45 protein-coding genes, 4 tRNA genes and 4 pseudogenes (1 of these 53 running past the window's edge) are annotated in these 57671 nt (G+C 63.0%); 23 read left to right on the top strand and 30 right to left on the bottom strand.

Annotated features, from left to right (window positions below; genetic code table 11):
• From tuf to ACVOMB_RS07255, 6 genes are all read right to left on the bottom strand, one after another.
• Positions 1–892 carry the 5' portion of an elongation factor Tu gene (tuf, locus tag ACVOMB_RS07280; RefSeq protein WP_481530570.1) on the bottom strand. It extends 299 nt beyond the left edge of the window, so 892 of the gene's 1191 nt are visible here — the first part of the coding sequence; it begins with the start codon at positions 890–892; the stop codon falls past the left edge of the window.
• 48 nt (positions 893–940) lie between these two features.
• A tRNA-Thr gene (locus ACVOMB_RS07275) sits at positions 941–1016 on the bottom strand.
• Positions 1017–1054: 38 nt separating this feature from the next.
• A tRNA-Gly gene (locus ACVOMB_RS07270) sits at positions 1055–1128 on the bottom strand.
• Positions 1129–1156: 28 nt separating this feature from the next.
• Positions 1157–1242 (bottom strand) — tRNA-Tyr (locus ACVOMB_RS07265).
• Between the two features lie 137 nt (positions 1243–1379).
• A complete protein-coding gene (locus ACVOMB_RS07260; protein WP_481530569.1) occupies positions 1380–2399 on the bottom strand; it encodes an isoaspartyl peptidase/L-asparaginase family protein in 1020 nt (339 codons plus the stop codon).
• A gap of 187 nt (positions 2400–2586) precedes the next feature.
• Positions 2587–3630, bottom strand: a complete 1044-nt coding sequence (locus tag ACVOMB_RS07255; protein ID WP_481530568.1) for a cyanophycinase — start codon at positions 3628–3630, stop codon at positions 2587–2589.
• A 162-nt stretch (positions 3631–3792) separates the two neighbouring features.
• Here ACVOMB_RS07255 and ACVOMB_RS07250 point away from each other — a divergent pair, with 162 nt between their 5' ends.
• On the top strand, positions 3793–6582 hold the full coding sequence (locus ACVOMB_RS07250) for a TonB-dependent receptor plug domain-containing protein (RefSeq protein ID WP_481530567.1): 2790 nt from the start codon (positions 3793–3795) through the stop codon (positions 6580–6582).
• 655 nt (positions 6583–7237) lie between these two features.
• Here the strand turns inward: ACVOMB_RS07250 and ychF are convergent.
• From ychF to ACVOMB_RS07210, 8 genes are all read right to left on the bottom strand, one after another.
• Entirely contained in the window at positions 7238–8329 is a 1092-nt protein-coding gene (gene ychF, locus ACVOMB_RS07245; protein WP_481530566.1) for a redox-regulated ATPase YchF, read from the bottom strand.
• 84 nt (positions 8330–8413) lie between these two features.
• Entirely contained in the window at positions 8414–8992 is a 579-nt protein-coding gene (pth, locus tag ACVOMB_RS07240; protein WP_481530565.1) for an aminoacyl-tRNA hydrolase, read from the bottom strand.
• Positions 8993–9045: 53 nt separating this feature from the next.
• Positions 9046–9648 carry a 50S ribosomal protein L25/general stress protein Ctc gene (locus ACVOMB_RS07235; RefSeq protein ID WP_481530564.1) on the bottom strand — a complete coding sequence of 201 codons (603 nt, stop codon included), beginning with the start codon at positions 9646–9648 and terminating at the stop codon, positions 9046–9048.
• Positions 9649–9753: 105 nt separating this feature from the next.
• The gene (locus ACVOMB_RS07230; RefSeq protein ID WP_346498821.1) at positions 9754–10713 is read right to left on the bottom strand and encodes a ribose-phosphate diphosphokinase; all 960 of its coding nucleotides are present in this window, start codon (positions 10711–10713) and stop codon (positions 9754–9756) included.
• Between the two features lie 108 nt (positions 10714–10821).
• Positions 10822–10898, bottom strand: a tRNA-Gln gene (locus ACVOMB_RS07225).
• Positions 10899–10901: 3 nt separating this feature from the next.
• A complete protein-coding gene (ispE, locus tag ACVOMB_RS07220) occupies positions 10902–11780 on the bottom strand; it encodes a 4-(cytidine 5'-diphospho)-2-C-methyl-D-erythritol kinase (RefSeq protein WP_481530563.1) in 879 nt (292 codons plus the stop codon).
• Positions 11777–12436 carry a lipoprotein insertase outer membrane protein LolB gene (gene lolB, locus ACVOMB_RS07215; protein ID WP_481530562.1) on the bottom strand — a complete coding sequence of 220 codons (660 nt, stop codon included), beginning with the start codon at positions 12434–12436 and terminating at the stop codon, positions 11777–11779. Before lolB ends, ispE begins: the two co-directional genes overlap by 4 nt.
• A complete protein-coding gene (locus ACVOMB_RS07210; protein WP_481530561.1) occupies positions 12433–14115 on the bottom strand; it encodes a tetratricopeptide repeat protein in 1683 nt (560 codons plus the stop codon). The genes lolB and ACVOMB_RS07210 overlap by 4 nt, the downstream gene beginning before the upstream one ends.
• 67 nt (positions 14116–14182) lie before the next feature.
• Between ACVOMB_RS07210 and hemA the strand changes: the two genes are divergently transcribed.
• The 4 genes from hemA (at position 14183) to ppk2 (ending at position 19250) form a co-directional block, all read left to right on the top strand.
• Positions 14183–15466 (top strand): glutamyl-tRNA reductase, encoded by a 1284-nt coding sequence (gene hemA, locus ACVOMB_RS07205; RefSeq protein WP_481530560.1) that lies wholly within the window; start codon positions 14183–14185, stop codon positions 15464–15466.
• A complete protein-coding gene (gene prfA / locus ACVOMB_RS07200; RefSeq protein ID WP_481530559.1) occupies positions 15444–16529 on the top strand; it encodes a peptide chain release factor 1 in 1086 nt (361 codons plus the stop codon). The genes hemA and prfA overlap by 23 nt, the downstream gene beginning before the upstream one ends.
• 178 nt (positions 16530–16707) lie before the next feature.
• The gene (locus tag ACVOMB_RS07195; protein ID WP_481530558.1) at positions 16708–18411 is read left to right on the top strand and encodes an O-linked N-acetylglucosamine transferase, SPINDLY family protein; all 1704 of its coding nucleotides are present in this window, start codon (positions 16708–16710) and stop codon (positions 18409–18411) included.
• 41 nt (positions 18412–18452) lie between these two features.
• Positions 18453–19250, top strand: a complete 798-nt coding sequence (gene ppk2 / locus ACVOMB_RS07190) for a polyphosphate kinase 2 (RefSeq protein WP_481530557.1) — start codon at positions 18453–18455, stop codon at positions 19248–19250.
• Positions 19251–19642: 392 nt separating this feature from the next.
• On the opposite strand, the gene ACVOMB_RS07185 is transcribed toward ppk2, so the two are convergent.
• Positions 19643–20206 carry a TlpA family protein disulfide reductase gene (locus tag ACVOMB_RS07185; RefSeq protein WP_481530556.1) on the bottom strand — a complete coding sequence of 188 codons (564 nt, stop codon included), beginning with the start codon at positions 20204–20206 and terminating at the stop codon, positions 19643–19645.
• Positions 20203–21477 (bottom strand): YihY family inner membrane protein, encoded by a 1275-nt coding sequence (locus ACVOMB_RS07180; RefSeq protein WP_481530555.1) that lies wholly within the window; start codon positions 21475–21477, stop codon positions 20203–20205. Before ACVOMB_RS07180 ends, ACVOMB_RS07185 begins: the two co-directional genes overlap by 4 nt.
• Before the next feature lie 78 nt (positions 21478–21555).
• On the opposite strand from ACVOMB_RS07180, the gene wrbA reads away from it, so the two are divergent.
• From wrbA to ybaK, 4 genes are all read left to right on the top strand, one after another.
• Positions 21556–22149 (top strand): NAD(P)H:quinone oxidoreductase, encoded by a 594-nt coding sequence (wrbA, locus tag ACVOMB_RS07175; RefSeq protein ID WP_481530554.1) that lies wholly within the window; start codon positions 21556–21558, stop codon positions 22147–22149.
• The gene (locus tag ACVOMB_RS07170) at positions 22146–22490 is read left to right on the top strand and encodes a DUF2069 domain-containing protein (protein WP_481530553.1); all 345 of its coding nucleotides are present in this window, start codon (positions 22146–22148) and stop codon (positions 22488–22490) included. Before wrbA ends, ACVOMB_RS07170 begins: the two co-directional genes overlap by 4 nt.
• A gap of 323 nt (positions 22491–22813) precedes the next feature.
• Positions 22814–23299, top strand: coding sequence for an asparaginase domain-containing protein (locus ACVOMB_RS07165; RefSeq protein WP_057628731.1), 486 nt, complete (start codon positions 22814–22816; stop codon positions 23297–23299).
• A complete protein-coding gene (gene ybaK / locus ACVOMB_RS07160) occupies positions 23300–23776 on the top strand; it encodes a Cys-tRNA(Pro) deacylase (protein WP_481530552.1) in 477 nt (158 codons plus the stop codon).
• Between the two features lie 68 nt (positions 23777–23844).
• On the opposite strand, the pseudogene ACVOMB_RS07155 reads toward ybaK, so the two are convergent.
• The 6 genes and pseudogenes from ACVOMB_RS07155 to sufT form a co-directional block, all read right to left on the bottom strand.
• Positions 23845–24066: pseudogene (locus ACVOMB_RS07155) on the bottom strand (proprotein convertase P-domain-containing protein); the annotation flags it as partial.
• A gap of 132 nt (positions 24067–24198) precedes the next feature.
• Positions 24199–25959, bottom strand: a pseudogene (locus tag ACVOMB_RS07150) (S8 family peptidase); the annotation flags it as partial.
• A 519-nt stretch (positions 25960–26478) separates the two neighbouring features.
• Positions 26479–26700, bottom strand: a pseudogene (locus ACVOMB_RS07145) (proprotein convertase P-domain-containing protein); the annotation flags it as partial.
• Between the two features lie 144 nt (positions 26701–26844).
• Positions 26845–28578 (bottom strand): annotated as a pseudogene (locus ACVOMB_RS07140) (S8 family peptidase); the annotation flags it as partial.
• A 338-nt stretch (positions 28579–28916) separates the two neighbouring features.
• On the bottom strand, positions 28917–30017 hold the full coding sequence (locus ACVOMB_RS07135; RefSeq protein ID WP_481530551.1) for a branched-chain amino acid aminotransferase: 1101 nt from the start codon (positions 30015–30017) through the stop codon (positions 28917–28919).
• 99 nt (positions 30018–30116) lie between these two features.
• Positions 30117–30668: a putative Fe-S cluster assembly protein SufT gene (gene sufT / locus ACVOMB_RS07130; RefSeq protein ID WP_346498807.1), complete on the bottom strand. Its 552-nt coding sequence runs from the start codon at positions 30666–30668 to the stop codon at positions 30117–30119.
• 107 nt (positions 30669–30775) lie between these two features.
• Between sufT and ACVOMB_RS07125 the strand changes: the two genes are divergently transcribed.
• The 3 genes from ACVOMB_RS07125 (at position 30776) to ACVOMB_RS07115 (ending at position 34944) form a co-directional block, all read left to right on the top strand.
• A complete protein-coding gene (locus ACVOMB_RS07125) occupies positions 30776–31198 on the top strand; it encodes a hypothetical protein (RefSeq protein WP_481530550.1) in 423 nt (140 codons plus the stop codon).
• 154 nt (positions 31199–31352) lie between these two features.
• Positions 31353–34307 carry a TonB-dependent receptor domain-containing protein gene (locus ACVOMB_RS07120; protein ID WP_481530549.1) on the top strand — a complete coding sequence of 985 codons (2955 nt, stop codon included), beginning with the start codon at positions 31353–31355 and terminating at the stop codon, positions 34305–34307.
• The gene (locus tag ACVOMB_RS07115) at positions 34261–34944 is read left to right on the top strand and encodes a 2OG-Fe(II) oxygenase (RefSeq protein WP_481530548.1); all 684 of its coding nucleotides are present in this window, start codon (positions 34261–34263) and stop codon (positions 34942–34944) included. Before ACVOMB_RS07120 ends, ACVOMB_RS07115 begins: the two co-directional genes overlap by 47 nt.
• Here ACVOMB_RS07115 and ACVOMB_RS07110 read toward each other — a convergent pair.
• Entirely contained in the window at positions 34929–36752 is a 1824-nt protein-coding gene (locus ACVOMB_RS07110) for a sulfotransferase (protein WP_481530547.1), read from the bottom strand. The genes ACVOMB_RS07115 and ACVOMB_RS07110 overlap by 16 nt on opposite strands.
• Before the next feature lie 451 nt (positions 36753–37203).
• Between ACVOMB_RS07110 and ACVOMB_RS07105 the strand changes: the two genes are divergently transcribed.
• Entirely contained in the window at positions 37204–38088 is an 885-nt protein-coding gene (locus ACVOMB_RS07105) for a helix-turn-helix domain-containing protein (protein ID WP_481530546.1), read from the top strand.
• 508 nt (positions 38089–38596) lie between these two features.
• A complete protein-coding gene (locus tag ACVOMB_RS07100; RefSeq protein ID WP_481530545.1) occupies positions 38597–39544 on the top strand; it encodes a helix-turn-helix domain-containing protein in 948 nt (315 codons plus the stop codon).
• A gap of 16 nt (positions 39545–39560) precedes the next feature.
• Here ACVOMB_RS07100 and ACVOMB_RS07095 read toward each other — a convergent pair whose 3' ends face one another.
• From ACVOMB_RS07095 to ACVOMB_RS07085, 3 genes are read right to left on the bottom strand one after another with little or no spacing between them, the layout of a single operon-like run.
• Positions 39561–40997, bottom strand: a complete 1437-nt coding sequence (locus ACVOMB_RS07095; protein WP_481530544.1) for an NAD(P)(+) transhydrogenase (Re/Si-specific) subunit beta — start codon at positions 40995–40997, stop codon at positions 39561–39563.
• Positions 40994–41491 (bottom strand): hypothetical protein, encoded by a 498-nt coding sequence (locus ACVOMB_RS07090; protein WP_481530543.1) that lies wholly within the window; start codon positions 41489–41491, stop codon positions 40994–40996. The genes ACVOMB_RS07095 and ACVOMB_RS07090 overlap by 4 nt, the downstream gene beginning before the upstream one ends.
• Positions 41488–41790, bottom strand: coding sequence for an NAD(P) transhydrogenase subunit alpha part 2 (locus tag ACVOMB_RS07085; protein ID WP_481517501.1), 303 nt, complete (start codon positions 41788–41790; stop codon positions 41488–41490). Before ACVOMB_RS07085 ends, ACVOMB_RS07090 begins: the two co-directional genes overlap by 4 nt.
• 138 nt (positions 41791–41928) lie before the next feature.
• Between ACVOMB_RS07085 and ACVOMB_RS07080 the strand changes: the two genes are divergently transcribed.
• From ACVOMB_RS07080 to ACVOMB_RS07065, 4 genes are all read left to right on the top strand, one after another.
• Positions 41929–42480 (top strand): RNA polymerase sigma factor, encoded by a 552-nt coding sequence (locus tag ACVOMB_RS07080; protein ID WP_481530542.1) that lies wholly within the window; start codon positions 41929–41931, stop codon positions 42478–42480.
• Positions 42477–42830 (top strand): hypothetical protein, encoded by a 354-nt coding sequence (locus ACVOMB_RS07075; RefSeq protein ID WP_481530541.1) that lies wholly within the window; start codon positions 42477–42479, stop codon positions 42828–42830. The genes ACVOMB_RS07080 and ACVOMB_RS07075 overlap by 4 nt, the downstream gene beginning before the upstream one ends.
• A gap of 5 nt (positions 42831–42835) precedes the next feature.
• Positions 42836–43258, top strand: coding sequence for a DUF3106 domain-containing protein (locus ACVOMB_RS07070; protein WP_481530540.1), 423 nt, complete (start codon positions 42836–42838; stop codon positions 43256–43258).
• Between the two features lie 364 nt (positions 43259–43622).
• Positions 43623–46949 carry a DEAD/DEAH box helicase gene (locus tag ACVOMB_RS07065; RefSeq protein ID WP_481530539.1) on the top strand — a complete coding sequence of 1109 codons (3327 nt, stop codon included), beginning with the start codon at positions 43623–43625 and terminating at the stop codon, positions 46947–46949.
• A 269-nt stretch (positions 46950–47218) separates the two neighbouring features.
• Here the strand turns inward: ACVOMB_RS07065 and ACVOMB_RS07060 are convergent, their stop codons facing one another.
• Positions 47219–48322: an NAD(P) transhydrogenase subunit alpha gene (locus ACVOMB_RS07060; RefSeq protein ID WP_481530538.1), complete on the bottom strand. Its 1104-nt coding sequence runs from the start codon at positions 48320–48322 to the stop codon at positions 47219–47221.
• 87 nt (positions 48323–48409) lie between these two features.
• The gene (locus ACVOMB_RS07055) at positions 48410–50719 is read right to left on the bottom strand and encodes a DUF1631 domain-containing protein (RefSeq protein ID WP_481530537.1); all 2310 of its coding nucleotides are present in this window, start codon (positions 50717–50719) and stop codon (positions 48410–48412) included.
• 311 nt (positions 50720–51030) lie between these two features.
• Between ACVOMB_RS07055 and ACVOMB_RS07050 the strand changes: the two genes are divergently transcribed.
• From ACVOMB_RS07050 to ACVOMB_RS07035, 4 genes are read left to right on the top strand one after another with little or no spacing between them, the layout of a single operon-like run.
• Entirely contained in the window at positions 51031–51606 is a 576-nt protein-coding gene (locus ACVOMB_RS07050) for a nitroreductase family protein (RefSeq protein ID WP_481530536.1), read from the top strand.
• The gene (locus ACVOMB_RS07045) at positions 51594–52541 is read left to right on the top strand and encodes a 5'-3' exonuclease (RefSeq protein ID WP_481530584.1); all 948 of its coding nucleotides are present in this window, start codon (positions 51594–51596) and stop codon (positions 52539–52541) included. The genes ACVOMB_RS07050 and ACVOMB_RS07045 overlap by 13 nt, the downstream gene beginning before the upstream one ends.
• Positions 52538–53089, top strand: a complete 552-nt coding sequence (locus ACVOMB_RS07040; protein ID WP_481530535.1) for an NUDIX hydrolase — start codon at positions 52538–52540, stop codon at positions 53087–53089. Before ACVOMB_RS07045 ends, ACVOMB_RS07040 begins: the two co-directional genes overlap by 4 nt.
• Positions 53082–53897, top strand: coding sequence for an N-formylglutamate amidohydrolase (locus ACVOMB_RS07035; protein WP_481530534.1), 816 nt, complete (start codon positions 53082–53084; stop codon positions 53895–53897). The genes ACVOMB_RS07040 and ACVOMB_RS07035 overlap by 8 nt, the downstream gene beginning before the upstream one ends.
• Before the next feature lie 277 nt (positions 53898–54174).
• Here ACVOMB_RS07035 and ACVOMB_RS07030 read toward each other — a convergent pair whose 3' ends face one another.
• Together ACVOMB_RS07030 and ACVOMB_RS07025 are read right to left on the bottom strand one after the other, a co-directional pair.
• Entirely contained in the window at positions 54175–54879 is a 705-nt protein-coding gene (locus tag ACVOMB_RS07030) for a DUF7716 domain-containing protein (protein ID WP_481530533.1), read from the bottom strand.
• Positions 54876–56309, bottom strand: a complete 1434-nt coding sequence (locus ACVOMB_RS07025; protein WP_481530532.1) for an MFS transporter — start codon at positions 56307–56309, stop codon at positions 54876–54878. The genes ACVOMB_RS07030 and ACVOMB_RS07025 overlap by 4 nt, the downstream gene beginning before the upstream one ends.
• A 105-nt stretch (positions 56310–56414) precedes the next feature.
• On the opposite strand from ACVOMB_RS07025, the gene ACVOMB_RS07020 reads away from it, so the two are divergent.
• Positions 56415–57302: a LysR family transcriptional regulator gene (locus tag ACVOMB_RS07020; RefSeq protein ID WP_481530583.1), complete on the top strand. Its 888-nt coding sequence runs from the start codon at positions 56415–56417 to the stop codon at positions 57300–57302.
• Positions 57303–57671: the final 369 nt, after the last annotated feature.

The raw sequence follows: 57671 nt of genomic DNA, 5'->3' as shown, positions 1-57671 counted from the left end.
GCTTGGCCAGAACCTGGCCACGCTCGACGTCGTCACGCTTGGTGCCGCGCAGCAGCAGACCGGCGTTGTCGCCTGCCTGACCCTGGTCGAGCAGCTTGCGGAACATTTCCACGCCGGTGACGGTGGTCTTCTGGACCGGACGGATACCGACGATTTCGATTTCTTCGCCGACCTTGATCACGCCACGCTCGATACGACCGGTCACCACGGTGCCGCGGCCCGAGATCGAGAACACGTCTTCCACCGGCATCAGGAACGGCTTGTCGACGTCACGCTCCGGGGTCGGGATCCAGCTGTCCAGTGCATCGACCAGCTTCAGGATGGCCGGCACGCCGATCTCGCTCTGGTCGCCTTCCAGCGCCATACGAGCCGAACCGTGCACGATCGGGGTGTCATCGCCCGGGAAGTCATACTTGCTCAGCAGCTCGCGGACTTCCATTTCGACAAGTTCCAGCAGCTCGGCATCGTCAACCATGTCGGCCTTGTTCAGGAACACGACGATGTACGGCACGCCGACCTGACGCGACAGCAGGATGTGCTCGCGGGTCTGCGGCATCGGGCCGTCAGCAGCCGAACAGACCAGGATCGCGCCGTCCATCTGTGCAGCACCGGTGATCATGTTCTTGACGTAGTCAGCATGGCCCGGGCAATCGACGTGGGCGTAGTGACGGTTAGCAGATTCGTACTCAACGTGCGCGGTCGAGATCGTGATACCACGAGCCTTCTCTTCCGGAGCAGCATCGATCGAGGAGTAATCCTTGAACTCGCCACCGAAGCGCTCTGCACCGATCTTGGTCAGCGCGGCAGTCAGCGTGGTCTTGCCATGATCGACGTGGCCGATGGTGCCGACGTTGACGTGCGGCTTGGTACGCTCGAACTTGCTCTTGGACATGGCTGCTTCTTCTCGGTAACAGGGTTAGTTGTGCACTATCTGCAAAGATGGTGCTCACGAAAGGAATCGAACCTTCGACCTCCTCCTTACCAAGGAGGTGCTCTACCGACTGAGCTACGTGAGCGAGTTGTCTATTATGCCGTGTTTTTTCGTTTCGTTCAATGGAGCGGGAGACGGGAATCGAACCCGCACCATTAGCTTGGAAGGCTAAGGTTCTACCGTTGAACTACTCCCGCACCGGGAAAACACGTCACAACATAAAACTGGTGGAGGGAGGTGGATTCGAACCACCGAAGGCGTAAGCCAGCAGATTTACAGTCTGCCCCCGTTGGCCGCTTGGGTATCCCTCCATTCCACTCCCTTGTCGAGGACCGCGGCCTTGCCGGTCAGGGGTGGGTGAGCTCGCTATTTTGGTGATCAGCGCCGATGCTGTCAACAGAAATCTTCACATTCGGTGAAATTTCTTTTCCGGCATCGGCGGTGCCGATCACTCGCCGGGCATCTTAATCTTTTCGTCGGCAAAAATCGCCACATGCGGCACACCATCTGCACCAATCCAACCGCGATACATGCCTTCGGTGTTGAACGGCATCGCAGCCTTGCCATCAGCAGACAACACGATGCCGCCGCCATCCCCGCCGAGCTCGGGAATGCGCTTGACGATCACTTCATCGCCGGCCTGTGCAGGCGTTTCCTTCAAGTACTTCATGCGCGCACAGATCTCATGCGCGACGGACAGGCGGATGTAGTACTCACCCCAGCCCGTGCCGGATACCGCGCACTGGTCGCTGGCATAGGTACCGGCACCGATGATCGGCGAATCACCAACCCGTCCATAGCGCTTGTTGGTCATGCCCCCCGTGGAAGTGCCCGCCGCAAGCTTGCCCTGGCCATCCAATGCAACTGCACCGACGGTGCCGAAATGCTTGGCTGTTTCCAGGTCAACATGAGCCTGCCCTGCAGCTTCTTCCTTCAATGCGCGCTGCAGCTGCTCCCAGCGCTTCTCGGTGCGGAAGTAGGACGGATCGACAAGCTCGATCTTCTGCTCGGCGGCGAACAGCTCCGCGCCCTGCCCCACCATCATCACGTGCGGCGAATGCTCCATCACCGCGCGTGCAAGCAGGATCGGATTCTTGACGGTGTGTACACCGGCAACTGCACCGGCACGCAGCGTGGCGCCATCCATCAACGAGGCATCCAGCTCATTCTTGCCGTCATGGGTGAACACCGCACCCCGGCCTGCATTGAAGGTCGGATCGTTCTCCAGCACGGTGATCGCGGCAGTGACTGCATCCAGCGCAGGCTTGCCAGCAGCCAATGCCTGATGCCCCTGGCGCAACGCCTCGGTCAACGCCGCGCGTGCTGCACGCTCTTCTGCAGCGCTGAAATCCTTGCGCTCAACCCCTGCCCCACCGTGAATGACCAGCAATGGAGAAACCTCGGCTGCCGCAGCGCCCCCCGAGGACAGCGACGCCAGGCCCAGCAGTACTGCAGAAGTCAGCTTCATGTTTCTTCACTCCCGAATTGAACCCTGATTCTAGGCAGGTGCCCGCCACTCTGAACAGTCACCAACGTCGCCTGCCCCCTCTTTCCGACACCAGCCGAGCCCACGCCCGCATTCCGCCCCTGCAGCAGCCACTCCCAAGGGCAACAAAAAAGGGGCCGAAGCCCCTTTGTCTGTTGATCGTGAACGCTCAGTTGGGATGCAGCTCCAGCTCGCCTTCGACGACGCTGGCCATCGTGGTGAATGCAGCGTTGTCCACCTTGAATCCATCCAGATGCAGGCGACTACCTGCACCCACGCCGGTTACCGGGATCGAACTGAACTCCAGCGGCTCACCATTGCTCAGGCGATCTGCGGTGCGCCGCGGCATCACCAGCCACGCATAGCCGTCGTTCAAGGAATATACCTGGCCACGGCCGTCGGCCTCCACGCACAAGGCGGTGTCTTCATCGACACCGATGCCGACGATGTCGTCCTGGCCCTTTTCCTGCGCGGCACGGGCGACAAACACGATCAAGCGGCCCAGACGATCACGTTTGGCGAAGTGGGTATCGGTCACCACGTTGGACAGATACGGCATGGTCAGGAAATCCCTGTCCATGGTCACCTTGCTACCCATCGGGTCACTCAATGCGGTCGGTGAATTGACACTGCCGCCGTCCAACGCGCCATAGGCATAGCCACCAAGGATCGCCAAGCCAGCACTGGTACCGCCGATCGGCTTGCCAGCACGGACGTGTTCGTTGAGCAGGGTGTTGAGCTCGGTCCCCTTCCAGAAGCGGATGTAGCGCGACTGGTCGCCACCGGCGATGAAGATCGCATCGGCACCGCGCACCACCCGCAGCACGGCCGGGTCATCGGCCGCCTTGCGGCTGTCGAACACCAGCGTCTGTACCGCAGTGACACCGCCAATGTCGTAGTACAGCTCCTTCTGCAGGTTGTCGTCACCGGAGGCGCGCAGGATCACCACGCGGCCGTGCCCGGCGCGCTTCACCCACCACTCAAACGCTTCGGGGACCCAGTCGCCGCCGCCCATCAACATCATGGCCGCCTCGGTCTTGCCCGGGCGCGGCGCAGCCAGATCCCCTACTTCGTAATACCGGTAGCCAGCAGCACTGATGCCACGCGAATCCTCGGCATGAAGCATGCCCGCCGCAGCGATAGCCGCCACAACCAGCGCCAGCCGCCCCAACCAGGAATTCTTACGTTTCATAACAACCTCTATCTGATGCATGTAACCGCTTACAGCTGTAATGCCAGACTTTCCGGCAGTGGTCAAGCGTGTAAAAAAGGTGTTAGATGATGCCAACCCATTCACATTACAGACAGGGTTAGGCGGCATTCCCCTACATGCCGACGGGAAAAATCCGGACACTTTTCATCAGAGAGCTGATTCATGCGTAAGCACGCAATGGTGTGTTCAATCCAACTGGCCCTGCTGTCAATGGCCGCCCCCGCCCTGGCGCAGACCGCCACCCAAGGCCAACCGCAACAACTCGACACGGTGCAGGTCACCGGCTCGCGCATCCCGCGCGCCCAGGTGGAAGGCCCGGCACCGGTCACCGTGGTAACGGCCGAACAGATCAAATCCGCCGGTTTCACCTCGGTCCCGGACGTATTGCGCTCGCTGAGCCAGAACAGCGGCAGCACCCAGGGACAGCAGAACACCACCGGCGCTCAGTCCACCCCTGGCGCGCAGGCAGTCGATCTACGCGGCCTGGGCCCGAACCACACCCTTGTGCTGGTCAACGGCCGTCGCATCGCTGACTTCCCGCTGCCGCTCAATGGCCGCAGCAACTTCACCGACGTCGGCAACATCCCGTTGGGCATGATTGACCGGATTGAAGTGCTGACCGGCAGCGCATCGGCCGTGTACGGCTCCGACGCCATGGCCGGTGTCATCAACTTCATCCTGAAGAAATCCACCGATGGCACCACCATCGATTACCGCTTTGGCGACACCAGCCGTGGCGGTGGCTCATCGCACAACTTGACGCTCACAACTGGCTTTGAGAAGGACAAGTTCAGCGGCATTATCGGCGTTGAACTGATCGACAAGCGCCCACTGTGGGGCACCGACCGCAGCGTGCAGGATTCGACGCTGGATTCGCCGGCTGCAGAGCGCCGCCTGCCGCGCCTCATCGCACAGCTGCAGAACTGGGACGACGACGAAAACATCGCACCGGCCGACGGCTGCGCTGCCATGGCAGGCCTCAACGGCGGTACCACCGTGCTCGCCGAGAACGACCTCGGCCCGTACTGCGGCAGCGAGCGTGCTATTGCGTATCGCACCATCCAGAACGAGCGCAAAGGCTTCAATGCCTATGGCTCGTTCGAGTACCGCTTCAATGACGCCCTGTCATGGTTTGCCGATGTCCAACTGGGCCAGCAGAAGGTCAAGCTGCTGACCGGCACCAACAGCAATGACGTCGCCAGTGACCACATGGGCTGGGAGTTCCATGACCCGAACTCGGCCGGCAATTACCGCAACAAGATTTTCTACAACGCCACCACCGAGCGTTATGAAAACTGGGCGCGCCAGTTCAGCCCAGAGGAAGTCGGCGGCCTGAGAAACCGCATGAACACCACCACCCAGAAGACGTTTGCGGTGACCACCGGCCTGAAGGGCATGATCGCCGAGGCATGGAACTGGGAAGCGGCCTACAACCACTCCCAGTACAAGGCTGACGTCAAAATGCCGCGCATCAAGGCGGCTGCAGCCAATCGCCTGTTCCTGGGCGAGCTGCAGGGCTATGACGATGACGGCATCGCGATCTACACCCCGGATCCGGCACGGCTGTTCACGCCACTGACCCAGGCCGAGTTCGCCTCGATCGCGGCAATGTCCACGTTCCGCCCGGAAGCCAAGAACGACAACCTCAGCTTCACAGTAGACAACTCCTCGCTGTTCTCGATGCCCGCTGGCGATGTCGGCTTCGCAGGCGCCATCGAATACGGCAAACAGTCCTATGAGATCAACCCTGACCCGCTGGCATTGACCGAAGACGCCTATTACGGCCCGCGCTACGGCGATGGCCATGGCGACCGCGACCACTGGAGTGCGGCCGGCGAATTGCGCGTGCCGCTTGCCTCGACCCTGCAGGCAAGCGTGGCCGGGCGCTATGACCGCTACAGCTACGGAAACAGAAACCCGGGCAAGTTCACCTACAGCGCCGGCCTGGAGTGGCGTCCGCTGGATACCTTGTTGCTACGCAGTTCCTACGGCACCGGCTTCCGCGCGCCGGACATGCACTACCTGTTTGCCGGGAACGACTACTACCGCACCCGCTTCGCCACCGACTACTTCCAGTGCCGCAGCGCCGAGCCGGGCGTCACCGATGGCTACTGCTACGACGACGGTAGCTATGACGGCAGCACGTTCGATGTCTACAGCGGCAACATGAACCTGGATGAGGAAACCAGCAAGTCGTTCTCCGCTGGTTTTGTCTGGTCGCCGGTGGCCAATTTCGATCTGGCGGTGGATTACTACAAGATCCAGATCGAGAACCAGGTACAGACGCAGGACCGCGAGTTGCTGCGCATCACCGAAGCCAACTGCCGTCTGGGCAGCACCGACAGAGGCGCAGCGGTCGACATCAACTCACCCACCTGCGTGGACGCCTTGGCACGCGTGATCCGTGACGGCGACGGCAACATCACCAGCGTACATTTCGGCCCGATCAACATCGCCAACGAGGAAACCTCGGGCATCGATGTGGCCGCCAACTACCGCTTGCAGACCGCAAACGCCGGTGACTTCAGCTTCACCGGCCAGTACAACTGGACCCACCGCCACACCCGCCAGCAGTTCCCGGGTGACCCGAAGGAAGACATGCTCGATGTCAGCTTCAGCGCCACCACGCTGCCGCGGGTGAAGTCGAACCTGGGCGTCAGCTGGGACAAGGGTGCCTGGGGTGCCAGCCTGTTCGGCAGCTATCTGGGCCGGGTTGCCAACTACGACAACGATGCGTGGACTGAAGCTACCTGGCGCTTCAACGCCGGCGCGCGCTACGACATCACCGACCATCTGCGTGTATCCGTGTCGATCAACAACCTGTTCGACAAGATGCCGCCGAAGGACCCGACCTGGTCGAACTACCCGTACTACGACACCTCCTGGTTCGACAGCATGGGCCGCAGCTACTACGTGCAGCTCACCTGGAAGCTGGGCGGCAAGGCGCTGTAAGGCCAGCCCGCATGTAGTGCCAACAAGGCCCGCCACTGGCGGGCCTTGTTGTTTGTGCAGGCCTTGGTAGTACCACCAGCCGACACTACCTGGACTGCACAGTGGCAGCTCTTCTCCACAACCGCTGTGCGCAATGGATGGGGAAGGTTGTGGACAACTGCGTGCAGGACTTGCGCTGCAAGGCTTTCAAAATGGTGGTGAATTTTTAACCAATGTACTACAGCGAAGACAGGCGGCTTTTTTGTAGGAGCGGCGTAAGCCGCGAAGCTCGTACATCAACAGGTGGCACAGGCTCCCGCGGCTGCAGGAATATCAGCTTCGCGGCTTACGCCGCTCCCACAAGCAAGCGCTGGCTACTCAACTTGTGGGAGCGGTGTGAACCGCGAAGCATGTACATCGTCAGGTTGCATGGGAGCTTGGAGCTTCAAGAAGGCCAGCTTCGCGGCTTATGCCGCTCCCACAAGCAACTCTGTTGCGCACAGGATTTCTCCACAGCCGCTGTGTGCAATGGATGGAGAAGGCTGTGGACAACTGCGCGCAGGCCCTGCGCTGCAAGGCTTTCAAAAAAGTGATCAAATTTTGACCACACAACAAATCACACATACAACAAGGCCCCGCAATGCGGGGCCTTGTTGGTACTGCAGCATCCAAAGGATCAGACGTTGAAGCGGAAATGCAGCACGTCGCCTTCCTTGACGATGTAGTCCTTGCCTTCCAGGCGCAGGCGGCCGGCTTCCTTGGCGCCCTGCTCACCCTTGAGGTTGATGAAGTCCTCGTAGCTGATGGTTTCGGCGCGGATGAAGCCACGCTCGAAGTCGGTATGGATCACGCCTGCTGCCTGCGGCGCGGTCGAACCAGCGCGCAGCTGCCATGCGCGCACTTCCTTCACACCTGCGGTGAAGTAGGTCTGCAGGCCGAGCAGCTTGTAGCCAGCGCGGATCACGCGGTTCAGGCCCGGCTCTTCCAGACCCAGGTCCTTGAGGAACTCATCGCGGTCGGCGTCATCCAGCTGCGCCATTTCTTCTTCGATCGCCGCACACACCGGCACCACTTCGGCACCTTCGGCCTCGGCGCGCGCGCGCACCACGTCCAGCAGCGGATTGTTCTCGAAACCGTCTTCAGCGACGTTGGCGATGTACATCAGCGGCTTCAGCGTGATCAGGAACATGTCACGGATCAGAGCCTTCTCATCGGCATCAAGGCCGGCCGAACGCGCCGATTTACCCTGGTCCAGCGCCGAAGCCAGCTTCTCCAGCACCGGCTTGCGCGCCAGTGCTTCCTTGTCGTTGGCCTTGGCTGCGCGGGTAGCGCGATCCAGTGCCTTCAACACCGATTCCAGATCAGCCAGCGCCAGCTCGGTATCGATGGTTTCGATATCGGCGATCGGGTCGACCTTGTTGGAAACGTGGATGACGTTGCCGTCTTCGAAGCAGCGCACGACGTGGGCGATGGCATCGGTCTCGCGGATATGGGCCAGGAACTTGTTGCCCAGGCCTTCACCCTTGGACGCACCAGCGACCAGACCGGCGATGTCGACGAACTCCATCGTGGTCGGGATCACCCGTTCCGGCTTGACGATTGCCGCCAGCGCATCAAGGCGCGGATCCGGCACCGGCACCACGCCCGTGTTCGGCTCGATCGTGCAGAACGGGAAGTTGGCCGCAGCGATACCCGCCTTGGTCAGCGCATTGAACAGGGTCGACTTGCCGACATTGGGCAGACCGACGATGCCGCATTTGATACCCATGCTTGAACTCCCGTGAATGGAAAATCGGGAATGGAGAAGCGGAAGGGCCTATCGCCGTTCCATTCCCCATTCCCCATTTTTCGCTCACTTGGTGGTGTGCAACCGCTTCATTGCTTCGCTGAAATCGCCGGCTACCGCCAACGGCATCACGTCGATGGCCGCATCGATTGCCTGCGCCATCAGTATGGCGTCGTCTGGCGACGGACGGCCCAGCACCCAACCCACCACGCGGTCCTTGTGACCGGGATGGCCGATGCCAAGACGCAGACGGTGGAACTTGCCATGACCGAGCAGACGGATGGTGTCACGCAGGCCATTCTGGCCACCATGACCGCCGTCGAACTTGAGCCGAGCCACGCCGGGCGGCATGTCCAGTTCGTCATGTGCAATCAGGGTTTCTTCCGGCTCGATCTTCCAGAACCGCTGCGCGGCGGTGACCGATTTACCGGCGAGATTCATGTAAGTGGACGGCTTCAACAGCCATACCGGCTGTCCAGCAATCTCGACCTTGGCGACTTCGCCAAACAATTTGCTTTCCAGCGCCCAGCGCGCGCCCTGCCGCTCTGCCAGGGCCTCAACGAAATGAAACCCAGCGTTGTGCCGGGTTCGGGCGTGTTCGGGTCCGGGGTTGCCGAGACCAACGATCAATCGCAAGCCAGTCATCTGTCAGATACACCTGCTGCGCCCGCTCCGAAGAGCGGGCGCAACATAGCCGATTACTCGGCTGCTGCTTCTTCTGCAGCGGCGGTCTTGGCGATGACAACTGCGTCGTCATGGCCCTTGCCCAGCTTCAGTGCCGGGATTTCAACGCCAGCCGGCAGCTTCAGGCCCGACAGGTAGATCACGTCGCCAGCCTTCAGGGCGCCCAGGTCGACTTCGATCGACTCCGGCAGGTCCTTCGGCAAGCAGGCGATAGCCACTTCCTTCAGTTCGTGGGTGACCAGTACGTCGGCAGCCTTGCCAGCCGGCGAGGTGTCTTCGTTGATGAAGGTCAGCGGCACCGAAGCGTGCAGCACTTCATTTTCGTTCACGCGCTGGAAATCCAGGTGCATGACCAGCTGCTTGTACGGGTGACGCTGCATGTCACGCAGCAGCACCTTGTGGATGGTGCCGTCGAGGTTCAGGTCGATGATCGAGGAGTAGAACCAATCGTTGAACTGGGCCAGCCAGATTTCATTGTGGTTGAACTCGACCTTCACCGGCTCCTTGTCACCGCCGTAAACGATACCCGGGACCACACCGGCATGACGCAGGCGGCGGCTCGCACCCTGACCTTGCACGTCACGACGGGCGACTTTGATTTCGTGGGACTTTGCCATGTTGACTACTCTAGGTTGTTGCACCGCCTCGCGGCGCTGCGTAAAGACTCTTCCGCGACCAGAAGAGCCTGTTGTGATCCCCGGACAAGCCGGGGACCGGATCCATCAATCCACGTACATCGAGCTGACCGACTCACCGAAGGCGATGCGACGCATCGTCTCGGCCAGCATTTCGGCCACGCTGATCTGGCGGATCTTGGGACAGACGCGGGCCACTTCGGAAAGCGGAATCGTGTCGGTCACCACCAGCTCATCGAGCTGGGAGTTGTTCAAATTGTCCACCGCCGGGCCCGAGAGCACGGCGTGGGTGCAGTACGCGGCAACCTTGAGTGCACCGCGCGCCTTGAGGGCGGCAGCGGCAGCGCACAGGGTGCCGGCGGTGTCGACGATATCGTCGACCATTACGCAGGTCTTGCCTTCAACGTCACCGATGATGTTCATCACGGTGGCAACGTTGGCACGCGGGCGGCGCTTGTCGATGATGGCCAGGTCGGCATCATCCAGGCGCTTTGCCACGGCGCGGGCGCGTACCACGCCGCCTACGTCCGGGCTGACCACGATCAGGTTGTCGGTGCCGTAGACGCGCCAGATGTCGGCCAGCAACAGCGGCGACGCATAGACGTTATCGACCGGCATGTCGAAGAAACCCTGAATCTGATCGGCGTGCAGGTCGACCGTGAGGATCTGGTCGGTGTGCACGGCCGAGAACATCTTTGCAGCAACCTTTGCGGTGATCGGCACGCGCGAGGAGCGCATGCGACGGTCCTGGCGGGCGTAGCCGAAGTACGGTACCACCGCAGTGACGGAGGCGGCGCTCGCGCGCTTGAGCGCGTCGATGATCACCAGCAGTTCCATCAGGTTTTCGGCACTTGGAGCGCCGGTGGACTGAACCACGAAAACGTCCTGCTTACGCACGTTCTCCTGGATCTCGACCTGCACTTCACCATCGGAAAACTTGGAAACCAGTGCCTTGCCCGGTCTTACCCCGAGTTCCTTGCAGATGCTCTGCGCAAGGTGTTTATTGGCATTGCCGGAAAAGACCAGCAGGTTCGGGGAATCTTGCATGACAGCTCTCTCGGGCGGGGGCGAGTAGCAAATGGAAACGTGATTACTGCAGCGATGGCGCGGGTGTCGCAGGCGCACATCCATTGCGCTTACAGCGTTGGGAGTGTGTGGCAGGGGCGGTAGGATTCGAACCTACGAATGCCAGGATCAAAACCTGGTGCCTTGGGCCTCTTGGCGACGCCCCTGCATCAAACAATTCCCGTCGTTTCCAGCGCATCAAGCAGTGGCGAGCGATCAACACCCGCAGCTACCCAAGCTCGCAGTTGCGACGGCAATTCCGCCAAGGCCTGCTCTGCAGCAGCGCGCGTAGCGAACTCGACGAAACAACCGCTTCCCGACCCCGTGAGTCGTGCCCGACCAATACCTGACAAGGCCTGGAACGTCGCCTCGATGGCAGGTTCCTGGCGCCGTAGTACCGGCTCGAACGCATTTCCGAGGACGGTCCCGGAAGCGAAGTCCGCTATTTTCACGGGCTTGGCATCCCGCGTCAAATGCTGTGAGCGAAAAAGTTCAGCCGTGGGTACGTGAACACCCGGATCCACCAGCAAATACCATGCTTCCGGCAATTCTATCGGCGTCAGCAATTCGCCCACACCTTCGGCCCAGGCGCTGCGCCCGCGCACAAATACCGGCACATCGGCACCTAGACCGACACCCAGCGCGGCCAGCGCATCCTCGTCCAGCCCGGTGCCCCACAGCGCGTTCAGCGCCACCAGCACCGTCGCCGCGTCAGATGAGCCACCGCCAAAGCCGCCGCCGGCCGGAATCCGCTTTTCGACCCGGATATCGACACCTTTGCCGCAATTGGTCGCATTTTTGAGCGCGATGGCCGCACGAACCACCAGATCATCAGCTTCGGCAACGCCAGCCACCGATGGCCCGTCGCGATGCACCTTGCCGTCTTCACGCAGGCGCAGGCCGATGCGATCCCCCCAATCCAGCAGCCGGAAGACGGTCTGCAGCACGTGGTAACCATCAGCACGGCGGCCGGTGATATGCAGAAACAGGTTCAGCTTGGCCGGGGCCGGCCAATGCGACCAGCCCGCGACGTCAACAACGGCAGTCATGGCGCGTCCGCACCCCATTCATCCACGATCAGACGGACCTTGGCGTCGCCATTGACCGCTTCGATCCGGCGCGGCACGGACGGACGCCCGGCTTGCGCCGGATACCAGTCCAGATAATCCACCTGCCAGCCCTGCTGGCGTAGCACCCGCGGCCGCCCTTCAGCGTCGAAACCAAGGTGCTCGGGGCTGGCACCGGCGCTGGGCAGGCCCCGTACCCACTCCGCCAGCTGGGCGACCGGGATTTCCCAACCGGTGGCCTGCAACAGCAGCTGGCCGGCGTCATCGGCCGTGCGCGGACCGCCTTCAAGGCCGTCCAGACGCACCGCCTGCCCGGACTCACCGCCGCTGAGCTGCCAGCTCTGGCGGGTGACCGGCGCCGCCAGACTGACCTGATAGGCCGGCCCGCGCTGCAGCCAGTCGATCCGGCCATTGCCGCCGTTGCGCCCCTTGCTGATCGCTACCCGGCCCTGGAAGGACCAGTTCGGCTGCGCCTGCAAGGCGGCCTGCCGCTGTTGCTCGGCCGCCTGTGCCTGCGCGGACACCTGCGCCACTTCAGCCGCTACCGGTGCCGCCTGACGCTTGGGCACCGAACCACAGGCAGCCAGCGTTCCTACCATCAGCAGCGCCAACGGCGCCCGCCACATCATTACGTTCATACACCCAACTTTTCGATCGCACGCTGCAGCGCGCGGTTGTCCGGATCCAGCTTGCGGGCCTCATCGAAGTAGCGCCGGGCTTCGTCTTTCTGGCCCAGCACCCACAGCACTTCGCCTACGTGCGCAGCGATCTCCGGGTCCTTGTTCAAGGTCCAGGCACGGCGCAGATGCACCAACGCCTCGTCGTTGCGGCCCAGGCGATACAACACCCAACCGTAGCTGTCGACGATGGCGGCATTGTCCGGCTCGGCCACGCGCGCGCGGTCAATCAGCTCCAATGCCTCCTGGTAGCGCTGGGTGCGGTCCGCCAGGGTGTAGCCCAGCGCATTGAGCGCCGCCACGTTCTCGGGCTCGGCAACCAGCACCTTGCGCAGATCAGCCTCGGCGCGCGGCACATTGTCATTGCGCTCCCAGGCCAGCGCACGGGCGTACAGCAAGGCACTGTCATCGGGAAACGCAGCCAGGCCACGCGCCAGCACATCGAATTCGGCCTTGGTCTGGCCATCGCGCAGCTGCAGCTCGGATTCGAGCAGATAGGCGTCGCGGCGCACATCGTCGTCCAGCGAGGCATCGGCCTGCACCGCCTGCACTTCCTTGGCAGCGCGCGCCTTGTCACCCATCAGGTGCAGCGCATTGACCGCGCGCAGCTGCGCCTCACCGCGATGCTCGCCACCGGGCACGCCGTGATACCAATCCACGGCCTCTTGATAGCGCTTCAGGTATTCAGCGATCTTGCCCAGCAGCAGGCGCTGGTCGGGGTCCGGCTTGCTGGCCTTGGCTGCGATGTCCTGATACAGCGCCAACAGCGCTACATCGTCCTTCTGCTTGGCCAACAGCGAGGCACGCATGCCCCAGCTCTGCAGGTTCTGCTCACCGACCGACAACACATGTTCGGCGGCAGCGGTCTCACCCAGCGTGTCATAGGCGATGGCCAGCGCACCGCGCAGCTCGTCGTCCTTCTCCGCCTTGGGCTCGATGCCCTTGAGCAGGGCCAGCGCCTCGTCCTTCTTGCCGGCCTGGTTGAGCTGGGAGGCATGCAGCAGCGCCACCCGCGGCTCATCCGGGAAGCGTCGCACCACCTCGCCCACCATCCGCCGCGACAGTTCCGGGCTCTCCATGCGCAGGGCCAGCCGGCCAAATTCCTGCCAAGCCTCCAGATCATTGGGGATCGCATTGGCATCCACCAGCATGCCAAGCACCTGCGCTGGCACCGCCGGATCGCGGCCACCGGTGGCAAGGGCCAGCAGCGCATAGCGCCAGGCCCGCGGCTCAGGTGAACGCAGCACCGCCAGCAGCTCCTTGCGGGCCAGCTTGGCGTCGCCATTGCGCATGGCCAGCGCGCCACGGGTGCCGCGCACCGCTACCGAACCGGGATCGCGTTGTGCCCACAGGGCCAGCGCCTGCTCGGCGCGGTCGGCGTCATCGGCCAGCATGGCGATGCGGGTGGCACGCTCGGCCAGACCCACGTCACCCTTGGCTTCCTGGGCGGCCTGCAGGTACCAGCGGGCGGCGTCGGGCAGCTTGCCCGCCTGCAGCGAGAACTCGCCGGCCAGCACCGGGGTCAGCGGCAGGCCTTCAGCCGCCAACGGCGCGCGAATCGGCGCAGCTGGGGCCGCCAGCGCCGGAAAAACCGGCAGGGAAAGCAACAGAACGGTGCATATGCGATTGAATACGGGCATCTGGCGCAACCGGGCCGTAAAATGGCGGCCTTCAACAGCCAGCAGCTTATCGCAAGCAACTGAACAGATGACCCTGTGGGTGCTCGGACTGAATCACCAGACTGCGCCGGTAGAACTGCGCGAACGCGCTGCCTTTGGCGGAGACGCCTTGCCGCGCGCGATGGATTCATTGCGGCAGACCCCGCAACTGGCCGAGGCGGTGCTGCTGTCCACCTGCAACCGCACCGAGCTGTATGCCGTTGCCGAGGACAGCAAGGCCCTGAGCCATTGGCTGGAACACCACGCCGGTAGCCTGCAGGGCTATCTCTACCAGCACAGCGACGGTGAAGCCGTACGCCACCTGTTCCGGGTCGCCACCGGGCTGGATTCGATGGTGCTCGGCGAACCGCAGATCCTGGGCCAGGTAAAAGATGCCTGGGCGCTGGCCCACGACAGCGGCGCAATCGGGCAACAATTGGACCGGTTGTTCCAGCAGACCTTCTCCGTGGCCAAGCGTGCCCGCACCGACACCCGCGTCGGCGCCAACCCAATCTCGGTGGCCTCCACTGCGGTGCGGCTGGCGCAGGACTCGTTCGCGCGCATGGACGAATCCACCGTGCTGCTGGTCGGTGCCGGCGAAACCATGGAACTGGTCGCCAAGCATCTGAGCGACGCCAAGGTGAAGCGGCTGCTGATCGCCAACCGCACGCTGGCCAATGCGCAGGATCTGGCCAGCCGCCACGGCGGCGTGGCGCTGCCCTTGACCGAGCTGGAGCGCCATCTGGGCGAAGCCGACGTCGTGTTCTCGGCCACCGCCGCACGCGAGCCGGTGATCCTGCATCGTCAGGTCGCCAACGCGCTGCGCCTGCGCCGGCACAAGCCGATGCTGCTGTTCGACCTGGCCGTGCCGCGCGATATCGAAGCCGAGGTTGGCACGCTGGCCGACGCCTACCTGTACACCGTGGATGACCTGGAGCGGGCGGTGGAAGAAAACCGCCGTGGCCGCCGCGAGGCCGCCGCCGAGGCCGAATCCATCATCGACCTGCAGGTCACCCGCTATCTGGAAAACCTGCGCGCCGCACGCCTGCAGGCACCCATCCGGCAGCTGCGGGCGTTCGGCGAGGCAACCCGCGCCGAATTGCTGGCCAAGGCCCGGCAACAGCTGGCCCATGGCAAACTGCCTGACGAAGTACTGGAGCAGCTGGCGCACGGCTTGACCAACCGCCTGCTGCATCCACCCACCGCCGCCCTGCGCCAAGCCGCGCAGGATGGCGATACCGATCTCACCCGCGCCGCCGAGCGCCTGTTCCCGGCCACACCCGGGTATCACCACCCTGTTGCGAGGAATGATGACGCCGACCCTGCGCCGTAAGCTGCTGGCACTGGCCGAGCGCCGAGAAGAACTGGAACGCCTGCTTTCCGAACCCGATGTCGTCGCCGACAACGAGCGTTTCCGCAATCTTTCCCGCGAATTCTCGCAACTGGAACCCATCGCCAACGCGCTGGCCGACGAAACCCGTGCTCTGGCAGATCTTGCCTCGGCCGAAGCCATGCGCAACGACCCGGAACTGCGCGAGCTGGCCGAAGAAGAAATCGCCAGTGCACAGGCCCGCCTGCAAGCGCTGGACGAGGAATTGGCGCTACTGCTGGTACCGCGTGACCCGCGCGACGAAGGCAATCTGTTCCTGGAAGTGCGCGCTGGCACCGGCGGCGATGAAGCGGCGATCTTTGCCGGCGACCTGTTCCGCATGTACGCCCGCTATGCCGAGCGCCAGGGCTGGAAGGTAGAGATTGAATCCGACAACCCCGGCGAACACGGTGGCTACAAGGAAGTGGTGGCACGCGTGGTTGGCCGCGGCGCCTATTCCAAGCTGAAGTTCGAATCCGGCACGCACCGTGTGCAACGCGTACCGGCGACCGAATCGCAGGGCCGCATCCACACCTCGGCCGCAACGGTGGCAATCATTCCCGAAGCCGATGATGTCGAAGACGTGGTGATCAACCCCGCCGATCTGCGCGTGGACACCTACCGCTCCTCCGGCGCCGGCGGCCAGCACGTCAACAAGACCGAGTCGGCGATCCGCATCACCCACATCCCCACCGGCGTGGTGGTGGAATGCCAGACCGAGCGCAGCCAGCACGCCAACCGCGACAAGGCGATGAAACGCCTGAAGGCGCAGCTGCTGGATGCCGAGCGCAGCAAGCAAGCCGCTGCGCAGGCCGAATCGCGCCGCCTGCAGGTAGGCAGTGGTGACCGCAGCCAGCGCATCCGCACCTATAGCTTCCCGCAGGGCCGCATCACCGACCACCGCGTCGAAGGCCTGACCCTGTACGACCTGCCCAACATCATCGAGGGCGGCCTGGACGATTTGATCGCCCGCCTGCAGCACGAGCATCAGGTGGATGAGCTGGCGCGGTTGGCTGAAGGGACGTAAGCGCTTTGCTCCCTCCCTTATGCGCAGCATAGGGGAGGGGTAGCTTTGGCTTTGGCTGCTGCTTCTGGATTTGGCCTTAGTCACCAGCCCAGAGCAAAATCAAAAGTCACCCCTCCCCAGCCCTCCCCTACGCTGTCGCGTAAGGGAGGGAGCAGAGCAACAAAGCAAAGCCAGGCCCATGACCAACGAACGCGACCAGCTCCGCCATGCCGTCACCCGTCAACCCGGTGACTTCATCGCCTGGGTGATGCTGGCCGACGCCGAGCTCGGCGCTGGCGACATGGCCGCAGGTGAGGCCGCAGCAGCAAGAGCCCTGCAACTGCGTCCGCAGCATCCGGAAGCTCTCGCCCGGCTCGGCCGCGCCCGCTGGATGCAAGGCAGGCATGACGAAGCCGCCGCACTGCTGCAGCACGCCTGCCAGCTTGCCCCGCAGCACCCCGGCATGGCCTTGTGGCTGGGTCATGTACTGGAAGACGCCAACCAACCCGAAGCCGCCGCCGATGCCTATCGACGCGCGCATACCTTGGCGCCGGACGAAGCCTATATGGCCGCGCAGCGCCTGAACTGGCAGCGCCGGCTCTGCGATTGGCGCGACCTCGACGCACTCTCGCAGCAGGTACGCCGCGCGGTCGCGCAAGGCAATCCCGCCGTTGAGCCCTTCGCCTTTCTCAGCGAAGAGGCCAGCGCCGCAGAACAACTGGCCTGTGCGCGGCAACGTGCCAGCGTGCTGGCCCAAGCCATTCCGCGCCTGCCGGCAACGCAGGTGCGCGCGCAAGGCGCGCTGCGCGTGGGCTTTCTTTCCAACGGCTTCGGTGCGCATCCGACCGGCCTGTTGACGGTCGCCTTGTTGGAGCATCTGCACGCACAGCCGCAACTGCAGATACATCTGTTCGCGCTCAACAGCGACGACGGCAGCGGCATCCGCCAACGCCTGCAGGCCGCTGCCGGGCAGCTGCATGACGTCAGCGGCCAAGCGCATGCGGTAATTGCGCAGCGTATCCGCGCCGCTGGCATCGACCTGCTGTTCGACCTGCGCGGTTGGGGCGGTGGTGGCACGCCCGAAGTACTGGCCATGCGCCCGGCACCGCTGCAGTTGAACTGGCTGGCCTACCCCGGCACCTCTGGTGCGCCATGGATCGACTACGTTGTCGCCGATGGTTTCGTGCTGCCGCCAGCTTTGGAATCAGGTTTCAGCGAAAAGGTGCTGCGCCTGCCACGCGCCTTCCAGCCTTCGGACAACACGCGCCCTGTTCAGTCACCGCCCTCGCGCAGCGACTGCGGCCTACCGGAAACCGGCGTGGTGTTCTGCTGCTTCAACAACAGCTACAAGCTCAATCCTCGCAGCGTCGAGCGGCTATTGCAGATACTGCTTGGCGTTCCTGGCAGCGTGCTGTGGTTGCTGTCCGGGCCAGGCAAGGCCGACCAGCGCCTGCAGCAAGTCGCCCGCCAACGCGGTGTGGATCCAGCAAGACTGGTGTTCATGCACAAACTGCCGCATCCGCAATATCTGGCCCGCTACCAGCATGCCGATCTGTTCCTGGATACACACCCCTACAACGCCCACACCACGGCGTCCGACGCGCTATGGGCTGGCTGCCCGGTACTGACCGCACCGGGCGATACCTTTGCCGCGCGCGTGGCGGGCAGCCTCAACCATCACCTGGGCATGGGCTATATGAATGTCGCCGATGACCAAGCCTTCGTCGCCACCGCAATCGCATTGGGTAATGATGCCGCCGCCCTGCAGGCCACGCGCCAGCAGCTGAGCGAAGCCCGCGAGCGCAGCAACCTGTTCGACATGGCCGGCTTCGCCAGCGACCTGACCCAGCTGCTGCAACAGCTGGCCAGCGCCCATGGCTGGCGCGACGCTGACATTGGCTGACATGCGATTGGGTTAGGCTCGGCATTCCACAAGGAGCGACCATGGGCAAGCTCAAGCGCAAGGCGTACGAACAGTTGCTGGAACCGATGCAGCTGGAACTGGCCAACATGGCACGCTGGGCCCAGCACTGCGGGCAGCGCGTGCTGGTGCTGTTCGAAGGCCGCGACACCGCCGGCAAGGGCGGCGTCATCCAGGACATCGCCAAACACGTCAATCCGCGCCAGTGCCGGGTGGTGGCGCTGCCCAAGCCCAACGAGCGCGAAGACAGCCAGTGGTACTTCCAGCGCCATATTGCGCACCTTCCCGCCGCCGGCGAGATCGTGCTGATGGACCGCAGCTGGTACAACCGCGCCGGCGTTGAAAAGGTGATGGGCTACTGCACCGATGCGCAGTACAAGGCCTTCCTCAAGCAGACCCCGGCATTTGAAAAGCTGCTGGTGGACGATGGCATCCTGCTGTTCAAGTACTGGCTGTGCGTGGACCAGGAACAACAGGAAAAGCGCTTTGCCGAGCGCCGCGACGATCCGCTCAAGGGCTGGAAGCTGTCGCCGATCGACCTGAAATCGCGGCAGGAATACAACGCCTACACCCAGGCCCGCGAAGCCATGCTGGAAGCCACCCACACCGCACAGGCACCGTGGACGCTGGTCGATTTCAACGACCAGAAGCGTGGCCGCTTGACCCTGATCCGTGACCTGCTGGATCGCCTGCCGGATACCCACATCGACGAGCCCGTCATCGAGCTACAGCCGCTGCCGGGAAAACCCAAGAAAGAAAAGTACGGCGTCGTGAAGCCGATTGCGCCGTTCGCGGTGGATGAAGAAGCAGCCAAACCATAGCGCGCGCCCGGCCCCTGTAGTGCCGAGCCATGCTCGGCAGAGGCTTTCCAGCAGTGCCCCAAAGGCTGCCCTCACCCCAACCCCTCTCCCGTGAACGGGAGAGGGGCTTGTAGTGCCGAGCCATGCTCGGCAGGGGCGTTACCAACCATGTCGCAGAAACGACGTAAACCGCGAAGCTGGCATTGCGCGGAGAGCTGAAAAGCTACCCCTCCCCAGCCCTCCCCTTCGCTACGCGAAAGGGCGGGAGCGGTTTTCGGCAATCTGCCAGATGGTCACGATACCGCTCCTGCCCCCTCCCTTTCGCGCAGCGAAGGGGAGGGTTGGGGAGGGGTGCTCTTGGCTTCAAAGCTTTTCGCCCCCGCCTCGAAGCTCCAACCCAAAAACCAGCATCCTCAAACCGCCTTACCACCCGCAGCCACAATCGCCTGCTCGATCTCCTGCGCATTCACCGGCCCCAAAAACTGCCTGGCCACCTTGCCGTCGGGCCCAATCAGGTAGGTCATCGGCAAGCCGCGCGGGGTAGCAAAATCCTTCGGCGGGCTGAAGGTATCGATGATGGCGATCGGATACGCCACCGGGTGCTCCTTCAAGAACGCCTGCATCTCGTCCAGCTCGATGTCCTCATACGCCAGGCCTACCACTTCCACATTGCTGCGCATGGCATGCAGTGCCGACAACTCCGGCATTTCCTGCAGGCAGGGTGCGCACCAGGTGGCCCAGAAATTCACCACCACCCACTGTCCACGGTGCGTGGCCAGGTCATAGGTCTTGCCGTCGACGGTCGGCACCTGCAACTGCGGTATTTCCACCGTCTGCTGCACCACGGCGGGCTGCGTCGCCTCCGGCGCGGCCGGTGCCTCAGGTGCAGGAGCCGGCGTAGCCACCGGCGTCTGGGCCGGCTTGCATGCAGCCACGGCCAGCATCAGCAGCACGGCAGGAACGAACTTGTTGATCATCGACTATCTCCGCGCTCTACATAGATGTCATCCACACGGCGCTTGAGCAGTTCGCGCAACGGCAGACGTAGTTGATCCAGGGCATTGCAGGCCGCTTGCCCGAGGCTGTCCTCGCGCATCGGCAGATATTCCTCGGCAACCGGAATACGCAGCTGCGAACTTTCGTACAGTTCATGCAGGCTGATGCTGTCCAGATCGCGCGCCAGCAGCCATTCACCGCGCTCATCACGGCGCAGCACGCCGATGACTTCCATCTGCTCCAGCAACTGCTGCAGCAAAGAGTCGGTGAGCATGGGTTCCAGCAACAACAGTTGATCTTCAGCAAGCCCCTGCCCTTGCTGCCGCGCCTCGCGGAAGCGCCCCAACAGGCGCAGCAGACCATAAAGCTCACAGCCCTGCGGCAGCCGCAACGCCACCGGTTGATAGCGGAATGCGGCAATCGACGAGGCCAGTGATGCACCCAGCAAGACCGACACCCAGCTCAGGTAGATCCACAGCAGCAGGATCGGCACGAAGGCCACCGTGCCATAGAGCTTCTGATAGGACTGGAAACTGCCCAGATACAGGCCCATGCCCCACTTCACCAGTTCCAGCATCAGCACCGCCAGCAGCGCGCCGGGAATGGCGTGGCGCCACTTCACGGTGTGGTGTGGCACCACCCGGTAGATCAGCACCACACAGACGAATTCGATCAGTACCGGGGCCAGCCGCAAGCCAAGATCGGCCAGCCAGCGGCCCTCGGTCGTGCCGAACAAAGGCAGCGACAACACTTTCGCCGAGATCGCCAACGAAGCGGCGGCGAGCAAAGCGCCCAGGGTCAGCACCGTCCAATAGACCAGGAAGCGGGTCAGCTGCGGTCGCGCCGAAGCCACCCGCCAGATGCGATTGAAGGTCTGCTCGACGCTGTTGAGGGTGATCAGCAGCGACACCACCAAGGCCAGGAAACCTGCGGCGGTCAGCTGCCCGGCACTGGCCGAGAACTGCTTCAGATAGCCTTCGGCCGCACGTGCCGCCGAGGGTACGAAGTTGGAGAACACGTAGTCGCTGAGCGCTTCGCTCCAACGGTCGAACATAGGGAACGCCGACAGCACCCCGAACACGACAATAGCCAGCGGCACCAGCGCGAACACCGTGGTGTAGGCCAACGAGCCAGCGGCCTGGAACAGGCGGTCATCGAGGAAGCGCTTCCACAGGAAGCGCCCGAAGCTGACGTTGCGCGCCCGGTCACGCAGGCGCTCCATCCATAGGTTGAGTGAATCCAAAGGTTCCATTCGGCAAGGGTACCCGATGCAAAGCGCGGGCCGCATCGTTGATACTGCCGGTTCCTGTAAGAGTGAGTGAATGCTGCGATGGCGGAAATTCTGGTGCTTTACTACAGCCGTGGCGGTTCGGTGGCCCGGCTGGCGCGGCAGATCGCCCGCGGTATCGGCGAGGTGCCGGGCATGAGCGCCCGCCTGCGCACGGTGCCGCCGGTCGCCGCCGTCACCCAGACCAGTGCCCCGCCTGTACCCGAGGATGGCGCCCCCTACGTGGACATCGCCGATCTGGCCGAATGCGATGGCATCGTGCTGGGCAGCCCTACCCGCTTCGGCAATATGGCCGCGCCGGTCAAGCATTTCATCGATGGCCTGGGCGCGGAATGGGTCAACGGCACCCTGGCCGGCAAGCCGGCGGCGGTGTTCACTTCCACCGCCTCGATGCATGGCGGCCAGGAGTCGACCCTGTTGTCGATGCACCTGCCGCTGCTGCACCACGGCTGCCTGATCGTCGGCATCCCCTTCACCGAGCCGGCACTGAGTCACACCACCAGCGGCGGCACGCCGTATGGCGCCAGCCATGTGGCCGGTACCCAGGATGATCCGCAGCCCACCGACGATGAGGCCGTGCTGGCGCGGGCATTGGGTCGACGGGTGGCCGATATCGCCCGGCGTCTGGCGCAATGAGCGGCCGCAGCCGCGATCTGACCCTGGCCTTGGCGCTGGCGCTGCTGGCTGGGCTGTATGCGTGGTGGTTCCGCGCCGATCGCCATCTGCTGGCAGTGGCCTTGGTGTTTGTGGCGCCGCCGGTAATGTTGTTGCTTGGCGTACTGGCGCAGCGCGCGGTGGCGCGCTTCTGGGCCGGGGTATTGGCGCTGTTCTGGTTCAGCCACGGCGTGATGAGCGCCTGGAGCCACCGCGACACCGCCCTGTATGCGTGGATCGAGATCGTCCTGGCGCTGCTGATCGTGGCCCTGGTCAGCGTCCCCGGCATGCGCGCCCGCTTTGCCGCCAAGAAAGCCCGATAACGCCGGTCTGCCCAGTGTAGAGCCGAGCCATGCTCGGCTGGGGCGTTACCGCGGAACCCGTTTGTAGGAGCGGTGTAAGCCGCGAAGCCGGCATCAATGAAACTGCAGACAGGCTGGTGATCTGATGGGCCACCGGCTTCGCGGCTGACGCCGCTCCCACAAGTGCTGATGCGGCACCAGGCAAGCCCCAGCCAAGCATGGCTCGGCTCTACCTCCATCCTGCCGCATTCCAGACCAGCGTGGCCCGGCGCTGCCTACGGCATTATCATTCGCAGCATCGCGGCCTGTGCCGCTGGCAGTCACCGCAAGGATTTACCGCAATGATGGAAGAACTCCTGATCGTCACCACCGGTGGCACGATCGACAAGATCTACTTCGACGACAAGTCCGACTACCAGATCGGTGATCCGCAGATCGGCATGATCCTGCGCGAACTGGGCGTGACCTTTCGTTTCAACGTGATTCCTATCCTGCGCAAGGACTCGCTGCACATCAGCGACGACGACCGCGAGCTGATCCGCGCCACCATCGCCGCGCAGCCGACCCGCCATGTGCTGGTCACCCACGGCACCGACTCGATGGTCGCCACCGGCAAGGTGCTGGCCACCATTCCCGGCAAGACCATCGTGATGACCGGCGCACTCAGCCCAGCCCGCTTCCGTGGCTCCGATGCCGAGTTCAACATCGGTTGCGCGATCGGTGCGGTGCAGTCGCTGCCTGAAGGCGTCTACATCGCCATGAACGGTCGCATCTGGAATCCGGAGCAGGTCCGCAAGAACGTCGACGCCAATCGCTTCGAATCGCTGTAAGTGGCCAAAAGCACCCGCGCCACTGCCGCATTGGACAAAGCAGGTATCGCCCATGGCGTGCATGCCTATGACTACTCGGCCGATGTCGACAGCAAGGGGCTGGCGGCAGCGCAGGCGCTGGGCATTGCCCCGCCACGCATGTTCAAGACGCTGATGGCGTGGGTGGACAAACAGCCGCTGATCGCGGTGATTCCCTCCGATCAGCGCTTGTCCTTGAAAAAGCTTGCCGCCTATTGCGGCGGCAAGCACGCGCAGATGATGGAAGTACCCGAAGCCGAGAAGCGCAGCGGCTACAAGGTGGGCGGCATCAGTCCGTTCGCGCAGCAGCGACCGGCCAAGGTGGTGTTCGCCGCCAGTGCCGCACAGCACGACACGCTCTACATCAACGCAGGCCAACGCGGCCTGTTGTTGGACATCGCCCCGGCTGACGCTTTGCAGGTACTGCAGGCCAGCTGCGCCGATATCTGCGAAGACTGAGTTGCGCTCACCGGCATGAGTCCGGCTGCAGCGCCGGACTCATGCACAGTAACAAGCAATGCCTTGGGCTAGAACGTGATCGACCAACCATTGAGTCGCCCGGTATCGCCACTGGCCTTGTCGTTGACACGCAGCTTCCAGGTGCCATTCAGGGCCTCATTGGAAAGATCGACCTCGAAGGTCTGCTTGATGTCATCGGCACTGCCTCCTTCGTAATTGCTCAGCAGATAGGCGCGGCCGCCAGGTGCGAGCAGCTCCACTTTCAGGTCGCCACGCCAGCTATGGCTTATGTCCACCTTTACCGGGGTGGCCGCCGGCGCATTGGCAGTACGCCCGGATACGCTGATCACAGTTTCCACGGTGCGGTTGTCGAGGATATCCGCGCCCTCGTTGCTGCTATAGGTCTGTGCCGGGAGCAGACCCCAGCTTGCCTTCAAACGCAGGCCTGAGTAGGCCGAGTAGCCGGTCAACATGACGTGGTATTTGCCTGCCACAGGAACCGGAATGCTGCAGCTTTCGGCATTGCCAGCGCGGAACGGACGGCAGTCGTAGCTGGAGGAAGTGGGACGACTGGCCGCGCGCACGTACAGATCGGCATCGCCGTTGCCGCCGGCAATACTGATCAGCAGATTCGACGCACCAGCAGGCACCTGCACGCTGTAATAGCGGTTGCTGCCTTTACTGCCTGCCAAGCCAGTCAACGCCACACCGTTGTCCAGTTCGGCCGCCGGGTCGGGCTCCGGTTCCGGTGGCAGCGGGCCACCCAGTGCTACTGCCACGGCCGCCTGCGCATTGACGATGCCAGCACCAATCTCACGGTCAGGCGTAGCAGGAAAAGGCGTCACCGTAGCCTTGATCAAGGCCTCAATCTCAGCCGGCGTACGCACCGGGTTGGATACCTGCTGCACCAGCGCCACCACGCCCGCCACATGTGGTGTCGCCATCGATGTCCCGCCATAGGAGGCGTAGCTCTCGCCAGCCGGGCCCTTGCTGCCGCTGTTGAGGGTGGAAAGGATGCCGCTGCCCGGTGCAGCCACATCCACCAAGGGACCATGGTTCGACTGCTGGCTGCTGCTCCAGATTGAACGCTTGCCGGCGCTATCGCTGGCACCAACGGCGATGACGTTGTTGCAGTTGGCAGGCGAGGCGTTGGCCACATTGACGTTGCTGTTGCCGGCTGCGATGACCAGGGTTGCGCCCTTGCCTACCGCGCTGTTGATCGCGTTCTGCATGGTGCTGCCGCAGGCACCTGCGCCACCCAGGCTGAGATTGATGACCTCGGCCGGATGAACATTGGCAGGCACGCCAGGCACCGCTCCGCCCGCCGCCCAGACAATCGCATCGGCGATATCCGAGGTATAGCCGCCACAGCGACCCAGCACGCGTACCGGCACGATCCGGGCGCCAGGTGCAACGCCGGCCACACCCTTGCCGTTGTTGGTCACCGCAGCGATGGTGCCGGCCACATGGGTGCCATGCCAACTGGAGTTCTGCGCGCCGTGGCTGCCACCACATTGATTCGCCGTCACCCAGTCACCAGGGTCGCTGGCATCGCCATCACGACCATCGCCATCATTGGCCACTTCAACATCACCAATGAAGTCATAGCCAGGCAGAACATTGGCATTCAGATCGCTGTGGCTGGCAATGCCGGTGTCCAGCACTGCCACCACCACACCCGCCCCGGTCGCGCTGTCCCAGGCCTGCGGGGCTTTGATTCCATATGCACCGGACAGCCCCCATTGCTCACCGAAACGCGGGTCGTTGGGCGCGGCATCGATGGTGTGGCGCCGATCAATCTCGACGTACTCGACATTGCGATCTGCCGCCAAGCGGCGCATCAACGCTTCGGCCTCGATGCGATCCAGCGGGGCGTCCACGCGCACCACATCGGCACCTACGGCCAGTCGCCGCAGGTGCTGCAGATTGCCGGCTCTACCGGCGCGTACCGGCAAAGCATGTGAAGCGGCGGCCAGCGACTTTCTGAGTGCGACCTCGCCCTGCACCTGCGTGCTGTCCTGGCGGAATTTGACGATGAAGCGTTGGTGCGCAGGTGCGGAGTCCAGACCCGCCAGCTGCACCTCCCCGGCCAATGCCGGCATGCACAACAGCAGGGGAAACAGCGAAGCAGTGCCAATTGCCACGAACCCACGGCGAAGCCTACGGTGCGATCTGGATGACATTGTTGAACCCTTCTGCATGGAAGTTGCCGCTTGCGCGGCGCCGGCCCTGCCCTGTGTTCCCGGTGCGGACAGCAGCCCGCACCTGGGCAGAACGCTCCGGACCGGCCCCCGTCACCAATCCGCCTGCAGACAGTAGACATCCACTTTGCGCACTCCCATCGGAGTACTACTCAAACCGCTGTCCCAGCCACAGTCAAAATCTCCCAACGCATCAGTCAGGGAAGCGCGCAGCGCGCGCTTCAATGCATCCTGGCCAACATCAACGCCGGCGATCAGCACCCGTTGCAGGCTTCAATTCAACACACTTCAATTCAAGCAGCCGATGCACACCCGGCACGCCGGTATTTACCCGTGTTCCCTGCCAGCAATACATCGGCAAGACCTGTTGGAACCGTAAGCACTGAAGTCCGCCAACGAGCCAGCAAAAAGCCCCGGCGAAAACGCCGGGGCCAGATCGTATTGCGGCACAACAACAGCATCTTCAATCAGCCATCGGCTGCCGCTTGAACCTTGCTCAACTCAGAATTGGATCGACCAACTGTTGATACGGCCGGTGTCGCCACTGGCCTTGTCGTTGACGCGCAGCTTCCAACTGCCGTTGAGCGCCTCGCTGGACAGGTTCACAGTGAAGGTTTGCTTGATGTCGTCAGCACTGCCACCGGCATAGTTGCTCAGCACGTAGACGCTGCCGTCCGGCGCGACCAGATCCACCTTCAGATCGCCCTTCCAGGTGTGGCTGATATCCACCGTCACCGGCGTGGATGCCGGCGCATTGCCGGTACGTCCGGAGACGGCAATGGCACTTTCCACAGTGGCGTTGTCGACGATGGTGACAGCGTTTGCGTTGCTGTACGTCTGCACGCCACCACTGCCACCACCCGTGCTCCAGCTGGCCTGCAGGCTCACGCCTGAGAACGCAGAGTATGCCGACAACATCACGTGGTAGGTACCCGCGACCGGCGTTGCGAAGCTGCAGCTCTCCGCATTGCCCGTCTTATACGGACGGCAATCATACGTGGCCGTGGTCGGCTGGCTGCCGGCACGCACATACATGTCCGCATCACCGCTGCCACCGGAGCTTGCGATGACCAGGTTGCTCGCACCTGCGGGCACCTGCACGGTGAAGTACTGGGTACTGCTGGCAGCGCCGGCAAGCCCGGTAATCGGCACGCCATTGTTGAGCACCGTGCCGCCCGGATTCGGATTACCACCGCCGTTGGCGGCATCCACTACCGCCTTGGCATTGAGGATGCCCGGGCCGATGCTCTGCGATGGCGTGGCTGGGAACGGCGTGACATTGGCCTTGATCAAGGCCTCGACCTGCGCCGGCGTCTTCGGCGTGGTGGACACCGCCTGCAGCAACGCCACCACTGCAGCCACATGTGGCGTGGCCATCGAGGTGCCGTTGTACGACGCGTAGCTCTCCGCGCCCGGCGTGGTGGTGCCGCTGTTGAGGGTGGACAGGATGTTGGAGCCCGGTGCGGCGATGTCAATCAACGCACCGTAGTTGGAGAAGCTCGAACGCGCGCCGGTGCTGGTGATCGATGCCACCGCGATCACGTTGTTGCAGTTGGCCGGCGAGGCGTTGGAGACATTGATGTTGTCGTTGCCAGCGGCAATCACCAGCGTGGTACCACGGCTGACCGCGCCATTGATCGCCGCCTGGGTGGTGCTGCCACAAGCGCCGGAACCACCCAGGCTGAGATTGATCACCTCGGCCGGATTGGCATTGGCAGGCACACCGGACACGGTGCCACCGGAAGCCCAGACGATCGCGTCGGCAATATCCGAGTCATAGCCGCCACAGGTGCCCAGCACGCGCACCGGCACGATCTTGGCGCCGTAGGCCACGCCGGCTACGCCCTTGGCGTTGTTGGTGACCGCAGCGATGGTGCCGGCCACATGCGTGCCGTGCCAGCTGGAGTTCTGCGCGGCATGGGTGCCGCCACATTGGTTGGCGCTCACCCAATCGCCTGGATCACTTGGGTCGTTATCGCGGCCATTGCCATCGTTGGACACCGTGGTGTCGTTGATGAAGTCATAGCCGGGCAGAAGATTGGCAGCCAGGTCACTGTGGCTGGTGATGCCGGTATCCAGCACCGCCACCACCGAGCCAGCACCATTGGTGACATCCCAGGCCTGATTGGCCTTGATGCCATAGGTGCCGGAGTAGCCCCACTGCTCGCTGTAACGGGTGTCATTCGGGGTCAGGCTGATGGTATTGAGGCGATCGACTTCGACGTATTCGACGTTCGGATCGGCCGCCAATTTGCGCATCAATGTTTCAGCATCGGCGCGGTCCAGCTTGGTATCTGCGCGAACCACATCGGCACCTACCGCCAGTCGCCGCATGTGCTGCACGCCGATACTTTTGCCGGCACGTGCCGGCAGCGCGCTGGCGGCGGAGACCAGGGTTTTCTGCAGGGCGGCATCGCCTGCGGCCTGACGGCTGTCCTGACGGTATTTGACGATGAAGCGCTGGTGCGTCGGCGCGGAATCCAGTCCGGCCAGATGCACATCGCCGGCCCAGGCCGGCGCACATAGAAGCAGGGACGACAACGAGGCAGTGCCAACAACCACCAACCCACGAACGAGCGTACGGCGCGATTTGGATGACATTGATGAGCCCTTCTGCATTGAGAGGAAGCTGCTTGCGCAGCATGCGTCCTACCCGGGGCCCTGCCAGATGCGAAGAGGTTGCTGCCCGGGTAGAACTACCCGAACCAGTCCCCTGTTACCGATCCGTTGGCGGACAGTAAATGGCAGCTGAATCGATGGCAAGAGGGTTACAGCGGAAACCATTGCCCCGTCACATTTACCTACGTGACTGATTTGTAAAGAATATTTAAAAATCCCTTGGTATTACTAGTCTGCACCGCCTGCCGTCCGGACAAAGAAAAACCCGCTGCGAACTGGTCGCAGCGGGTTCCTTCACTCACTTAACTGAGCAGGGAGGCTCAGGCGTCCAGGCGCACCAACCAACCATGACGGTCCGGCTGACGCCCGTACTGGATGTCGGTCAGTTCCTTGCGCAGCGACATGGTCACTTCGCCGGCCGGCGCATTGATATCACCAACCGAGAAATCTTCGCCCTTGAGCTGGCCGATCGGGGTGATCACCGCAGCGGTACCGCAGGCAAACACCTCGGTGATTTCGCCCGAGCTCACGCCCTGCTTCCACTCATCGATGGTGACCTGGCGCTCTTCCACGTTCATGCCGCGGTCGCGGGCCAGCTGCAGCAGCGATTCGCGGGTGATGCCTTCCAGGATGCTGCCCGACAGTGCCGGGGTGACCAGCTTGTTTTCCTTGCCGTAGACCAGGAACACGTTCATGCCACCCAGTTCTTCCAGGTACTTGCCCTCGACCGGATCGAGGAACAACACCTGCGAGCAGCCCTGTGTCTGCGCCTGCTGCTGCGGCAGCAGCGAAGCAGCGTAGTTGCCACCGCACTTGGCCGCACCGGTGCCGCCCTTGGCAGCGCGCGCATAGTCGGTGGACAACCAGATCGCCACCGGTGCAACGCCCTTGGCGAAGTACGGGCCGGCCGGGCTGGCGATCACGTAATAGGTGGCCTTGTGCGCGCCGCGCACGCCGAGGAAGGCTTCATCGCCGATCATGAACGGGCGGAAGTACAGGCTGGCTTCGTCGGCATCGGACACCCAGTCCTTATCCAGCGCGACCAGCTGCTTGAGCGATTCGACGAAGATGTCCGCCGGCAATTCCGGCAGCACCAGGCGGCGCGCCGAACGCTGCAGACGTGCGGCATTGGCTTGCGGACGGAAGGTCCACACCGAGCCGTCAGCGTGACGGTAAGCCTTGATGCCTTCGAAGATTTCCTGGCCGTAATGCAGCACGGCAGCCGCCGGGTCCAGCGAAATCGGGCCATACGGCGTTACCGCCGCATTGTGCCAGCCGGTGTCCTTGTCCCAGCGTACGGCCACCATGTGGTCGGTGAAGTGCAGACCAAAGCCCGGCTTTTCCAGGATTTTGGCGCGCTCCTCGGCGCTACGCGGATGGTCCGAACGGGTGACATCGAAGCTCAACGAAGACTGGGACACCGGATAATTCCTTCCAGATTGCGGGATGGGACAGCCCCGCCGCCACAGCGGCAACGGGGGGTGCAGCACAAACCGTCACCGGCAGCAGCCGGCGCGGCCTTACAGCATGCCAGTTTCCAGGCGCGCCGCCTCGGACATCATGTGACGCCCCCACGGCGGATCGAACACCAGATCGACGTCGGCCTGGGCCACGGTCGGGATCATCTCCAGCTTGCTGCGCACGTCATCGACCAGGATCTCGCCCATGCCGCAGCCCGGCGCGGTCAAGGTCATCTTGACGTCGACTTCGCGCTGGCCGTCGTCCAGGTGCTTGATATCCACTTCGTAGATAAGCCCAAGATCGACGATGTTGAACGGGATTTCGGGGTCGAAACAGGTACGAAGCTGCTCCCACACCAGTTTCTCGACATCTTCGTCGCCGGCGTCGTCGGGTAGTTCCAGCCCCGGCGGCGGCTCCTTGCCGATGGCGTCGCCGTCCTTGCCGGCGATACGGAAGAGATTGCCTTCGACAAACACCGTATAGCTGCCACCCAGCGCCTGGGTGATATAGCCATAACTGCCGGCCGGCAAGGTCACGCTGTCACCCTGCGGCACCATCACCGCCGGGCAATCACGCTCAAAATGGACAGGTTCACTGCTACGGGAATACATGTAGATGGATATGGGGACGCGGTGGCTACCCGCAATGGCGCCATTTTATCCGACTGGGCGGCATCGCCGCTGAAACGCTATGCTGCGGAATCTGTTCGGGAATGCCCATGTCGCCTGTTTCCACCTCGGCCAGCCCTACCCGCCACTGGCTCTGGCCCACTTTGTTGTTGTTGGGAAGCATCACCCTCACCATCGCCTGGCTGCTGGCCGCCCTGAGCACCGGCACTCAAGCCGGCTGGATGGCAGTCCTGGCCGCACTGGAAGCGGCGTGGATGCTGCGTCTGGGTACCTTCCGACCAGGCCCCGCGCGGGCCGGCATTGCCATTTTCACCACGCTGCTGATCGCCTTGGCCGCCAACTGGCTCATCGCCGCGGCCTATGTGGGCGGCCCCATGGGCCTGACCCCATGGGAATCGGCTCTGCGTATGGGCCCGCATTTTGCGTGGACATTACTGTCACTGGCCAACGGTCTGGGCGAGCTGATCTGGCTGAGCATTGGGCTGCTGGTTGCCTGGCGTGTGGGGCGCTGAATCTCGGACGATCACAGTACCCGCGTGAACCTTCATCGAGATATGAAACAAAATGTTAGTTTTTGCACATTGCCGAAGGCCTGATTCGCACATTAGAGCCAGTTAATAATTCGTAATTTCACAACTCCCTCGCACCACTTTTGCGGAGAGTCATGTGAGCATCACGCCACTGAGCAACGCCGTTCGCCTCGCCCTGCTACCCATTTCGACCGCCGCTCTCGCCTTGGGAGCGGCTGGCAGTGCTCTCGCTCAGGACGCTGCGCCCAAGGAAGGCGCCACGAATCTTGATCGCATTCAGGTTACCGGCTCGCGCATCAAGCGCGCCGACCTGGAAACCTCCAGTCCCGTCTTCACCATCGACAGACAGAGCATCGAAAACTCTGGTGCAGCAACGGTGGGCGAGTTCCTGCAGCGCACCCCAGCCATCGCGGGCGCGGCCACCAACCCGCAGGTCAACAACGGCGGCGGTGCCGGTGCAGCTACCGTCGACCTGCGCGGCCTCGGGGTAAACCGCTCACTGGTGCTGGTCGATGGCAAGCGCTGGATCGGCACCATCTCCAACGCCAACGGTGCGGTGGACGTCAACTCCATTCCGATGGGCCTGATCGAACGCGTCGACGTGCTGAAGGACGGCGCCTCGGCGATCTACGGCTCCGACGCCATTGGCGGCGTGGTCAACTTCATCCTGCGCAAGGACTTTGACGGCGTGGAAGCCAGTGCTTTCTATGGCACCTCCTCGCGCGGCGACGCCGACACACAGCGTTTTGATGCCACTTTCGGCCTGGCCGGAGAGAAGGGCCGCCTGATGTTGGGCGCGAGCTATGACAAGGAGGGCTCGGTCAGCGCCGCCAATCGCACCTATTCCAGCCAGCCCTACCAGCTGTATGCCGGTGAAAAGGGCATCGGCGGCACCAGCCGCATTCTGACCGGCCGCTATGTACTTCCACGCGATGTCGCGATTGCCCGCGGTACTACCTTGGATGCGAACTGCGCCAAACCCAGCACTGACAACCCCAACCCCAACGTCGTGCTGACCCGCATCGAGGGGCGGCCGGGCACCTCGGCATCAGACTTCCGCTGCTTCAACGGCAACACCGATACCTACAACTACCAGTCCGACGGCAACCTCAACCTCACCCCGCAGGAACGCACCTCGTTGTTCATGAGTGGCAATTACCAGCTCACCGACAACATCGAGGCCTTCATGCTCGGCTCGTGGATGCGCACCGAGTCCTCGTTCTTCATCGCGCCGCTGCCCTTCGATGGCCGCGCCGACGTCGACGACGTGCCAATCAGCAAGGACAGCCTGTACAACCCGTTCGGCGTGGACATCACCGACGCGCGCCTGCGTCTGCGCAATTTCATCCCCACCCGTACTACCCGGTACGAGACCGAGACCTACCAAATCACCGGCGGCCTGCGCGGCGTGTTCGCTGACAGTACCTGGAGCTGGGATGCGTCCCTTGGCTATGGCCGTACACCGCAGTCCTCGACCGTACGCGGCTATCTGCTCGGCCAGGGCCTGACGGATTCACTTGGGCCCTCGATGATCGATCCGGTCACCGGCAATCCCATCTGTGTGCGCACAGCCGGGAATGCAGCCACGGCCATCGCCGACTGTATCCCGGTCAACTTCATGGGCCCGCCACCCGATGCCAGCACTGCTGCCGGCAAGGCCCAGCTGGCTGCGCTGGAGCTGATCAACCCGACCATCCACAGCACCAGCGAAAATGACCTGAAGTTCTTCAACGCCAACGTCACCGGCGATCTGTTCAGCCTCCCGGCTGGTGCGGTGTCGCTTGCGGTGGGCGTAGAGCGCCGGGTTGAGTCGGCCAGTTCCAGCGCCGACTTCCTGACCATCATCCCACCAGGCAAGACGGTCTGCCGCATCACCCAGGAAGCCTGTACCGGTGGCGACATCAGCGGCAAGTTCGACGTCAATGAAATCTACGCCGAAGCACTGATTCCGCTGCTCGCCGACGCGCCGTTCGCCGAGAAGCTCAACGTCTCGCTCGGCACCCGCTATTCGGACTATTCCAACTTCGGTGGCACCACCAACTCCAAGATCGGCGTGGAATGGAAACCGTTCTCCGACCTGCTGATCCGCGCCACCTATGCCGATGTATTCCGCGCCCCGACCATCGGCGACCTGTACTCCCCCACGGTGCCCAGTGCCAATACCTATGCCGACCCCTGCAATGGCTACAAGGGCGGCAATCCGGTCGCCTGCGCGGGCGTGGCTACCGACGGCTCGTTCCAGCAAAGCAACAACCAGGTGACGTCGTTCCAGATATCGGATCCGGGCCTGCAGCCGGAGCATGGCGATGTGCTGACCTACGGCTTCGTCTACAGCCCAAGCTGGCTGGAAGGCTTCAGCGTCACCGCTGACTACTGGCGCGTGAAACTGGACGACTTCATCGTCAACCTGCCGGAGAACATGCTGCTCAACCAGTGCTTCAACTTCGGCCGTTTCTGCAACACGTTCATCCGCGATGCCAACGGTGACGTCGCGCAGATGACCAACCTGATCGGCAACTACGGCTCGATGAAGACCTCCGGCATGGACCTTGGCTTCCGTTATCAGCTGCCGGAGGGCGCATGGGGCAAGCTGGTGTGGAACCTGGACACCACGTATCTGGCGCAATACGACGTGCAGTTGGTGTCAGGCGACCCGACCAGTGACGTTGGTGCCTTCCCGGGCATTCCGCAGAGCACGGGTCTGGCTGGCACCTTCGTCGACAATGCCTCCTCGGGCTTCGGCAACATGGCCCGCTGGCGCGCGCTCAACGACCTCACCTGGTCGCGCGGCAACCTCAGCGCCAGCCTGACCACCCGCTACGTGCACCACGTGTACGAAGCACCGGACGTGGCGGATGTAACCGAGCCCGGCTATGTTGCCAAGCGTCGGGTACCGTCCTACACCCAGACCGACCTGCAGGTCGGCTACCGCTTCGAAGGCCTGAAGAACAGCTCGATCCAGATCGGCGTGCGCAACCTTACTGACCGCCAGCCGCCGTTGATCTATTCTGGCTTCAACGCCTCGACGGACATGCGGACCTACGATGCAATCGGCCGTTTCTACTGGATGCGCTGGACTGCCCGTTTCTGAGCCAGCAACAGCAACAAACACATCCGCCGCGGCCGATGCCGCGGCGGATGTTCAGGGCACGGACCTGCGTCATTACATCCGCAGCTACGACCACAGCTTGCCGGCGGACATGTGCGGCAAACTGATCGAATCCTTCAACTCGCTTTCCCGCTTCCAGCAGCGCAACGGCCGCGGCGTACGCCCCGGCCTTGACGACAGCGCCTGGACCGAGCTGGATGTGAGCCGGCTTTCCGATGCAGGATTCCTCGCATTCTTCCGCCAGCTGACAAGCAGCGCACTGCAACGCTACAACGCCGATGTCGGCCTACCGATCGCCATTCCTGACAGCCCGTTGCTCAGTCCGCTCATCCTCAAGCGCTACCGCGCCGGTGACGAAGAGAAATTCCAGACACACTTCGATTCAATCAATGAAGTGTGCGACCGCTACCTGGTCTTCCTGTGGTATCTCAATGACGTCGAATCTGGCGGCGAGACCTGGTTTCCCGGCCTGCAAACCGGCGTTGCTCCACGCACGGGAAGACTGCTCATGTTCCCGCCCTACTGGATGTACGCGCATCAGGGCAAGGCATCGCCTGCGCAGGACAAATACATCCTCTCCACCTACCTCAGATTCCCGCAGCGTCAGTCGAGCGTATAGCCAAAACGTTCGACCCAGGGTGCGAGAATGGCCAGCGTCTCGGCGCTGAAATACGCCTGGTAGTTACGCCACCGACCTACCGCACCAGCGTTGAGTGGCTGCACGACCTGCGAGTAGCTCGGTGTGTTGATACGGCGGCTGCGTGAGTTGGCATGGTCGTCGAAAGAAAGTTGCTGTTCCTGCATGGGCAGCGACAGGAACGACATCAGCTCTGACAGCTGCCCAGGAAGATCACCGACCATATCCTCGTAGCGCAGTACGTGCACACGTGCCGGTACAAGCTCGCGCTGCTCATGCCACCAGCTCATGATCGCCGCGTAAGTACGCGCCGTGGACTCCAACGAGGTGAATGCCAAGGCCCCGCCATTGATGCCGAATGCCTGCATGTAACAGCTGAGCACGCAGTCGCACGGATGGCGCAGCAACAGCAGCCAATCCGCAGCCGGAAACAAGCGGGCTACATAAGGCAAGCGCGTCATGGTCAGCGGGTACTTATCAACCAATCGCCCCTGTGGCGTGACGTGGCGCCTTACCTCGTCCCAATAGCGGCGCTTCGCCGCGCCGATGCCATCGGGCGCAAGTGCATCCAGTGCTGCACCAAGATCGTCGCTGCGCCAGCCAGCCGAAGCACGCAGTTGCTCTATCACCACTTCTAGTGCGGGGCGCTCATCCAGAACACCCAGATCCGCATGCGCGTCCAGTATCCGCTCCAGCAGTGTGGTTCCAGAGCGGGGGAATCCGACAAGAAATACCGGGTCCTTTGGCAGCGCCGGATCGGGCAAGACCTGCGCCCAGCTGTTGGGCGCGGGGTGCTGCAGGCGCTGCTGCAGCCAATCCAGCACCGGCGGGTTGCGAGCGTCAGGCAAGCGCTGGCGGAACGCGCTCTCCGCCGCTTCATGCGCCGATGCCAGTGCCCGCATCACCTGCTCGACCTGCCCAAGCTGATCATGATTACGCGCCAGTTCGAACTGCAGCTGCGCCTGCATCGCCGGCGCCAGTTGCCGCTGCAGCCCTTGCTCCAGACGCTGAATAGCGACGTGCTGCTGTTGCTGCCGCCGCAGCACCCGTGCACATGCCAGTTCAAACATTCCCGAAACACGGCCCCCGTGTTCCGGCGTGACAGCCCGCAGCACCTGATCTGCTTCCTCCACCCGGTTCAGTCGCTCCAGTAACAATGCGAACTGAATCCGTGGCTCTGCTGCATCAGGTGCCTCTGCAATCACCTGCCGGTACAGCCGCTGCGCGTCGTCGTCGTTGCCTGCCTGCGCCAGCAGCCATGCCAATACCTGTCGCTCGCTGCGGTTCAACAGCGTCACATTCAACGGCATCAGGCACTGAGCGAGCTCTTCGAACCGCTCCATTTCCGCAAGGCTCTGCGCATACGCCAGACGCACATCGACAGCGTCTGGTTCTCGGACCAACGCGGCACCCAAGAACGTGTTGGCATCTGCAAACCGCGCCTGCCCCAGCAACGACAATCCATACCCCAACAGCCACGCAACGTCATCAGCACCCAGCGCACGCGCGCGCTCAAACGCGCTTCCCGCTGCCAGCGCATCCGCGTCTTCAAGACACACATTGCCCAGGTTCATCCACGCACTCAACGAATCCGGCTGCAGGTCGGCGGCTCTGGAAAACCAGCTGCGCGCCTCCTCCAGCAGGCCTTGCCCAGCCAAGGCCATTGCCAGCACTTCCATTCCTGGTGCAAAGCCCGGCGCCCGGCCAAGCAATCGACGCATCGCGGCTTCCGCCGCACCTTGTCGACCTTGCTGAAGATCCTCCAGCGCGTTTTCCAGCTCAAGCTGCATCGAAACCCCTCGATGGTTACAAAAGAATCCATCCAGACCGGGACGAAATCTTCATTTTCGGCAATCCAAGCGCTAACGCACGCATGTATTCGTCGCTACCTCAACAAGCAGCATAGGTAGTGTTCGGGGACTTGGTAAGTCACTCTTCTCTCTGCACAGGTCAGACCTTACTCAGCCCGAAATTCAGCGGGCACGATGGTCAACCCCGAACCTACCCGGCAATGCCGGGTTTTTTTCTTCGCCCATCCAATGATGGGACGAACAGGGCCATGCGGCGGCCATTCTGAAATCAAAATTCTCGTTGCCAGATTCCAGCTACCGTGCGATGTTTTCATCGCCATCACGGGTACAGCTGGTCTACTGAGATTCTCGAACTTCCGTTCATTTCGACCGACAGGGCAGTGAAGACGAAGTGAGAATCCAGCACCACTCCATACATGGCTCGCAGTCCTTGGACCTGTCCAGCCAAGCGGCAGGGAGCGTACACGCCACAATCGGCCACGGGCGCGGTGCCCGCCTACTGATTCCAGTCGGCTGGATAAGTGTCACCCTGGTACTGACCGGAGTGCTGGAAGTCGGTAGCGGTGATGCCCCTTGGCAACTTGCCGCCCATCACCTGCAGTTATGGCTGGAAGGTGAACTCCGCCTTGCCAGTCGCAGCTATGCCTGGTGGTTGTGCATCGCGGCACCCGCCAGCCTATGGGATCAAATTCCCCGCGCACCGACAATCAGCAGCCACCTCATTCCGCGCGAAATACGCTGCGACCGGGAACTCGCGCGGGCAGTGCTGCATATGGCACGCCGCCGCTGCTTCAGCAACAATCGCGATACAAGCGCCGTAATGGATGGCATGTCAGTACTACGGGACATGCTGATAGAGCGTCAGCAAGCACTGCATAGCCAACTGAATCGCTGCAGCGGACGCACCGCCCTACGCCGTCACCAAACCATGCTTCGCCTGTTGCGCGTACAGCATCTGATCCGATGCAACATGGACGCACGCTTGGATCTCAACCGTTTAGCAGCGATTGCCAACTATTCACCGCCTCACCTGATCCGCATCTACCGCGAAGTATTTGATGAAACCCCGTTCGAATACGCCACCCGCCTGCGCCTGCAGCGCGCCTGGGATCTGGTCTGCACCACTGACCTTTCCATCTGCGAGATAGCTGACGCCTTGGGCTTCGAAACCGAGAGCGCATTCTGTCGTTCTTTCAAACAAACCTTCTCCTGTACTGCAAGCCAAGCCCGACGAAATGGCGCATCCAACCTGTCATCCGTCGGTACATGCAGCCCCGAGCTAAGCCACATCAAGCAGACAGAATTTGTCGGCTGACAAGGTATCTGCCAACAGCTTGCCAGCTCCAGATGGACTTGTGCTTTGACTACGCCCAGTCCAGCTCGGCCCTGGCCGCTGGCCATTCCTGGATGATGCTGACCGGTACGCCCTGGTCACAGGAGCATCCTGCACTGCTCCATCCCGCCGCCGACATGGCAAAGCATCGCATTGGATGTTCAGTCCAATAGGGAGCAATCGAGCTTCCACGCATTGCCACAACGACAACCTGCCCGCCCCTCGGCCCTTTTCGGCTTGGGTCCTGCAGCAGCACGGATGTACCGCAACCACCTCTTTGATGCCCCCGATTCAGCAAGGCCTGAGCACAGCTAAGCACCCTTGTTACTCGTACAGGTGAGGTGATCGCCTCCCCCCTGCGTCTGAAATGAGCAGAGCTCCACAAAAAGCTCAAACGGCGACCGGAGTCACTCCGGTTAACAACGCAGACGTCGCACAACACGACGCTGCGCCCGCCGTCCGTTCTCGCAGACACTCAGGGGAAGAAGCGATGGGCATCAGACATCATTTGATACACGGTTCACAGTCACTCGATCTATCCATGCAGCGCCCGGACTGCATCCATGCCATCAGCGGCCGCGGCAAGGGTGGACGGCTGAGCATTCCTGCCGGCTGGGTCAGCATCACACTGGTACTGGACGGCACACTGGAGCTGAGCAATGGCGATCTGCCATGGCAGTTGGACGCGCGCCAGCTACAGCTCTGGGTGGACGGCAGCCTGCGCCACACCAACCGCGAGCATGGCTGGTGGCTGTGCATCGCCGCACCTGCAGCCCTGTGGCAAAAGCCGCCGAAGTCCACAGCATCCATCATCAACTGCCTGATCCCTCGCGAAATCACCTGCGACAGCGAGTTGGCACGCACGATAGTGCATCTATGCCGGCCACGCTGGTTCAAGCATCCCCTTGCAGCCAACGACGCGGCCTACAAACTGGGACTGCTCCGTGACGCGCTGATCGAGCGCCAGCAGCCGATGCAGACCCAACTAGAGCGCTGCAGCGGCCGCACCGCACTGCGTCGCCATCAAACCCTGCTGCGGCTGCTGCGCGTGCAGCACCTGATCCGCTGCACCATCGAGACCCGGCTGGACCTGATCAGCCTGGCCGCCGTGGCCAACTACTCGCCGACCCATCTGATCCGCATCTATCGCGACGTCTTTGGTGAAACGCCCAGCGAGTACGCGGCAAGACTTCGCAACAAACGCGCCTTGAATCTGGTGTGCAATACCGATCTATCGGTGTGCGAGATAGCCGAGTCATTGAGCTTTGAAAGTGAAAGCGCGTTCTGCCGTGCGTTCAAACACGCCTTTGGCTGCACCACTACCGCCGCCAGGCGCGGTCAGCAGGTGCAGGATAGTGTGTTGGCCGCCCCCAGCTTGTTGCCTCCACGCAACACTGTAGTCGCCCCTGCCCTGCAGCAATGGGCAGCAGCCTCCTGACCACCACCCAGCGGCATCAATGCCCGCCGTCCAGCGCCTTGAGCTCACTGACCAGGGCGCTGGCCGCTTCGGCACCATCGCCGTACAACATGCGGGTGTTGTCAGCGTAGAACAGCGCGTTTTCGATACCGGCAAAACCGGTACCCTTGCCGCGCTTGATGACGATGGTGTTCTTTGAATTGACCACATCCAGGATAGGCATGCCGTAGATCGGGCTGGTCGGGTCGGTTTTGGCGACCGGATTGACCACGTCGTTGGCGCCGATCACCAGCGATACATCGGTGTTGGCAAACTCTGGATTGATATCGTCCATATCGGCGATCAGGTCGTAGGGCACGCCGGCTTCGGCCAACAACACGTTCATATGCCCGGGCATGCGCCCGGCCACCGGGTGAATCGCGAACTTCACCTTGACCCCACGTTCGATCAAACGCTGCGCCAGCTCCCAGATCTTGTGCTGGGCCTGCGCTACCGCCATGCCGTAACCGGGCACGATCACCACACGCTCGGCGAAGGCCATCATCGCTGCGACATCGGCGGCCTCGATCGGCTTCTGCGTACCGCTGATTTCCGCGCCCTGGCCGCCACCACCGAAGTTGGAGAACAGCACACCGCTGATCGGCCGGTTCATCGCCTTGGCCATCAAGCGGGTCAGCAGGATGCCGGCCGCACCAACCATCATGCCGGCAATGATCAAGGCTTCATTGCCCAGCACATAGCCTTCAAATGCCACGGCCAGGCCGGTGAAAGCGTTGTACAGCGAGATCACCACCGGCATGTCAGCGCCGCCAATCGGCAACGTCATCAACACACCCAGCGCCAGCGCCACTGCGAAGAAGCTGATGATCGCCACCGGCTGCAGGCTTACCGCAGCCCACACGCCCAACACCACCATCGCCAGCGCAACCAGCAGATTGAAGACCTGCTGCCCTGGGAAGGTAACGCGCTTGTCCAAGCGACCGTCGAGTTTGGCCCAGGCAATGATCGAGCCGGACAGCGACACCGCGCCGATCGCAGAACCAATCACCGCCAGCGCCAGCACCGTATTCGACGGCAGTCGTGCCGAAAGATCGGCGATGGCCTGTGCGCTCCAATGGCTGGTGTCACGGCTGGCCAACTCGGAGAAACGCAGCAGCTCCACCGCACCAATAGCCGCGGCCGAACCACCGCCCATGCCGTTGTACAGTGCCACCATCTGCGGCATGTCGGTGATGGCCACTTTCTTGGCCGACACCCATGCCAGCCCGGTGCCCAGCACCAAGGCCACCGCGATCAACGCGATGTTGTGCAGCCCCGGCAGGAAGAACGTGGCCGCGGTGGCGATCAACATACCCGCGCCGGCCCATTGGATGCCGCTGCGCGCGGTCTTGGGCGAGGCCATGCGCTGCAGGCCGAGCAGGAACAGCGTGGCAGCGACCAGATAACTCGTGTTGACCAGGATCGATATGCTCATGCACCGGCCTCCAGAGCCGTGTCGGTATGGCGAGGAGACTGCTTGTCGAGGCGATGGTGTTCGCGCATTTCAATGGCGGTTTTCAGCAGACCAATCATGCCCAGCCCGAACGCCACCAAGCCCAGCGACAGCTGCGACAGCGCCGTGGTCGGTGCCAACGCGGCGCCCAGCAAACCCAGCACGATAGGCAACAGCGCCTGCACACAGATCAGCCCCAGCAACAGGCCGCCCTTGCGCGGGTCTTCCCATGCTTTTTTCGACATTTTGTTCTGGGTCCTGGTCGGATCCTGCAGCGAAGACATACCTACGCCCACACCCGCATACAACAGCGTGTTGTTGTAGGCGTCCAGCATGCCATCCAAGCCGTTGAGCAGCGGCAGCGCCGCATAGGCGAACGCCACCAGCAAGGCTGGATACTGAAGGTAGCTGAGCCATTGGAAAACCTGCCGGGCGCTGATCGAGGATCTGTCGGCACTACCAGTGGGGGAACTCACTTGCCCTTCCCTTCCGGCTTTTTCGAGCTCTTGAACATGTCCAGCATGCGCTCGGTCACCACATAGCCGCCAGCTGCATTGCCTGCGCCCAGCGCCACGGCGATGAAACCGATCACTTTCTCCAGCGTGGTATCGGCATGGCCGAGTACCACCATCGCACCGATCAGCACGATGCCGTGGATGAAGTTGGAACCGGACATCAACGGTGTGTGCAGGATCACCGGCACCCGCGAGATGATCACGTGGCCGGCAATCGCTGCCAGCATGAAGATGTACAACGCTACGAACCCGTCGCTCATTGCTTGGTCTCTCCGAGGCTGGAAGCGCCTGTCCGGCATCATAACCATCTGGCCGAAGCCGGCGCGACCGTTGCGTTGTCAACCGTTTGCGCGCCCGTGCGTTATCTGCCCCAGAGACCACAACCGAGACGCTACCCTGTGCTGGTGACCAGCCCGCCCCTGATGCCGCCTGCCGCTGTACCCGCCTCGCTGGACGCCTTCCTGGCGGGCATAGGCCCGCGCGCGTTCCGTTTCGCCGAGGCCGGCCTGCGCCAGCGCGACGATGCGCTGGACGCGGTACAGGACGCCATGGAGCGCATGCTGGGCTACCGCCAGCGGCCAGCAGAGGAATGGACAGCGCTGTTCTGGAGCATCCTGCGCCGGCGCATCATCGACCTGCAGCGCCGCCGCAGCTTCCGCCTGAAGTTCTGGGCCGCGCAGGAAGATCACGATCAGGACAGCACCATCGACTGGGCCGATGAGTCACCCGGCCCTGCACAGACACATGAACAGCAGCGCAGTTACGCGCAGCTGGTACAGGCGCTGCGGCAGCTACCGGCCCGCCAGCGCGAGGCCTTCAGCCTGCGCGTACTGCAGGAACTGGACGTGGCCACCACCGCCAAGGCCATGGGCTGTTCGGAAGGCTCGGTAAAAACCCACCTGTCGCGTGCCCGCGACGCATTGCAGAAACAACTGGAGGCCACGCGGTGAACCGCCTGCCCACACATCCCGAAGTATTCGACCATCAGGCCCGGCAGCTGCAGCAACAGGCCGATGCCGCGCTATCGCCGGCCACCCTGGCGCGGCTGCGACAGGCACGTCAGCACGCCAACATGGCGAGTACGCCATCGGTATGGCGCCGCCATCGCTGGTGGCTAGCTACTGCCTGCTCGGCACTGCTGGCCGTGCCGATAGCAATGCAGTTCAATCACAGCGCGCAGCCGCCTGCTGCCCCCCTGATTGCCAACCAGAACGCCGACGCTGGCGACGACACCTTGCTGTTCGACGAAAGCCCGGAGCTGTACCTGTGGCTGGGCTCCGACAATCTGGCGATGGAATGACGATGATGAAGACCTTACTGCCCTATCTGCTGCTGCCGCTGTTGCTGCTCTGTGCCAGCGCCCCTGCCGTCGCCCAGCAGCAGTTGCCCGAATGGGATCAACTGACCCCGGCCCAGCGCGAGACATTGATCGCACCAGTGCGCGACCGCTGGAATGCCTCACCCGAGCGCCGCCAACGCAGTTATGAGCACGCCCGTAGCTGGCAACAGATGACTCCGGAACAGCGCGAGCAGGCCCGTCGCGGCATGCACCGCTTCGAGAACATGTCGCCGGACCAGCGCCGCGACGCGCAGGCGTTGTTCGACAAGATGCGCGGCATGGACAAGGACCAGCGCCAGCAACTGCGCGATCAGTGGAACAAGATGAGCCCGGAACAGCGCCGGCAATGGGTACAGGCCAACCCGCCAGCAGCGCGCTCCCCGCACTGACCCTGCACCGTAGTGCCGAGCCATGCTCGGCAGAAGCGTTCCAAGCAATGCCAGCACACCCTTGTGGGAGCGGCGTAAGCCGCGAAGCTGACGTCAATCAAATTACAGACAAGCCTGCATCCCGATGGATGACCGGCTTCGCGGCTTACGCCGCTCCTACAAGATCCACGTATAACGCTGCAGCGGAGCTACCACGTCAGCCTCCCCCCACGCCTTCGGCGTAAGGGAGGGAGCGTAGTGCCAAGCCATGCTCGGCAGAGGCTTCAGCAGCTACGTCAATCCGCGCGTGCATTTCCCGTTTGGACTAAGCTTGGCAACGCCGTGCGCAGCCTCATTACCCGATTCACTCCAGCCCGGTGATGCCTTGATTGCTGCCACCTTTACCGCAGCGAGACACCTGTTGACAAAGCACTCCGATACACCCTCGAGCATCCTCAGTTTTTGGCGCGACGTTGAGGTGTTCTGCATCCCGCCCACGCCGACACAGCGGGATATTGAAGCTCCTACGGCACTCAGCCGCGTGCGCTGTTCCAGCGAAGCCCTTCAATTACCTTGGGAGAGGCCTGAGTACGCACCGTCCCGAACAACGACCTGGCTCCACACGATCTATCTTGGATCCACGCTCACCCAATACCTGCAGGAAGAGGTGCGGCGTCAGGTCATTCCCAATGCACCTGATGACGAGCAGTCCGAACGGCGCGTGCCGACGCAGGGCTGGCTGGGCGCATTCGTCGTCAATTCTGCCGGCGTGCATTTGCCCGACAGCTACTTGGTGGCCTCCTTCGTAGAAGGGCTTGCAGCGCTACGAGAGCTAGGCGGCCTCAGCACTCTCCCGCTGCGCCTAAAGCGCGCAGGACAGGACTTTGCGGAGCGCTGCGCTGCGCCTGCCGGTGTCGCTGGCAGGGTCCACAAGGATGCAGTTGCCGGCGGTGCCGATCTAGAATCTGTGGCGGCCGGGCCAGTCTCTGCCCACACCGCAGCAGCTTCAGAGCAAAGCGCCTCCAACCCCACGCCCTTTACGCGACAGCTGCTGCTGGAGGAAGTACGGATCCTCGTCACCAAGCTCACCGGAACGGAAGCCCCGATCGATTGGAGCCAATGGGAGATCGTGGTGAAGAGCTCCCGCATTCCCATACAGAAGCAACAGAAGGCCAGGGAGGCGGCGATCGACTTCCTGAACTCCTTTTTCCTCGATGACCTCCAGCGCCTGATTGGGCTAGCTAACAGCGGCACCCCACTGGATGCTGGTCTGACGGCCTACCTCGGCGGCCCTACCCCCCTGAACAAGCGCGTTGATGTACTCGCCGACCACAACGCAATGGCTGCCTTGACGTCTGCCAGGCACATGCCACTTGGCCGCTGGCCCTCCAATCCTGAACATCACCTTTCCCTCGCCCAACAGGCCGCGGTGGCTACCATCCTCCGGCCAGACATGCACAGGGCACTTCTCGGGGTTAACGGGCCGCCGGGTACCGGCAAGACGACTCTGCTGTGTGACGTAATCGCCAACGTTGTGATCGAACGCGCCGCTCGGATTGCAGCCCTGGCCAAGCCTGCCGACGTCTTCTCCCGTGCCATACAGATCGGGGGGAAACGGTTCTCGCCCATCAACCCACAGGTAATGGGCGCGTCGAGTATTGTGGTGACCAGCAGCAACAACAACGCGGTAAAAAACATCACCCAGGAGCTACCCGCCCTGGCCAAAATCGATCCGGCTAGCTTCCCCGGCGCCAACTACTTCGCTGAAGTCTCGGCCAGCGTGTTCGCATCTCAGAAGGTGATGCAGGAAGTCGATGGGGAGCAGGCACCAGTCCCTACATGGGGCATCGTTGCAGCCGCCTTGGGCAATTCTGGCAACCGCGATAGTTTCATCCGCGGCTTCTTCAACGAGTCAACAGCCAAACGCGTCGACGCCGCGCCTGTACGCACCATGGCGCAAACTCTGGAGGAGGCCATTACCAGCGGCGTCGCCAACAACGCAGCATGGGAAGAGACGAAACAGACTTTCGTGGCCAGCCACGCGCATCTGACCAATGTGACCGTAGCGGTGGCAAAGGCCGAGGCCGCCATCAGGCGAACCGACACGGTTCTGCACATGCTCGGACAGCAGCGCACCGAGGCAGCCACTGCCTTGGTCAACGTGAGTTCGCGGGCACAGGAACAGCATCACCTTGCCGCCGCGACCAAGGAGCACGAACAGGATCTTGACCGCCTCGTCAGCTCCTTGACCGCATTGAACGGGGCTCTGCAGCTGAACCTGCTTGACTCCCTGCTGAGCAAACTGGGAATCGTCACTGCGAAACTGCGCGCCAGAGAGCAGCTGCTGCTTCCCGCCAGAGTGGCCATTGCCAACACTACCGGGAAACTTGACACAGCCAAACAGGCGCAGGCCCGCGCTGAGGCGGATTTGCTCACGCTCAGAAAGCATCTGCAGGATCTGAACGACAATATCCGCCAGCTCCAGCAGGAGATCGACATGATCGCCCCTGCCCGTGAGGCTGCGAGCGCTTACGGAGTTACCAATTTCGCGACCGCCGCACTGTTCGATCAATCCCACGAAGAGCTGCACCGCTCCAGCGCCGGGGTAAGCCAAGCCATCGACCTGCTGCGCGGCCGGCTGTTCCTGCAGGCGATGGACCTGCACCGTGACACGATTCTGGCTAACGGCGCCAAGTTCAAAGGCAACCTGCGCATCGCCAGCGCAATGCTCAGAGGCACCGCCGACGACAAGCTGGAAGCCTCGAACCGGCCGGCCGTCTGGGATTCGTTCTTCTTCGTTGTCCCCGTGGTCTCGACCACGCTGGCCAGCTTTCCGCGCCTTTTCAAGGACATGGGAGCCGACAGCATCGGCATGGTGCTGCTGGATGAAGCTGGCCAAGCCAACCCGCAGCATGCCGCCGGGGCTATCTACCGTGCCAAGCGGACTGTCATGGTGGGCGACCCTCTGCAGATCGAACCGGTGGTCACGTCTCCACCACTGTTGATTGAGGAACTCCGGCGCCTGCACGACGTCAGCCCTATCTGGTCTCCGTCCCATGAATCCGCCCAGACGCTCGCTGACCGTGTGACAACTTTCGGCTCATGGGTGGGGAAGGTGGCCGATGCAGACTGTCGCGTCTGGACAGGGATGCCACTGCGTACCCACAGACGCTGCGAAGACCCCATGTTCTCGGTCGCCAATGCAATCGCCTACGACAATCAGATGGTTCAGGGGAAGGTTGACCGGAAAGGCGCTCCTACCACGGCACAGCTCAGTCCGCTACCGCGGCCAAGCACCTGGCTACACGTGACCTCCAGCAAGATCGAGCACCCGGTCTGCAAAGAGGAGTTGGATGCGGTGGTCGACCTGCTGCAACAACTCCAACCAGCGAGTGGCCAGCTGCCTCACAAGACTTTCGTCATCTCGCCTTTCCGCAAGGTAGCGCAAGCCGTGACCAGAGCAGTGCGGCCTTTCGCTCACGTGGAAGCTGGCACAGTGCACACCTTTCAAGGCAAAGAAGCACCGATCGTCATCCTGGTGCTTGGCACTGGGCCAGAGAACGTTGGCGCGCGCAATTGGGCCTCGGCCAAGCCCAATCTGCTCAACGTGGCGGTCACACGGGCCCAGCACCGCCTATATGTTATCGGCGATGTAAACCTGTGGTCAGGGATGCCCTACTTCCAAGAACTGCACCGCGCCCTGACGCAGTAGGGCGACCTATGGCTCAAAAGCCGCTCCCTCCCCTACGCCTTCGGCGCAAGGGAGGGAGCGTAGTGCCGAGCGATGCTCGGCATGGACTTCACCCGCGTTGCATCAGTGCTGTAGGGGCGGCGTAAGCCGCGAAGCTGACGTCAATTAAACTACAGACAAGCCTGCATCCCGATGGATGACCTGCTTCGCGGCTTACGCCGCTCCCACAAGGTCTATCGGCGAGGCTTCAGCCGAGCATGGCTCGGCTCTACCCGGGTCGGTCAGGCCGGTCAGACCGGCGGGATCTCGCCACCGGCTGGGCGTTGCGGCCACACCGTCTTGGCCAGCAGCTCATCGTTCCAGTCGAACGACAACTTGCCGTCCTTCAGGAACAAGGCCACGAAGTTGTAGACGTTGCGCGAAAACATCTCGCTGGCGTGTACCGCGCCCATGCTGGCCAGGTTGAGTGGACCAGCAACCGTCACCCCGCCAACCTCGACGGTTTGACCCGGCTGGGTAGCTTCGCAGTTACCGCCGGTCTCAGCCGCCAGATCGACGATCACGCTGCCCGTGCGCATACCCGCCACCATCGCCGACGTAACGATCTTCGGTGCCGGACGCCCCGGCACAGCGGCCGTGCAGACCACTACATCCACGCCTTTCAGATGCTCCGCCAGGCGACGTTGCTGTTCAGCACGTTCCTCGTCAGTCAGCTGCCTGGCGTAACCGCCCTCGCCTGCCGCGCTGACGCCCAGATCCAGAAACTTGCCGCCCAGCGATTCAATCTGCTCGCGGGTTTCCGGACGCACATCGAAACCTTCAACCGCTGCACCCAGCCGCTTGGCGGTGGCAACTGCCTGCAGGCCAGCTACACCGGCACCCACGATCAACACCTTGGACGGGCGGATGGTGCCGGCAGCGGTGGTCAGCATCGGGAAGAAGCGCGGTGCCAGTTGCGCGGCGATCAAAGTCGCCTTGTAACCGGCCATGCCGGCCTGTGAGCTGAGTACGTCCATCGCCTGCGCACGGGTGGTACGCGGCAATCGTTCCAACGGGAAGGTTTGCAGCTGCCGCGCCTGCAGCGCAGCCGCGCGCGCGGGGTCGGCTTCAGGCTGCACACCGCCCACCAACACCGCACCCGTCTTCAGGCGGGCAATGGTGGGCAAGGACGGCGCCTGCACGCACAACAGCAGATCCGCACTTTCCAGCGCGTCACCCAACTGTGCACCTGCATCCACATAGGCCTGATCGGGGAAGCCCGCGGCCGTACCTGCGCCGGCCTGCAGGTGTACCTGCGCGCCGGCTGCAACAAGCTTCTTCACCGTTTCCGGCGTGGCGGCGACGCGTCGCTCGCCTTCAGCGGTTTCCTTCAATATCAAGACATCTACGGCCATTCCAGTCCTCGATGCGCAGCGGATCAACCGCCGGATCGTAGCAAAGCCGGTGCCCTGTGCGGCAGGCCCTGGCCTGCCGGTCTGCAATCAGTGCGCTGCGCCCTGCGGCTCAAGGCGGTCGATCACGCCTTGCATGGCGCTGTCGAAGGCGCCGTCATCCACGTGCGGACGCAGCCGTTCCAGTCGCACCATCACCGCCAGCTCCTCCGGCGAGGCCACACAGAAGCGGATGCCGCGACGGTTGACGAACAGCAGCCGCGAGGAGATCGGGCTCACCCACGACAACTTGCCGGCCTGCATCTTGCCGTCCTTGTCGATGAAATCCAGCCAGGTGCCGATCTCCATCCTGCGGAAACGCTCGGCATCGGTGTCATCGAAATCTTCGGCCTTGGTCGCGCTACCAAACTCGATGGCGGGTGTTTCCGGCGCGGGCGGGGTCGGCAGGGCTACCTGCGGCAGTTCCGGCAGCGCGCGTTCCAGTTCCGGACGCAGCTCAGCAATCGACTGCAAGGTGTCATGCAGCGCGTCGATCGCGGTGGTGCCGCCATCGCCATGCAGGCCGACACTGGCAAACACCTTGCGCAGGCCAGGCTGGCTGGACTGCAACCACGGCTTGCCAACGATATGACGGCGCGCCTCGGTGACTTCTTCCAGCACGTCGTCGGCCAGCTTCAAGGCCTCGGCCACACCCTCGCCTTCGTCGCCTTCGCGCAGCAGGGTGAGAGTGAGATGGTGGTTCCAGGGCTGGCGCAGGAAGTCGGCAATGGCCTTGGGCAGGGTCGCATCAGCAACGCGCTTGTCCAGCTCGGCAGTGGCGCGGTTGCGCGCGACTTCCAGTTTTTCCTGGCCGCGCTGGGTTTCGGCGGCGCGGCGCTCGGTGATTTCAATCCGGCGCCGATGCTGGGCCAGGAAGTCACGGAATTCTTCTTCCAGTGTCAGGAAGATCGCCAGGTTCTCGTTGAACTCGGCGGTCAATCTTTCAATGATTTCTTCGACCTTGCCCATCAGCGCGCGCTCGGCCTGGCTTTCGCCGGCGTTGCCCTCGCAGGCCTCGGCCAGCGAATTGAGCAGCTTGCGCGCCGGGTGGGTCTTCTGCACGAACATGCGCCGGTCGAGCATGGCGACCTTGACGAAGGGCACCACCAGCCGGCCGATCAGCTCACGCGAGCGGCCTTCCAGATCACGCTCGTCCAGCATCACATCGAACAGCATGCCGACCAGATCGATCGCATCCTCGTCCTGCGGGTCCAGATGCGTCTGCTGCGGGTCAACACCCAACCGCGTCGCACCGGACAGCACTTCACTCTTGAGCCGCTGCGCCAGTGATTCGCCATCCTCGCCCACTGCCGCGCGCAGAGTTGCGCTGGGCGTGGCCTGCAGCAGCGACAACACCGACATCATCTCGCGCTGGTTCAAGGAACGCTGATGGCCAGCGCCGGCCTGCCCTGCTTCCGCTGAAGACGCCGACGCGCCCTCACGGGTCTGCCGGCTCTGCGCCAGCAGCTCGTGCAGTGCTTCCAGCACCATGTTCTGTGGATTGCCGTAGGCCTGTTCGGCATCAAAACCTGCCGCTGCCTGAGCAGCAGCCTGACCGGCCATGCTGCCGCGGCGCTGGGTCCAGCGCTCGGAAAAGCGCCGCGCCCACATCGGCGCGTGGCCAGGATCAAATCCGTCCTCGTCTTCCTGCGCGGCCTGCGCCATCTGCTCGGCCGAGGGCCGTTGCGGGCTTGGTCGACGCGGCGTAGCGATCTCCGGTGCGGCACCGGCCTGGGCCAGACGCTCGTCCACCGCCTCGTACAGTTTGCCGATACCGGCCGCAAACTCACGCTCGCACAGCTTGAACAACACCAGCCGCACTTCAGCGGCCAGGTCACAGGTATAGAACGCCTCGTGCACGGCAACGCCGATATGCTCGGGGCCGATCGGGTTGGTATCAGCATCCAGCGCCGGCACCCCGGCCACCCAGGCCAGACGGTGATCGATGCGCAGCAATACCTGCTTCCAGTCGCGCAGCAGCACGGTCGCAAAATTGCGCACGGCCAGGCGTGACTCAAGAATGTGTTCAGGAACCAGGCTCAGACCGCCGTCGCTCTGTCCGGCCAGCACGGCTTCAGCCGACTGCGGAGTGCCCGCATCCAGCGCGGCCCAAGCCTGCTGCAGGTGCGAGTCAAACCGACGGGAGATTTCATCACGGCGGCGGCGCAGCTCGCGCATGCCGTCCAGAAACGCCAGCTGCGAGGGACCAGCCGTCTCGGCGCGATCGAACAAGGCGTCGTCAAACCCCGCCAACACCTTGGCAAAGGCCTGCGACAGCACAGGCAAGGCGGCCTCGCGGGCCACGCCAAGCAGGTTCTGGTTACGACCGGGCTGACCGGCGGGATGCGGGCTGGACATCATGCGCAAAGGCTCCACACCCTTACAGGCGCTGATCTTCTGGTAAACGGTTTAGGAAATGCAGACGCGGCCCCTGAATCCGCACGCGCATGGTAGGCGGAGAAGATGAACAGGGTAAGTGATGCAGTGCGCATTTCCCACCTCATGATCTCTTCACCGCAATACCAGCAATGCTAAGCGTGTCAGCGCTTATTAGCGACCCACGGCTTGTTCAGGGCAGGCAACACAGCGCACAAAACTGACCCCGGCCTGCGCGAAGGGGCCGGTACATGGGCGGCGTCTATAATCAGTAGCCGCCTCAGCCCCTGTGACCCATGTCCGACAACTGCTTCCTGCAAGCGCTGGATCAGCGCCATTCGGTGCCCTCCCTGCAACTGGGCGAGCCAGCGCCGGACCACGCCACGCAGCTGCGCATGCTGCAATCTGCGGTGCGCGTGCCGGACCACGGCAAGATGGTGCCGTTCCGCTTCCTGCGCCTGCAGGGCGAGGCCCGCCATGCGCTGGGTGAATTTCTGGCCCAACGCAGCCGCCAGCGCGACCCGCATGCGGCCGAAGCCGCAGTCGAGAAGGACCGCCAGCGCTTCTCCCATGCACCGCTGATCATCACCGTGATCGCGCGCCTGCAGGACAACCCGAAGGTGCCCGCGCAAGAACAGCTGCTCACCGCTGGCTGCGTCTGCTTTGCGCTGCTGCAGGCCGCACAGGGCGTTGGCTTCGGCGCGCAGTGGCTGACCGCCTGGATGACCAGCGACCCGGAAGTCGCCCGCCACCTGGGCTTGACCAGCAACGAGCAGATCGTCGGCTTCATCCATATCGGCACGCCGAAGATTGCCGTCCCTGACCGCGAGCGGCCCGATCCGGCAGCGCTGCTGCAGGACTGGCAGCCGTGAGCGTTGCCAACGCGCCACTAAAGCCGCTCTATCTGGTTGACGCCAGCCTGTATGTATTCCGCGCCTGGCACTCGATCCCCAACGAGTTCCAGGATGCGCAGGGTTGGCCGGTGAACGCAGTTCACGGTTTTGCCCGCTTCCTGCTCGACCTGCTGGAGCGCGAGCGCCCGCAGCATATCGCCGTGGCCTTCGACGAAGCGCTGGACAGCTGCTTCCGTCACGCGCTCTACCCCGCCTACAAGGGCAACCGCGACCCGGCCCCGGATGAACTGCGCCGCCAGTTCGCCCATTGCAAGGCGCTGTGCGCCGCGCTGGGGCTGGAAGTGCTGGCTGACCGCGAATACGAGGCCGACGACCTGATCGGCAGTGCCCTGCATGCCAGCCGTGGCCGCTTGCGCGGCGTCATCGTCTCAGCCGACAAGGACTTGTCGCAGCTGCTGCTGGAACACGACGAGCAGTGGGACTACGCCCGCAACGTACGCTGGGGCGCGGACGGGGTGAAGGCACGACAAGGTGTGCATGCGCATCAGGTGGCCGACTATCTGGCCCTGTGTGGCGATGCGGTCGACAACATCCCCGGTGTATCCGGCATTGGCGCCAAGTCCGCAGCGGTGCTGCTGGCCCATTTCGGCAGCATGGACACCCTGCTTGAGCGCATCGACGAAGTACCGTTCCTGCGCCTGCGCGGCGCTGCCACCATGGCGGTGCGGCTACGTGAGCAGCGCGAACAGGCGTTGCTGTTCCGCCAACTGACCACGATTGCCTTGAACGCCCCGCTGCACAATGCCGCCGGCTGCTTCGTGCGCGCCAATGGCGACGGCGACATGCTTGGCGGGCTGTGCGAGGCGCTGCGCTTTGGCCCGATGACCCGCCGTCGGCTGATGACTGCGGCCGGCCTGCAATCCCCTTCCACTCCTGCCAACGAGTTCGCATGAGCCAGAACACCGCCGAACCACGCGTCGTCTATGAAGGTAAATACCAGCGCATGCTGGTGCGCGGCAGCTGGGAGTACAGCGAGCGCACCCACGCCGGTGGCTTGGCCGCGATCATCATCGCCGTCACCCCGGATGATGAAGTGCTGTTCGTCGAACAGTTCCGCGTGCCGTTGCAGGCGCGCACCATCGAAATGCCGGCCGGCTTGGTCGGCGACATCGATGCCGGTGAATCCATCGAAGTTTCAGCCATACGCGAGCTGGAAGAAGAGACCGGCTGGACCGCCGATCATGCCGAAGTACTGATGATCGGCCCAACCTCCTCCGGCGCCAGCAGCGAGAAGATCGCCTTCGTCCGTGCTACCGGCCTGCGCAAGGTCGGCGACGGCGGCGGCGATGCCAGCGAAGACATCACCGTGCACAGTATCCCGCGCGAGCGCGCTGCTGCCTGGCTGGTGGAGAAGATGGGCGAAGGCTACGAGCTGGATGCGAAGCTGTGGGCCGGCCTGTGGATGATCGAACACCATCTGGATGGGCGCCCGCGTGGCTGATTCAGGCTTGCACAGCATTGCGCCGTTGCTCGGCGCCGATGATCCGGCGGTATTCACGGTGCACAACCCGCACGGTACTTCACCATTCCTGCTGCTTGCCGACCATGCCGGCCAGCGCGTGCCGCAGGCACTGCAGGACCTTGGTCTGCCGCAGGCAGAACTGGACCGGCACATCGGCTGGGATATCGGCATCGCCGGCACCACCCGCGCTCTGGCCGAACGTCTTGACGCCTGGGCAATCGAGCAGACCTATTCGCGACTACTGATCGACTGCAACCGACCGCTGGTGTCGCCGACGCTGATTCCTGAAGTCAGCGATGGCACCGCTGTTCCCGGCAATCTCGGTCTTGATCCGCAGCAACGCCAACAGCGTATCGATGCGATCCACGCGCCTTATCACGCGCGGATCGACGCCGAGCTGGACCGCCGCCGCGATGCGGGCATGCCGACCTTGCTGGTGATGATGCACAGCTTCACCCCGGCAATGAACGGCGCACAGCGTCCTTGGCATGTCGGCGTGCTCTACCACCAGGACACCCGCTTTGCGCATGCGTTGCTGCTGGCGTTGCGCGAGGAGGGCGATCTGGTGGTTGGCGACAACCAGCCGTACTCGGTCAACAGCAGCAGCGACTACGCAGTACCGGTACATGGCGAAGGCCGTAGCCTGGTGCATGTGGAACTGGAAATCCGTCAGGACCTGATTGCTGATGCCGCGGGCCAACAGGCCTGGGCGGAGCGACTGGAGCGGATTTTCCGCGGCTTGCAGCCTGCACTGCTCGCCATGCAGAAACCTTGCGCCGCTTTGTAGGAGCGGCGGAAGCCGCGAAGCTGATGGAGTTTCGGACGTAGCGCTTGTAACGCCCCTGCCGAGCATGGCTCGGCACTACAGACTGTTGCTTCTCTTGTGGGAGCGGCGTAGGCCGGGAGGCGGATGGTGTTTCGGACGTAGCGCTTGTAACGCCCCTGCCGAGCATGGCTCGGCACTACAGGCTGTTGCTTCTCTTGTGGGAGCCGCATAAGCCGCGAAGCTGATGCTGGTTCCAGCAACAGCAGTACTTCGCATCATGCATTGCCAGCTTCCCGGCTTATGGCCCGAGGCCACCCAGCGCCGCTCCTACAACAAGCGTCGGCGTTGGCACGTCGGACCATGGAAAAGGTTTGTAGCCCTGCACCTGCAACGGCACACCCAAGGCATCGAAGGTAGCGACAATTTCCGCACAGCGCTTCCGGTCCAGCTGTTCACCCATACGCAACGGCAGCTCACGACATGCCGCCAGCGCCTCGCCAATCGGTATCGCCAACAACACCGCCACCTGCCGCGCCGCATCCTTCACGCATTGCGCTGGGCATTGCGCCAACACCACATCGAAACTGGCGTAAATACCAAGCCCGACACCCAACGCCCGCGCGGCTTCCTGCTCAGCCTCCGAGGCTTCACCCAAATTTTCATCGATACCTGGCACCTGCAGGAACGCGTCGTACTCGGCGTAGTAATCCAGCGCCGCCGCGTACTCCTCCAAGGTGGATAGCGGACGCTGACGTTTCTGCACATCGAGCACATCGGCAAAGGTCGCCGGCTCCAGGAAACTGGATAGGCCCAAGGCCTGGGCCGCTGCCGGCAATTCATCGTCATCGAATACCTCCGCTTCGCAGGCTGGCAGCCAGAACGAAGCATTCAATGCATCGCCAGCGCTGGCGTGCACCCAGCCGTAGCGCGCCCATGCTTCATCGTCGTCATTGCAGCTGGCGAAGCTATCCAGGGTCTGGCGGATATCCAATAGTTCAATCATGCGTCGCTGGGCAAGCAGTCAGGAGAGCTGCAGTCTACCGACGCCGAACGCAGCCGCAACGCAACAACCACACCCAGCGCGGCAAACAACGCAGCGCCATATTGCGCATTGACCAGGCCTTGCAGCGCCTGCGCGCTGTCGGCAGGGGCTGTTGCGCGCGTCGCGTTGGCCAGCATTACCAACACGGCCAGGCCCAAGGCACCGCCGATCTGCTGTGTCGTCGCCGCCATGCCGGAGGCCACGCCTTGCTGCGCGGCGGGAACGCCCTGCCCCGCGACGATCCACATCGCCGTCCAGGTCATGCCTTGGCCCACGCTGAGCAGCACGATGCCCGGCAACAACGGCCAGTAGCCCGCGCCGTGCGGCAATGCCAACGCAACACCGGCAATACCCAAGGCGCCAGCAGCCAATCCCCAGCCCAGCACCTGTCGCGGCGAGCGCGCCGCCAACATGCGTTCGGCAATGCGGATGCCGACGGTGCACAGCAGGGTCGGTGGCAGGAATGCCAGGCCAGCCTGCAGCGGACTCCAGCCGTAACCATCCTGGTAGTACAGCGCCAGGAAGTAGTACTGCACGCCGAAGCTGCTCATGAACAGCATGGTCAACCACATCGCAGCGCGCAGTCCCGGTATCCGCAGTAGGGCGAAATGCATCAAGGGATCAGCGCTGCGCTGTTCAATCAGCACGAAGCCCGCCAGCAACAACAATGACAACAGCAGGCACGCCAGCGTGATCGGTGCTGCCCAGCCCCATTCCGGCCCCTGTACCAAGGTGGTGACCAGCAGGCTGCCGCCAACAGTGGCCGTGAAGCAGCCCGCCAGATCGAACGAGCGTCCACGCGCACGCGGGCCGTCCAACGGCAACCAGTAGCCGCCCAGCACCGCACAGGCAGCAGCAATGGGGACGATCACCAGCAATACCGATGCCCAACCGAACTGCTGGGTGAGCACGCCGCCGAGCAGGGTTCCCAACGCCAGGCCACCGGCGCTGGCCATACTCCAGATCGCCAACGCGCGATTGCGCGGCGCGCCTTCGGCATACAGCGTATTGATCAAGGCCAGCGTTGCCGGGAACAACAAGGCCGCGCCAATGCCCTGCATTGCGCGCGCGGCCACCAACAGCCCTGCGCTGCTGCTGAAGCCGCCTACCAGCGACCCGAGCGCGAACAAGGCCATTCCCAGCCGATAGAAGCGGCGCTTGCCCAGCAGGTCGGCTGCGCGTCCGCCCAGCAACAGACAGCCACCAAAGGCCACGGTATAGGCGCTGACCACCCATTGCAGTTGCTGCGCATTGATCTGCAGCGCGCGGCCCATGTCATGCAGGGCGACGAAGATGATGGTCGCGTCGAGGGCGATGATCAGCTGTGCCGTGGCCAGCAACGCGAGCGCCAACCGGGGCGTGGAGAACTGTGGTGACGATGAAACATGCATTGCACGGATCCAGAAACACGGAGGCGCCCAGTCTTATTGATGCGGCCGTGCAGATAAATCAGGATATGCACATATCTGTAATGCGAATCTGCATCAATGGACGCCATGGACCTCAACGCCGTACGCATGCTGGTGCAGGTTGCCGATGCCCGCAGCTTCACCGTAGCTGCAGGGCAACTCGGACTGAGCCAGTCGGGCCTGTCACGGGCAATCAGCCGTCTGGAACAGTCGCTGGGCGTACGCCTGCTCCATCGCAATACCCGCAACGTCAGCCTGACCCCGGATGGACGCCAGTTCGTCGAGCACTGCCAGCCGCTGCTGAGCGGACTGGAAGATGCGCAGCGCCAGTTGGGTGACCGCCCCTGCGTGCCGTCAGGCGTGCTGAAGCTGACCGCGCCGTCGATGTTCGGCCGCAAGGTGCTGGTGCCCTTGGCCGGAAAGCTGATCGCCGCGCATCCGCAACTGCAGTTCGAACTGGTGCTCAATGACCGCCTGGTCGATCTGGCCGAAGAAGGATTCGATGCCGCCCTGCGCACCGGCCCGATCAGCGACGTACGGCTGGTGGCGCGCCCGTTGCGGCCCTTGCGTTGGGTAACGGTCGCCGCCCCGGAATACCTTGCCCACCATGGTCAGCCCGCAACGGTAGAAGCGCTGCAGGAACATACCTGCCTGGCGGTGCGCAATCTGCGCAGTGGGCGCTTGGTCGACTGGCAGTTCCGGGCGCTGGATGGGCAGATGCACGACTTCACCCCGCCGACGCGGATGGTGTTCGACAGCGGCGACCCGCTGGTGGAAGCCGCGCTGGCAGGCGTCGGCATCGTCCAGGTGATGGACTTCGCCGTCGCCGACGCCTTGGCCGATGGGCGCCTGCAGCGCGTGCTGCAGGCCAATGAAGGACGCAGCCGCGCCCTGTCGCTGGTCTATCCGCCGTCAAGGCAGGTATCGCCCAAGCTGAAGGTTCTGGCAGAAGCCTTGCTGGCCGGCGAATGGTGAAACCGCAATGTCATGTTGTCCACACAGGCTGTGCCCTGACGGTTACACAAGCTGTGGATAAGCCCGCACAAGCCTTGTACACCAGACCTTTGCAGCCGCTGGTGATTTTTTGATCAAGCACAGCCTCTGGTAGTGCCGAGCCATGCTCGGCAGAGGCTTTACCAGTGACCCAACAAATGTGGGAGCGGCATCAGCCGCGAAGCTGGTGACAACGATCAGTCGAGCACTTCTGCGATCTGATCATTTACCAGCTTCGCGGGGGGCGCCCCGCCGAAAAAAATGTGTTTAGGTTAAACCCATTGCCCCCCATGGTGGGCACGAACGGGGGGTGGGTTTAAAACCGCGCAGCGGTGGGGTGGGCGGAGCAAA

The sequence above is a fragment of the Stenotrophomonas sp. STEN018 genome, from assembly GCF_056760235.1.
Note: the sequence above shows the minus strand (reverse complement) of the source record. Positions and strands in the feature narration are given on the sequence as shown.

Coding starts and splice junctions, on each gene's coding strand:
- ACVOMB_RS07260 (WP_481530569.1), bottom strand. CDS start 2,399: ATGAAGCTGACTTCTGCAGTACTGCTGGGCCTGGCGTCGCTGTCCTCG.
- ACVOMB_RS07255 (WP_481530568.1), bottom strand. CDS start 3,630: ATGCATCAGATAGAGGTTGTTATGAAACGTAAGAATTCCTGGTTGGGG.
- ACVOMB_RS07250 (WP_481530567.1), top strand. CDS start 3,793: ATGCGTAAGCACGCAATGGTGTGTTCAATCCAACTGGCCCTGCTGTCA.
- ychF (WP_481530566.1), bottom strand. CDS start 8,329: ATGGGTATCAAATGCGGCATCGTCGGTCTGCCCAATGTCGGCAAGTCG.
- pth (WP_481530565.1), bottom strand. CDS start 8,992: ATGACTGGCTTGCGATTGATCGTTGGTCTCGGCAACCCCGGACCCGAA.
- ACVOMB_RS07235 (WP_481530564.1), bottom strand. CDS start 9,648: ATGGCAAAGTCCCACGAAATCAAAGTCGCCCGTCGTGACGTGCAAGGT.
- ACVOMB_RS07230 (WP_346498821.1), bottom strand. CDS start 10,713: ATGCAAGATTCCCCGAACCTGCTGGTCTTTTCCGGCAATGCCAATAAA.
- ispE (WP_481530563.1), bottom strand. CDS start 11,780: ATGACTGCCGTTGTTGACGTCGCGGGCTGGTCGCATTGGCCGGCCCCG.
- lolB (WP_481530562.1), bottom strand. CDS start 12,436: ATGAACGTAATGATGTGGCGGGCGCCGTTGGCGCTGCTGATGGTAGGA.
- ACVOMB_RS07210 (WP_481530561.1), bottom strand. CDS start 14,115: ATGCCCGTATTCAATCGCATATGCACCGTTCTGTTGCTTTCCCTGCCG.
- hemA (WP_481530560.1), top strand. CDS start 14,183: ATGACCCTGTGGGTGCTCGGACTGAATCACCAGACTGCGCCGGTAGAA.
- prfA (WP_481530559.1), top strand. CDS start 15,444: ATGACGCCGACCCTGCGCCGTAAGCTGCTGGCACTGGCCGAGCGCCGA.
- ACVOMB_RS07195 (WP_481530558.1), top strand. CDS start 16,708: ATGACCAACGAACGCGACCAGCTCCGCCATGCCGTCACCCGTCAACCC.
- ppk2 (WP_481530557.1), top strand. CDS start 18,453: ATGGGCAAGCTCAAGCGCAAGGCGTACGAACAGTTGCTGGAACCGATG.
- ACVOMB_RS07185 (WP_481530556.1), bottom strand. CDS start 20,206: ATGATCAACAAGTTCGTTCCTGCCGTGCTGCTGATGCTGGCCGTGGCT.
- ACVOMB_RS07180 (WP_481530555.1), bottom strand. CDS start 21,477: ATGGAACCTTTGGATTCACTCAACCTATGGATGGAGCGCCTGCGTGAC.
- wrbA (WP_481530554.1), top strand. CDS start 21,556: ATGGCGGAAATTCTGGTGCTTTACTACAGCCGTGGCGGTTCGGTGGCC.
- ACVOMB_RS07170 (WP_481530553.1), top strand. CDS start 22,146: ATGAGCGGCCGCAGCCGCGATCTGACCCTGGCCTTGGCGCTGGCGCTG.
- ACVOMB_RS07165 (WP_057628731.1), top strand. CDS start 22,814: ATGGAAGAACTCCTGATCGTCACCACCGGTGGCACGATCGACAAGATC.
- sufT (WP_346498807.1), bottom strand. CDS start 30,668: ATGTATTCCCGTAGCAGTGAACCTGTCCATTTTGAGCGTGATTGCCCG.
- ACVOMB_RS07125 (WP_481530550.1), top strand. CDS start 30,776: ATGTCGCCTGTTTCCACCTCGGCCAGCCCTACCCGCCACTGGCTCTGG.
- ACVOMB_RS07115 (WP_481530548.1), top strand. CDS start 34,261: ATGCAATCGGCCGTTTCTACTGGATGCGCTGGACTGCCCGTTTCTGAG.
- ACVOMB_RS07110 (WP_481530547.1), bottom strand. CDS start 36,752: ATGCAGCTTGAGCTGGAAAACGCGCTGGAGGATCTTCAGCAAGGTCGA.
- ACVOMB_RS07100 (WP_481530545.1), top strand. CDS start 38,597: ATGGGCATCAGACATCATTTGATACACGGTTCACAGTCACTCGATCTA.
- ACVOMB_RS07095 (WP_481530544.1), bottom strand. CDS start 40,997: ATGAGCATATCGATCCTGGTCAACACGAGTTATCTGGTCGCTGCCACG.
- ACVOMB_RS07085 (WP_481517501.1), bottom strand. CDS start 41,790: ATGAGCGACGGGTTCGTAGCGTTGTACATCTTCATGCTGGCAGCGATT.
- ACVOMB_RS07070 (WP_481530540.1), top strand. CDS start 42,836: ATGAAGACCTTACTGCCCTATCTGCTGCTGCCGCTGTTGCTGCTCTGT.
- ACVOMB_RS07060 (WP_481530538.1), bottom strand. CDS start 48,322: ATGGCCGTAGATGTCTTGATATTGAAGGAAACCGCTGAAGGCGAGCGA.
- ACVOMB_RS07055 (WP_481530537.1), bottom strand. CDS start 50,719: ATGATGTCCAGCCCGCATCCCGCCGGTCAGCCCGGTCGTAACCAGAAC.
- ACVOMB_RS07050 (WP_481530536.1), top strand. CDS start 51,031: ATGTCCGACAACTGCTTCCTGCAAGCGCTGGATCAGCGCCATTCGGTG.
- ACVOMB_RS07040 (WP_481530535.1), top strand. CDS start 52,538: ATGAGCCAGAACACCGCCGAACCACGCGTCGTCTATGAAGGTAAATAC.
- ACVOMB_RS07030 (WP_481530533.1), bottom strand. CDS start 54,879: ATGATTGAACTATTGGATATCCGCCAGACCCTGGATAGCTTCGCCAGC.
- ACVOMB_RS07025 (WP_481530532.1), bottom strand. CDS start 56,309: ATGCATGTTTCATCGTCACCACAGTTCTCCACGCCCCGGTTGGCGCTC.
- ACVOMB_RS07020 (WP_481530583.1), top strand. CDS start 56,415: ATGGACCTCAACGCCGTACGCATGCTGGTGCAGGTTGCCGATGCCCGC.